56 protein-coding genes and 1 tRNA gene are annotated in these 57,671 nt (G+C 32.3%); 26 read left to right on the top strand and 31 right to left on the bottom strand.

The window, feature by feature from the left end; translation table 11 throughout:
• Positions 1–97 precede the first annotated feature (97 nt).
• Positions 98–259, bottom strand: coding sequence for a 50S ribosomal protein L34 (gene rpmH, locus OIU80_RS18100; RefSeq protein WP_008464848.1), 162 nt, complete (start codon positions 257–259; stop codon positions 98–100).
• A gap of 168 nt (positions 260–427) precedes the next feature.
• Here rpmH and OIU80_RS18095 point away from each other — a divergent pair, with 168 nt between their 5' ends.
• On the top strand, positions 428–943 hold the full coding sequence (locus OIU80_RS18095) for a tetratricopeptide repeat protein (RefSeq protein ID WP_264288384.1): 516 nt from the start codon (positions 428–430) through the stop codon (positions 941–943).
• A gap of 99 nt (positions 944–1,042) precedes the next feature.
• Here the strand turns inward: OIU80_RS18095 and OIU80_RS18090 are convergent, their stop codons facing one another.
• Positions 1,043–1,699, bottom strand: a complete 657-nt coding sequence (locus tag OIU80_RS18090; protein ID WP_264288383.1) for an alpha/beta hydrolase — start codon at positions 1,697–1,699, stop codon at positions 1,043–1,045.
• 328 nt (positions 1,700–2,027) lie between these two features.
• On the opposite strand from OIU80_RS18090, the gene OIU80_RS18085 reads away from it, so the two are divergent.
• On the top strand, positions 2,028–2,312 hold the full coding sequence (locus tag OIU80_RS18085; protein WP_264288427.1) for a GNAT family N-acetyltransferase: 285 nt from the start codon (positions 2,028–2,030) through the stop codon (positions 2,310–2,312).
• Here the strand turns inward: OIU80_RS18085 and OIU80_RS18080 are convergent.
• The 3 genes from OIU80_RS18080 to OIU80_RS18070 all read right to left on the bottom strand — a co-directional run bounded on the left by OIU80_RS18080 (position 2,309) and on the right by OIU80_RS18070 (position 6,193).
• Positions 2,309–3,739, bottom strand: a complete 1,431-nt coding sequence (locus OIU80_RS18080; protein ID WP_264288382.1) for an anion permease — start codon at positions 3,737–3,739, stop codon at positions 2,309–2,311. The two genes, OIU80_RS18085 and OIU80_RS18080, sit on opposite strands and share 4 nt — an antisense overlap.
• A gap of 15 nt (positions 3,740–3,754) precedes the next feature.
• Positions 3,755–4,849, bottom strand: coding sequence for an OprO/OprP family phosphate-selective porin (locus OIU80_RS18075; RefSeq protein ID WP_264288381.1), 1,095 nt, complete (start codon positions 4,847–4,849; stop codon positions 3,755–3,757).
• A gap of 126 nt (positions 4,850–4,975) precedes the next feature.
• Positions 4,976–6,193: a hypothetical protein gene (locus OIU80_RS18070; protein WP_264288380.1), complete on the bottom strand. Its 1,218-nt coding sequence runs from the start codon at positions 6,191–6,193 to the stop codon at positions 4,976–4,978.
• A gap of 267 nt (positions 6,194–6,460) precedes the next feature.
• On the opposite strand from OIU80_RS18070, the gene OIU80_RS18065 reads away from it, so the two are divergent.
• The 3 genes from OIU80_RS18065 to OIU80_RS18055 are packed head-to-tail and all read left to right on the top strand — an operon-like array spanning position 6,461 to position 9,969.
• Entirely contained in the window at positions 6,461–7,843 is a 1,383-nt protein-coding gene (locus OIU80_RS18065) for a TolC family protein (RefSeq protein ID WP_264288379.1), read from the top strand.
• Positions 7,844–7,855: 12 nt separating this feature from the next.
• Complete coding sequence (locus OIU80_RS18060) at positions 7,856–8,809, top strand: HlyD family secretion protein (RefSeq protein ID WP_264288378.1); 954 nt, start codon at positions 7,856–7,858, stop codon at positions 8,807–8,809.
• Positions 8,810–8,811: 2 nt separating this feature from the next.
• The gene (locus tag OIU80_RS18055) at positions 8,812–9,969 is read left to right on the top strand and encodes an ABC transporter permease (protein ID WP_264288377.1); all 1,158 of its coding nucleotides are present in this window, start codon (positions 8,812–8,814) and stop codon (positions 9,967–9,969) included.
• 74 nt (positions 9,970–10,043) lie between these two features.
• Here OIU80_RS18055 and OIU80_RS18050 read toward each other — a convergent pair whose 3' ends face one another.
• The gene (locus OIU80_RS18050) at positions 10,044–11,678 is read right to left on the bottom strand and encodes an ABC-F family ATP-binding cassette domain-containing protein (RefSeq protein ID WP_264288376.1); all 1,635 of its coding nucleotides are present in this window, start codon (positions 11,676–11,678) and stop codon (positions 10,044–10,046) included.
• 195 nt (positions 11,679–11,873) lie between these two features.
• On the opposite strand from OIU80_RS18050, the gene OIU80_RS18045 reads away from it, so the two are divergent.
• Entirely contained in the window at positions 11,874–12,317 is a 444-nt protein-coding gene (locus OIU80_RS18045) for a PepSY-like domain-containing protein (protein ID WP_264288375.1), read from the top strand.
• Positions 12,318–12,412: 95 nt separating this feature from the next.
• On the opposite strand, the gene OIU80_RS18040 is transcribed toward OIU80_RS18045, so the two are convergent.
• The gene (locus OIU80_RS18040) at positions 12,413–13,588 is read right to left on the bottom strand and encodes a GlmU family protein (protein ID WP_264288374.1); all 1,176 of its coding nucleotides are present in this window, start codon (positions 13,586–13,588) and stop codon (positions 12,413–12,415) included.
• Positions 13,589–13,767: 179 nt separating this feature from the next.
• On the bottom strand, positions 13,768–14,019 hold the full coding sequence (locus OIU80_RS18035; RefSeq protein WP_129539582.1) for a type B 50S ribosomal protein L31: 252 nt from the start codon (positions 14,017–14,019) through the stop codon (positions 13,768–13,770).
• 244 nt (positions 14,020–14,263) lie between these two features.
• Here OIU80_RS18035 and OIU80_RS18030 point away from each other — a divergent pair, with 244 nt between their 5' ends.
• From OIU80_RS18030 to OIU80_RS18010, 5 genes are all read left to right on the top strand, one after another.
• Positions 14,264–14,797, top strand: a complete 534-nt coding sequence (locus OIU80_RS18030) for a DUF4199 domain-containing protein (RefSeq protein ID WP_264288373.1) — start codon at positions 14,264–14,266, stop codon at positions 14,795–14,797.
• Positions 14,798–14,802: 5 nt separating this feature from the next.
• Complete coding sequence (locus OIU80_RS18025; RefSeq protein WP_264288372.1) at positions 14,803–15,759, top strand: glycosyltransferase family 2 protein; 957 nt, start codon at positions 14,803–14,805, stop codon at positions 15,757–15,759.
• A 188-nt stretch (positions 15,760–15,947) separates the two neighbouring features.
• Positions 15,948–17,675: a phospho-sugar mutase gene (locus OIU80_RS18020; RefSeq protein WP_264288371.1), complete on the top strand. Its 1,728-nt coding sequence runs from the start codon at positions 15,948–15,950 to the stop codon at positions 17,673–17,675.
• Between the two features lie 51 nt (positions 17,676–17,726).
• Positions 17,727–19,553 carry an ABC transporter ATP-binding protein gene (locus tag OIU80_RS18015; RefSeq protein WP_264288370.1) on the top strand — a complete coding sequence of 609 codons (1,827 nt, stop codon included), beginning with the start codon at positions 17,727–17,729 and terminating at the stop codon, positions 19,551–19,553.
• 38 nt (positions 19,554–19,591) lie between these two features.
• Complete coding sequence (locus OIU80_RS18010) at positions 19,592–20,293, top strand: hypothetical protein (protein ID WP_264288369.1); 702 nt, start codon at positions 19,592–19,594, stop codon at positions 20,291–20,293.
• A gap of 9 nt (positions 20,294–20,302) precedes the next feature.
• Here the strand turns inward: OIU80_RS18010 and OIU80_RS18005 are convergent, their stop codons facing one another.
• From OIU80_RS18005 to OIU80_RS17995, 3 genes are all read right to left on the bottom strand, one after another.
• Complete coding sequence (locus tag OIU80_RS18005) at positions 20,303–21,025, bottom strand: hypothetical protein (protein WP_264288368.1); 723 nt, start codon at positions 21,023–21,025, stop codon at positions 20,303–20,305.
• Between the two features lie 101 nt (positions 21,026–21,126).
• Positions 21,127–23,583: a TonB-dependent receptor gene (locus OIU80_RS18000; RefSeq protein WP_264288367.1), complete on the bottom strand. Its 2,457-nt coding sequence runs from the start codon at positions 23,581–23,583 to the stop codon at positions 21,127–21,129.
• Between the two features lie 11 nt (positions 23,584–23,594).
• Positions 23,595–25,292: a M23 family metallopeptidase gene (locus OIU80_RS17995; RefSeq protein ID WP_264288366.1), complete on the bottom strand. Its 1,698-nt coding sequence runs from the start codon at positions 25,290–25,292 to the stop codon at positions 23,595–23,597.
• A 175-nt stretch (positions 25,293–25,467) separates the two neighbouring features.
• Here OIU80_RS17995 and OIU80_RS17990 point away from each other — a divergent pair, with 175 nt between their 5' ends.
• The 3 genes from OIU80_RS17990 (at position 25,468) to rny (ending at position 27,833) form a co-directional block, all read left to right on the top strand.
• The gene (locus tag OIU80_RS17990; RefSeq protein ID WP_264288365.1) at positions 25,468–25,758 is read left to right on the top strand and encodes a hypothetical protein; all 291 of its coding nucleotides are present in this window, start codon (positions 25,468–25,470) and stop codon (positions 25,756–25,758) included.
• A gap of 7 nt (positions 25,759–25,765) precedes the next feature.
• Positions 25,766–26,059, top strand: coding sequence for a cell division protein ZapA (locus OIU80_RS17985; RefSeq protein ID WP_264288364.1), 294 nt, complete (start codon positions 25,766–25,768; stop codon positions 26,057–26,059).
• Between the two features lie 208 nt (positions 26,060–26,267).
• Positions 26,268–27,833, top strand: a complete 1,566-nt coding sequence (gene rny, locus OIU80_RS17980) for a ribonuclease Y (RefSeq protein ID WP_264288363.1) — start codon at positions 26,268–26,270, stop codon at positions 27,831–27,833.
• A gap of 515 nt (positions 27,834–28,348) precedes the next feature.
• Here rny and OIU80_RS17975 read toward each other — a convergent pair.
• The 6 genes from OIU80_RS17975 to OIU80_RS17950 all read right to left on the bottom strand — a co-directional run bounded on the left by OIU80_RS17975 (position 28,349) and on the right by OIU80_RS17950 (position 34,088).
• Positions 28,349–29,872, bottom strand: coding sequence for a PAS domain-containing sensor histidine kinase (locus OIU80_RS17975; protein ID WP_264288362.1), 1,524 nt, complete (start codon positions 29,870–29,872; stop codon positions 28,349–28,351).
• Between the two features lie 211 nt (positions 29,873–30,083).
• Complete coding sequence (gene xerD / locus OIU80_RS17970; RefSeq protein WP_264288361.1) at positions 30,084–30,980, bottom strand: site-specific tyrosine recombinase XerD; 897 nt, start codon at positions 30,978–30,980, stop codon at positions 30,084–30,086.
• 82 nt (positions 30,981–31,062) lie between these two features.
• A complete protein-coding gene (locus tag OIU80_RS17965; protein WP_264288360.1) occupies positions 31,063–31,686 on the bottom strand; it encodes a porin family protein in 624 nt (207 codons plus the stop codon).
• A gap of 125 nt (positions 31,687–31,811) precedes the next feature.
• Positions 31,812–32,321, bottom strand: coding sequence for a hypothetical protein (locus tag OIU80_RS17960; RefSeq protein ID WP_264288359.1), 510 nt, complete (start codon positions 32,319–32,321; stop codon positions 31,812–31,814).
• Between the two features lie 352 nt (positions 32,322–32,673).
• Positions 32,674–33,288: a porin family protein gene (locus OIU80_RS17955; RefSeq protein WP_264288358.1), complete on the bottom strand. Its 615-nt coding sequence runs from the start codon at positions 33,286–33,288 to the stop codon at positions 32,674–32,676.
• 278 nt (positions 33,289–33,566) lie between these two features.
• Positions 33,567–34,088, bottom strand: coding sequence for a porin family protein (locus OIU80_RS17950; protein WP_264288357.1), 522 nt, complete (start codon positions 34,086–34,088; stop codon positions 33,567–33,569).
• A gap of 272 nt (positions 34,089–34,360) precedes the next feature.
• Here OIU80_RS17950 and OIU80_RS17945 point away from each other — a divergent pair, with 272 nt between their 5' ends.
• From OIU80_RS17945 to OIU80_RS17935, 3 genes are all read left to right on the top strand, one after another.
• On the top strand, positions 34,361–34,903 hold the full coding sequence (locus OIU80_RS17945) for a porin family protein (RefSeq protein WP_264288356.1): 543 nt from the start codon (positions 34,361–34,363) through the stop codon (positions 34,901–34,903).
• Between the two features lie 133 nt (positions 34,904–35,036).
• A complete protein-coding gene (aroQ, locus tag OIU80_RS17940; RefSeq protein ID WP_264288355.1) occupies positions 35,037–35,450 on the top strand; it encodes a type II 3-dehydroquinate dehydratase in 414 nt (137 codons plus the stop codon).
• An 84-nt stretch (positions 35,451–35,534) separates the two neighbouring features.
• Positions 35,535–38,027 (top strand): DUF5686 and carboxypeptidase regulatory-like domain-containing protein, encoded by a 2,493-nt coding sequence (locus tag OIU80_RS17935; RefSeq protein ID WP_264288354.1) that lies wholly within the window; start codon positions 35,535–35,537, stop codon positions 38,025–38,027.
• A gap of 294 nt (positions 38,028–38,321) precedes the next feature.
• Here the strand turns inward: OIU80_RS17935 and OIU80_RS17930 are convergent, their stop codons facing one another.
• The 4 genes from OIU80_RS17930 to OIU80_RS17915 form a co-directional block, all read right to left on the bottom strand.
• Positions 38,322–39,197 carry a cation diffusion facilitator family transporter gene (locus OIU80_RS17930; protein WP_264288353.1) on the bottom strand — a complete coding sequence of 292 codons (876 nt, stop codon included), beginning with the start codon at positions 39,195–39,197 and terminating at the stop codon, positions 38,322–38,324.
• A 13-nt stretch (positions 39,198–39,210) separates the two neighbouring features.
• On the bottom strand, positions 39,211–40,521 hold the full coding sequence (gene murA, locus OIU80_RS17925) for a UDP-N-acetylglucosamine 1-carboxyvinyltransferase (protein ID WP_264288352.1): 1,311 nt from the start codon (positions 40,519–40,521) through the stop codon (positions 39,211–39,213).
• A 99-nt stretch (positions 40,522–40,620) separates the two neighbouring features.
• Positions 40,621–41,343 carry a DUF4290 domain-containing protein gene (locus OIU80_RS17920; protein WP_264288351.1) on the bottom strand — a complete coding sequence of 241 codons (723 nt, stop codon included), beginning with the start codon at positions 41,341–41,343 and terminating at the stop codon, positions 40,621–40,623.
• 2 nt (positions 41,344–41,345) lie between these two features.
• A complete protein-coding gene (locus tag OIU80_RS17915; RefSeq protein ID WP_264288350.1) occupies positions 41,346–41,642 on the bottom strand; it encodes a DUF493 domain-containing protein in 297 nt (98 codons plus the stop codon).
• A 230-nt stretch (positions 41,643–41,872) separates the two neighbouring features.
• Between OIU80_RS17915 and OIU80_RS17910 the strand changes: the two genes are divergently transcribed.
• The 6 genes from OIU80_RS17910 to OIU80_RS17885 all read left to right on the top strand — a co-directional run bounded on the left by OIU80_RS17910 (position 41,873) and on the right by OIU80_RS17885 (position 47,623).
• On the top strand, positions 41,873–42,796 hold the full coding sequence (locus OIU80_RS17910) for an alpha/beta hydrolase (RefSeq protein WP_264288349.1): 924 nt from the start codon (positions 41,873–41,875) through the stop codon (positions 42,794–42,796).
• 248 nt (positions 42,797–43,044) lie between these two features.
• Entirely contained in the window at positions 43,045–43,578 is a 534-nt protein-coding gene (locus OIU80_RS17905; protein WP_264288348.1) for an ATP-binding protein, read from the top strand.
• A gap of 65 nt (positions 43,579–43,643) precedes the next feature.
• Entirely contained in the window at positions 43,644–45,536 is a 1,893-nt protein-coding gene (locus OIU80_RS17900; protein ID WP_264288347.1) for a RecQ family ATP-dependent DNA helicase, read from the top strand.
• Positions 45,536–46,483 carry a methionyl-tRNA formyltransferase gene (gene fmt, locus OIU80_RS17895; RefSeq protein WP_264288346.1) on the top strand — a complete coding sequence of 316 codons (948 nt, stop codon included), beginning with the start codon at positions 45,536–45,538 and terminating at the stop codon, positions 46,481–46,483. Before OIU80_RS17900 ends, fmt begins: the two co-directional genes overlap by 1 nt.
• Positions 46,484–46,663: 180 nt before the next feature.
• Positions 46,664–46,936 (top strand): HU family DNA-binding protein, encoded by a 273-nt coding sequence (locus OIU80_RS17890; protein ID WP_129539609.1) that lies wholly within the window; start codon positions 46,664–46,666, stop codon positions 46,934–46,936.
• A gap of 126 nt (positions 46,937–47,062) precedes the next feature.
• Positions 47,063–47,623, top strand: coding sequence for a YqgE/AlgH family protein (locus OIU80_RS17885; RefSeq protein WP_229988161.1), 561 nt, complete (start codon positions 47,063–47,065; stop codon positions 47,621–47,623).
• A 3-nt stretch (positions 47,624–47,626) separates the two neighbouring features.
• Here OIU80_RS17885 and OIU80_RS17880 read toward each other — a convergent pair whose 3' ends face one another.
• Together OIU80_RS17880 and OIU80_RS17875 are read right to left on the bottom strand one after the other, a co-directional pair.
• Positions 47,627–48,460, bottom strand: a complete 834-nt coding sequence (locus OIU80_RS17880; RefSeq protein ID WP_264288345.1) for an aminotransferase class IV — start codon at positions 48,458–48,460, stop codon at positions 47,627–47,629.
• 55 nt (positions 48,461–48,515) lie between these two features.
• Entirely contained in the window at positions 48,516–48,908 is a 393-nt protein-coding gene (locus OIU80_RS17875; protein ID WP_264288344.1) for an START-like domain-containing protein, read from the bottom strand.
• Positions 48,909–49,060: 152 nt separating this feature from the next.
• On the opposite strand from OIU80_RS17875, the gene OIU80_RS17870 reads away from it, so the two are divergent.
• From OIU80_RS17870 to OIU80_RS17860, 3 genes are all read left to right on the top strand, one after another.
• Positions 49,061–49,134, top strand: a tRNA-Met gene (locus OIU80_RS17870).
• Positions 49,135–49,200: 66 nt separating this feature from the next.
• Complete coding sequence (locus OIU80_RS17865) at positions 49,201–50,412, top strand: tyrosine-type recombinase/integrase (RefSeq protein WP_264288343.1); 1,212 nt, start codon at positions 49,201–49,203, stop codon at positions 50,410–50,412.
• Positions 50,413–50,559: 147 nt separating this feature from the next.
• Positions 50,560–51,390, top strand: coding sequence for a hypothetical protein (locus OIU80_RS17860; protein WP_264288342.1), 831 nt, complete (start codon positions 50,560–50,562; stop codon positions 51,388–51,390).
• A gap of 61 nt (positions 51,391–51,451) precedes the next feature.
• On the opposite strand, the gene OIU80_RS17855 is transcribed toward OIU80_RS17860, so the two are convergent.
• The 8 genes from OIU80_RS17855 to OIU80_RS17820 form a co-directional block, all read right to left on the bottom strand.
• A complete protein-coding gene (locus tag OIU80_RS17855) occupies positions 51,452–52,276 on the bottom strand; it encodes a hypothetical protein (RefSeq protein WP_264288341.1) in 825 nt (274 codons plus the stop codon).
• Positions 52,277–52,279: 3 nt separating this feature from the next.
• On the bottom strand, positions 52,280–52,504 hold the full coding sequence (locus OIU80_RS17850; protein WP_264288340.1) for a hypothetical protein: 225 nt from the start codon (positions 52,502–52,504) through the stop codon (positions 52,280–52,282).
• Between the two features lie 104 nt (positions 52,505–52,608).
• On the bottom strand, positions 52,609–54,831 hold the full coding sequence (locus tag OIU80_RS17845; protein ID WP_264288339.1) for a zincin-like metallopeptidase domain-containing protein: 2,223 nt from the start codon (positions 54,829–54,831) through the stop codon (positions 52,609–52,611).
• A gap of 1 nt (position 54,832) precedes the next feature.
• Positions 54,833–55,315, bottom strand: coding sequence for a hypothetical protein (locus OIU80_RS17840; RefSeq protein ID WP_264288338.1), 483 nt, complete (start codon positions 55,313–55,315; stop codon positions 54,833–54,835).
• Between the two features lie 12 nt (positions 55,316–55,327).
• Complete coding sequence (locus OIU80_RS17835) at positions 55,328–55,882, bottom strand: hypothetical protein (RefSeq protein WP_264288337.1); 555 nt, start codon at positions 55,880–55,882, stop codon at positions 55,328–55,330.
• Positions 55,879–56,235 (bottom strand): hypothetical protein, encoded by a 357-nt coding sequence (locus OIU80_RS17830; protein WP_264288336.1) that lies wholly within the window; start codon positions 56,233–56,235, stop codon positions 55,879–55,881. Before OIU80_RS17830 ends, OIU80_RS17835 begins: the two co-directional genes overlap by 4 nt.
• On the bottom strand, positions 56,232–56,930 hold the full coding sequence (locus OIU80_RS17825) for a glycoside hydrolase family 19 protein (protein ID WP_264288335.1): 699 nt from the start codon (positions 56,928–56,930) through the stop codon (positions 56,232–56,234). The genes OIU80_RS17830 and OIU80_RS17825 overlap by 4 nt, the downstream gene beginning before the upstream one ends.
• A gap of 102 nt (positions 56,931–57,032) precedes the next feature.
• A complete protein-coding gene (locus OIU80_RS17820) occupies positions 57,033–57,665 on the bottom strand; it encodes a peptidoglycan-binding domain-containing protein (protein ID WP_264288334.1) in 633 nt (210 codons plus the stop codon).
• Positions 57,666–57,671 lie beyond the last annotated feature (6 nt).

Raw genomic sequence — 57,671 nt, 5'->3', positions numbered from 1 at the left:
TTGTTTAGAAATTAAAACATTACTTATTTTTTAATGACAAGGTATAAAAAAAGGCGATACTAAAAAAAGTAACGCCTTATTTATGTTTATAGAAACATTATTTTTTGTGTCTAGGTTCGCTAGAAACAGTTAACTTATGTCTTCCTTTAGCTCTTCTACGTGCCAGAACTTTTCTTCCATTCGCAGAAGCCATTCTGTCCATAAATCCGTGCTTATTTCTTCTTTTTCTTTTCGATGGTTGAAACGTTCTTTTACTCATTGCTTTGTATCTTTAAATATGGTGTCTAATATCTTCTTTTTGGTTTTCGAATTGTCTATCCGTAAAACCGAGTGCAAATATACAAAGACTTTTTTTTCTGGCAAGTAGTTTTATAAAAATATTTTTAATTCATTTTACTATCTTTGCATTCACAAAAATACACCTATTATGTTTCACAGAAATATTAAACTTATTTTAGCCGGACTATTAGTAGTTGCTGGCATTTGGCAATTTACAGAAAGTAATATTGGAAACGGAATCTTCCTTATATTATTGGCCGGAATCCCTGTTTTCCTTTATTTTAAAAATGAATTTATCTTATTAGCCTTCTTAAAACTAAGAAAACAAGATTTTGAAGGTGCTAAAAAATGGCTAGCATACATCAAAAACCCTGAAACTGCTTTGGTAAGAAAACAACAAGGTTACTTTAACTACCTAAATGGTATCATGGTTTCTCAAACTAATATCAATCAAGCTGAAAAATATTTCAAAAAAGCAATTGAACTTGGTTTATCTATGGATATGGATTTAGCTGTAGCTAAATTAAATCTTGCTGGTGTTGCCATGTCACGCCGAAGAAAACTTGAAGCAACAAACTTATTAAACGAGGCTAAAAAGCTTGATAAACAAGGAATGCTAAAAGAGCAAATTACAATGATGAAAGATCAAATGAAAAAAATGTAGTTTTCACATTACCTCTTATAAAAAAAACCATCCGCAAAACGGATGGTTTTTTTATGACCAAAATTAACCAAGAGAGAAACTTAATTACAACCAAAGAATCTACTCTAAAATAATTTTAGGTAAGTTTTCATTTAGCCATTTAAACTTATTCAAAATCATAATATGAGTTCCCCCCTTCACCACTTTACAATTGGCAATATACTTTATAGGGAAAACCTCATCTTGATCTCCATGAATATGAATTACATTTTCATCAATTTTAGTTCTATCCCAAAGAATTACTTGTTCAACTGCCCAATCCAGATAACGAATATCTCGCACAGACAAAAACTTTTCATAAAGCTTCAATCGTTTATTTATCTTTTCCCCAAAAGAAAACTTAGCCAAACTTTCTACATTTAAAATCAATCTCATTGGGATTAATTTATAAGCCTTAGTCGTTTTGGCAATTTTCATTCTTCTAGGGAACTCAGCATTGCACTTCACACTCGAAATAATAATTACTTTTCTAGCTGCTATATGCTTTGCCATTTCCTGAACCAGAATACCTCCAAAGGACACTCCTATTAAAACTGGATTTTGATGTTTTATATTTTGAGTAATTCTTTTAGCATAATCTGGCAAAGATTCACCATCAAGCGGTATTTCCCATTCTAACAAATGCATTTCAAAAACATCTTCAGGCAATGCAATCCTCTCGAAAATAGTTGTACTTGCCGCAAGACCAGGCATAAAATAAACAGGAACTTTACTCATAATCACATTTCAAATATTAATAACAACAAAAAAACTATTATTGATATAAAATTATCGTTTTTTAACGAGTCCAGCTCTGTTTTTATAATAATATTATCACTTAAAATCATAGTAAACCCGCGTGTTCACAACAGTTTTAAAAATGTAAAATATTTCTCATTCCTAAAAACTTTTGTTATTGAATATCAAATGATTATCTTTGTAGTAGAAACAATTTGTTTCTGACAATATATTATAAGAAGTCCTCTCGAACTTTTCACAAGGTTCATTTCTTCTATTTTTTTTAAATACCACATAAAAAACAAATAATATGGAACCCATTTCAGCAATGGAAATCAAAGACAATGCCTTTGCAAGACAATTTGAAATCTCAACACCTACAGGATTACTAACAATCGAATACTCTTTTCAAGAAAAAAAGATATTTCTAACAAAAGTCAACACTCCAGAATCTTTTGACGATCAAGAACTTTTTTACAACATCCTTAAAAGCATAATGGAAATTTCGATTGAACGAAAATTAAAAGTAGTTCCTATTCATCCTAAAATTGCAGCTTTTTTTAAGAAAAACCCAGTTTATAAAGAGCTACTTCCACCTGGTATCCGAATTTAATAGTACCCGATTATATTCATCCATAACCCTCCTATCACCATATATATGAGTAATAGGACAAGGCCTGTTACAAGACCTTTTACCCACCAACTTTTTAAATCGACATAACCACTACCAAAAAATACAGGAGCTGGTCCATGTCCGTAATGCGTTAGCGTACCATAAAGCGAACCTACAAATCCAAGCATAAAAGCCAATAGCAACCCTGGAACACCCAAAGAAACTCCAACCCCTAACAATGCGGCATACATTGCCGCTACATGAGCTGTTGCACTCGCAAAAAGATAATGACTAAAAAAGTACACAAGAATTATAATAGGAAAAGCCATTTGCCAGCTTAATCCTCCTATCTGCTCTTTTACCAAATCACTGAACCACCCAATGAAACCTAATTCATTGAGTGAACTCGCCATCATTACCAAAACCGAAAACCATACAATAGTATCCCAAGCTCCCTTTTCGGATTTTACATCATCCCAAGTTAAAACTGAAGTTAATAACAAAATTACCAAACCAATAAAAGCAGTTGTTGTAGCATCAATAGAGAATAAATCACCTGTCATCCAAAGAAACAACAAGATAAAAAACGTCAATAACATCAACCATTCGTTTCTAGAAATCGGCCCCATTTCTTTTAGCTTTTGCTTGGCAATTCCTGGGGCGTCTTTTGTTGATTTTAATTCTGGCGGATAAATTTTATATAAAACTAAAGGAATAACAAAGAAAGCCACTAGCCCCGGCACAATTGCAGCAAGCGCCCAAGACATCCAAGTTATTTTAATACCTAAATTTAAAGCAAACTTTTGACACATCGGATTACTTGCAGTTCCTGTTAAAAACATCGAAGATGCAATAAGATTCATATTATAGCTATTCAATGTTAAAAACGAACCTAACTTTCTATGCGTTTCTGGTTTATCTGGCTCTGATCCAAAACTTATTGCCATCGATTTCATAATGGGATAAATAATCCCGCCTCCCCTTGCTGTATTACTAGGAACCGCAGGAGCAAGACATAAATCAGCAAGCCCTAATCCATAAGCAAGCCCTAATGAACTTTTCCCAAATATTCTTATAAAAATAAAAGCGATTCTATTTCCAAGTCCAGTCTTAATAAATCCACGTGCTATAAAAAATGAAATTCCTATTAGCCATATCACTTTATCTCCAAACCCTCTTAATGCTAATGTTATTGATTTCCCAGCATCACCGGGAGCCAATACCTGCGAGAATGCAGTTACAGCTATTGCAATCATACACATAGTCCCCATAGGAGCAGCCTTTAAAATAATTCCGAGAATAGTCGCCACAAAAATAGCAAACAAATGCCAAGCTACTTCTTTAACACCTTCAGGAGCTGGAATAATCCAAAGCCCAATACCAATTGCAAGTGTTATTAATGTTTGAGGAATTTTTACTTCTTTCATGATATGGAAATTATATTAAAGTCTAGTTTGAAATTGAACGATAAATAAATTATCATTATACATATTTGTGTTAGGAATATTCTTATCGTACCTATCAATTTCAAATCCTAATTCAATTCTACCAGTATAAGCCTTTCCAAATTCAAGACTCAACATTGGCGTATATGTTTTGCGAACATTTGAATTTAATTTAAAATTGGTATCAAAAGACTCATAGCGACATGAAAACTCCAAAGAGGTCAATTTTTTATAATCTATACGGTATCGCAAATTTGGCATAACATAATATCCACGCATCTGATAATCATTAACATGCAAAGTCCTACCATCTACTGGTAATGAAAAATATAAATTATGATTCGTTCCTTGTTTATACTCAAGCTGCAAATCAAAAGTAAATCTATCCGTAAGTTTAAAATCACTCGTAATATCAGCACCTAAGGCAAAAACATCCTGATCAAATACTTTTCCAGTTCCACCATTTAATCCTAAATTAATTTTATGCAGTTTAGACAACCCAAAAACCCATCTTGTAGAATATTGTTTTCCGCTATCTTTATCTTTTTCCTGATTCCTTCCCGTTCCATTTAAAATAGAAACAGCATAACTTATAGGAACAATGCCCACGTCAAAAGAACCTGTTGCGGAAGCTCCGATTTGGAAGCTCGTCCATCCATTTTTCCCAAATTCATAATACTGATTTGAGAAATCAAAAGACTTAATGACATCCACAGGAACAAGTTCTTCTATACCAAAAGCTGGTCGGAACTGACCTCCTGTTACTGCAAAGTATTTACTAAAAGTATATTTTGCATAAGCATTTTCAAGAACCTTATTTTTAGGATCTGATTTAAAATCAGCTAAATTTACTAGAATCACTACTTCAGTTTGTTCGCTCAATTTTGTATTTAGCCCAACGCGCATTCTCTTAACATCAAATGAAGTTTTAGTAGCCTCTCCAGTTGAATTATGAACTCCAAGAACATCTACATTATCCGAAAGCGCTCCTAAAAAACGAGCCTGAAAAAGTCCTTTAAACTGAAATTGTGGATATTTCACTCCTTCATCAGAATTTGTGGTAGCCTGATTCACATCAACTTGGGCATTCATAAAACAAGGCACCATTAAGATAGCGAATACAATTTTGATTAGCGGAAGTTTCCTCATAAGTATATTAAATAAAAATTTAGACTAGTAATTAGTCAATATGCAAAATCTGATTTTCAGTCTGTACCCTTATCTTCTATTAGAACCCCCATCTACAGGTCTTTGCGTTGCTGGTCTTGGTGTTACAGGTCTAACTGCTGGACGCGTTACTGGCTGCACAGGCCTTACAGCAGGTCGCGTAGATGGATTAGTTGGAGTAACTGGACGTGTAGTCGGCCTTGTTACTGGCTGTGTTGGCCTTACAACTGGTCGCGTTGACGGGTTAGTTGGAGTAACCGGACGCGTAGTTGGTCTTGTCGTTCCTGTTCCTGGTCTGGTCGATGGATTAGTCGGACGCGTTACTGGTCTAGTTGTATTACCCGGTCTGGTCGATGGAGTTGTAGGGCGTGTTACTGGCCTAGTCGTATTACCCGGTCTAGATGGCCTTGTAGAAGTAACTGGCGCTGGCCTTTTATAATCTCTTCCATTGTAGGTAGAATTATATCGTCCGTTGGTTCTATTATTTCTAACAACTACCGATGTATTTCTTCTGCTAACATAGTTATTATAATACCTAGGATGTCTTATAACAGCAGTTCTTCGATAATAAGGACTTCTGTAATAATGTCCATGATATCCCCAATAATCATGATAATAAACTGGACGCCAAGGACGCCAGTACGGAGGATAATACCCCCAATGCCAAGGCGATCTATATACTACATATACAGGAGAAAATAAAAATAAAACCACTGGCCATGCACTTACACTAGCACTCACATAACTTGGACTAGTTGTTGTATTGTAATTATTGGTTGTATTATTATTTACGATTACAGTAGCATCTCCTTTGTATCCTGGATTAGGTGTTCCTGAAACAATATCCGAAGGCTCTACAACATAATTTTTACCATATAAATCTTCATCTCCAATAGCCTGAACATGTACCTTGTTCTTTTTATCTTTAGTAACCTCAATAACAGCAACATCTTGCGTTTCTTTGCTATTTACAGCAACCTGAAGCACAATCACATGAGTATTACCCTCCTTATGACCTTCTACCTCAATATAATCGATTTCTCCATCATTATTTAAGTCTAAATTATTAACCTTACTATCCGGATCATTTAATGCTCTTTCGAAATCTTCTAATGTTTTTGATTTTTGAAAAACATCTAATACTGCAAATAAATTAAGATTATCCCCAGGTAAACCTAAAGCAACTGGTTCATCATTTGTTTGAGAAAATATAGGCAGACTAAACAGACTAGTCAACATAATAGCTAAAAATAATACATTTTTTTTCATGTTAATAAGTAGTTAATTTATAAATATGCATACTAAGGTATAAAAAAACAAATAAAGTCCTACATCATCGGAAAACTTTCTGTTTTCTCAATGAAAGTCACTGTAAGTTTTTAAATCCTACCACGAATTTACTTATTATAAACAAAGATTGTAAGACTAATATTCTTAACTTTGCATATAACCGTATTTTATATACACTCATTCCACTTGTAGTATCTTACAAAATCTGTTTGGATTTATCATATATATAGAAACAAAAAAAACACAATGAGAAAACTTTCACCTATTTTCTTTTTCTTTCTTTCATTAACTTATGGATATGCTCAAATTGAAGTCTCTCCAACTTTGGAAGGAGCCATTAATAAAGCTTTAGAAAAAAGTACTTCTTTAAAAAACAAAGATCTCGATATTGAGAAATTAAATCTTCAAGAGAAAGGAGTTTGGAATAAATACATTCCTACTGTCGAAGCAAGTGCATTATACACGTATTTTGACAATAAACTAACAGTAGATCTGCCTACTGCTACTATTCCTATTGTAAATTATCCTTTATTTGATGGTAAAACAGCCTTTAAAAATTATGGGAATATTTTTAATGGAAGTGTAATAGCTAAAACAGTCTTATTTAGCGGTATGCAAATTCCAAACGGGGCCAAAGCAATACACGAAAAAGCCAAAGGAACTGTGTTTTTAAAAGAATCCGAGAAAGATGGAATCATAAAAGACGTCATTAACACATTTGATCAATTAGAACTATTAAAAGAAATAGATAGATTAATAAAAGAAAGTGAAAAGCGATTAGATACCGAAACTAAACGTGTTACAAAAGCAATAGAACAAGGCCTTGCAATTCCTTATGATAGAGATAAAATTAAGCTAGCTTCTCTTGAATTAGCCTCTAAAAAAATTGAACTGGATGGAAAACGAAAATTAGTTTATAAAAAAATTCAGTACTTAACAGGATACTCTATTGCCGAAATAGAAAATGTGCAGTACGACTTAGTTCCATATTTAATTACAAATGAAAAATTAAGCACTCAAAATAAACAAGAAATAAAAGCTTTGGAATCTTTTAAAACTGCTTATGAATATTTGCTAAAAAAAGAAAAAGGCACCTATTTACCAACTTTAGGAGCATTTGGTGGAGTTTCTTATTCAAGTTTATTTAATGCTAATGCTACAACACCTATAGTTACCGGAATAAATCAAGCATTATATTTAGGATTAAACGAGGCAACTATAAGTAATAACTGGGTTGTAGGCGCAGCAATGAAATGGGAAGTTTTTTCAGGTTTTGAAAGAAAACATAAGGTACATGAAGCCAAAATCAATATCGAACAGATGCAAAACCAAATTGACGATACTAAAGAAAAGCTAGAATTGTTACTTGAAAAAAACTTAGTTGACTATAGCGTTCTGACTCAAAAAATTGACATTACTCAACAACAAGAAAAAGTAGCAGGTAATAATTTGAATCTTGCAATAAAACAATACAAAGAAGGGCTTATCAATATATCGGAACGTCTTGAAGCCGAAAATGATTCTTATAAAGCATCTGTAAACAAAACAACTACGTTAATCGAACAACGATTATCAGCTATTGAAACAATAATTGCTACTGGCGATTTATCAAAAAAACTATCTAAATAAAAGTTCTATTTTATGAAAAAAGCAATTATTATAATCAATTTAATTTTCGTCTTTACAAGTTGTGAAAAAGAAAAAAAAGAAAATTTGATTCAGGGAAAAATAGAAAAAGAACAAATTGCTGTTGTTAGCAAAATTCCTGGAAAAATCTTAAAAATATTTGTCAAAGAAGGAGATATAGTCCAAAAAGGAGATACTCTTGCAATTCTTGATATTCCAGAAGTAGACGCTAAAAAAAATCAGGCTGAAGGAGCGGTTATATCTGCGAAAGCCCAATACAAAATGGCTGTAAAAGGAGCAACTGAAAACCAGATTAAACAACTGGAAGCAAAAAAAATGGGATTAAAGGAACAGTATGAATTTGCTCAAAAATCGATTAAACGATTAACAAATATGCTCAAAGACTCTTTAATATCACAACAAACTTATGACGAAACTTTTGCTAAATACCAAGGAGCACAAGCCCAATATAATGCAGTTATTGCCGAACTAGACGACGCAAAAAAAGGAGCTCGTATTGAGCAACAAACAATGGCCTTAGGACAACAAGACAGAGCGCTTGGAGCTTTGCAGGAAGTAGAAACTGCCGATAAAGAACGTTATATTGTAGCTCCGCAAGACATGAGCATAGAAACCATAACATTAACTATTGGCGAACTGGCATTACCTGGTTATACCTTATTTAATGGCTATATTGCCAATAGCACTTACTTCCGCTTTACAATACCAGAGAATCAATTGGATAAATTTAAAAAAGGGCAAGAAGTAACTGTACATGTTCCTTATAAAAAAATAGACATAAAAGGAAACATCAGCACAATAAAACAACTGGGAGCCTATGGAAATATTGCAACCGCATACCCAGATTATGAAATGCAGGAAAGTTTATTCGAAATAAAAATAACACCTTCCAATAGCAATGAAACAAAAGATTTGATCACAAAAACAACTGTTACTTTATCTCTTTAACTATGCAAAATTTCTTTTCATTGCTTAAACGGGAATTCAAATTATTCTGGAAAAACAAAGTGCTTCGATTGCTTTTTATTGGTGCACCAATACTTTATGGCGTTCTATTAGGCTATGTTTATGGTAAAGGTAAAGTGACCGATTTACCCATAATTGTTGTAGATCAAGACCGTACTGAAATGAGCTCAAAAGCAATTCAGATGTTTGAAGACAATGAGGTAATACATATTGCTTCAATTCTATACGATCAAAACAATCTTTCTCAGATTGCCATACAAAAAGAAGCTACCTGCGTTGTTATCATACCAAAGGGATTTGAAAAAATGACTCTCACAAAAAAGTACCCAGAAATCACAACCATCGTAAATACTTCTAATGTCTTAACTGCCAATTACGCATCGACAGCAATACAAGTTTGCCTTGGAACATTAAAAGCTGGGGTACAAATTGAAACTTTAAGAAAACAAGGCGTTCCAGAAAACTTACTTATGTCTCAATACGAACCTTTTAAGACAACTTTTATAAAGAAATACAACCGAAGCACCAACTACATGTATTTTCTTTGGCCAGGTGTTTTAGCAACTGTCCTACAACAAGTTCTTTTACTAGGACTAGCACTTTCTTTTGCATCTGAATTTGAAAACGGAACTTTTAAAGACTTAGTTAAAAGATGTCCTTCAATTTTAAACCTCTTGGCTGTAAAAATTATTCCTTATATGCTAATGAGTTTTGGCATTTGGTTCATATACTGGCTCTTTACTTTATGGTTTAGACTTCCTTTTTATGAAAATCTGCTCCCGCTCACATTCATAGCAGGAATTTTTGTGTTATCAGTTTCTTTTATTGGTATTCTGGTAAGTATTTTAATCCCTAACCAATTAAAAGCTACAGAAGTCCTAATGGTTATTGCAACTCCTAGTTTTATTCTAAGTGGATTTACTTGGCCTTTAAGCCAAATGCCACAAGCCGTGCAAGCAATTGCAAACGTAATCCCATTAACACATTTCTTAAAAGCTTTTAGAATATTAATAATCGAAAATGGGACTTTTTCACAAACAACAAAACCTATTTGGAACATGATTATTATAGGCTTAGTTTGCTCAATTGCAGCCTATATTGCCTTATACTACAAGAAGAAAAATGCTCTAAAAGAAGCTTAGTCTTCCTAATTATCAGATAAAAAAAAACGGCATAAGCTAATCCTTATGCCGTTTTTCATTATTAAAACATAAAACTATTTTTCTATTTCTCTCATTGAGTCCATTTTTTTATGCGCTAAGAAACCAGCAACATCTTCAAAATGCTCTTTTACACGTTTATTTCCAAACTCAAAAACCTTAGTTGCTAATCCGTCAAGGAAATCACGATCGTGAGAAACCAAGATTAAAGTACCATCAAAATCACGTAAAGCATCTTTAATAATATCTTTGGTTTTCATGTCTAAGTGATTCGAAGGCTCATCCAGAATCAATAAGTTAACTGGCTCTAACAATAATTTAATCATTGCCAAACGCGTTTTCTCTCCTCCTGAAAGCACTTTTACTTTCTTTGTAATATCATCTCCCTGAAACATAAAAGCCCCAAGAATGTTCTTTATTTGCGTTCTAACATCTCCAACAGCAATAGCATCGATAGTTTCGAAAATTGTAGCATTTTCATCTAACAAAGAAGCCTGATTCTGAGCAAAATACCCGATTTGCGAATTATGCCCAATATCAACACTTCCTTCATCGATTCCAATTTCTTTCATGATGGCTTTAATCATAGTCGATTTTCCTTCACCATTTTTCCCCACGAAAGCTACTTTCTGACCTCTTTCAATAACTACATTAGCATCTTTGAATACTACGTGATCTCCATAAGATTTTGACAAATCCTTTACCACAACAGGATATTGTCCTGAACGTGCTGCTGGAGGAAATTTTAATTTTAGTGCCGAATTATCTACTTCATCAACCTGTACTATAACCAATTTTTCCAGCATCTTAACACGAGACTGAACTGCATCAGTTTTAGAGAAAGTTCCTTTAAAACGATCTATAAATGCTCTGTTATCAGCAATCATTTTTTGTTGTTCATCATATGCCTTTTGTTGGTGTATACGACGATCTTTTCTTAACTCTAAATAATGAGAATATTTAGCTTTGTAATCATAAATCCTCCCCATTGTAACTTCAATAGTACGATTGGTAATATTATCTACAAATGCTCTATCATGCGAAATTACCACAACTGCTTTAGCTGAGTTAATTAAAAACTCCTCTAGCCATTGAATACTCTCAATATCCATATGATTGGTTGGCTCATCCAGCAAGATCAAGTCTGGTTTACGCAAAAGAATTTTAGCCAATTCAATTCGCATTCTCCATCCTCCAGAAAACTCAGAAGTTTGTCGTGTAAAATCTTCACGTTCAAAACCTAATCCAACTAAAATTTTCTCAACTTCAGCTTCATAATTTACTTCTTCAATCGCATAAAATTTCTCACTTAAGTCCGAAACTCTTTCGATTAATTTCATGTAAGCATCACTTTCATAATCAGTACGAACAGTTAATTGTTCGTTTATCTCATCTATTTCAGCTTTCATTTGAAAAATCTCGCCAAAAGCTTTTGAAGCTTCCTCCATTACAGTTGATCCATCTTTGGTCAATAAATGCTGAGGCAAATAAGCCACAACAGCATCTTTTGGAGCCGAGATACTTCCAGTAGAAGGTTTACTTTGACCAGCAATTATTTTTAAAAGTGTCGATTTTCCCGCACCATTTTTACCCATAAGGGCGATTTTATCATTTTCATTTATAGCAAAAGAAACATCGCTAAAAAGTGTAGTTCCTCCAAACTGAACTGAAATATCATTAACTGTAATCATTATACTGTGAATTTGTTTATTCGGTTAATCGTTAATTTGCTAACCCAAATTTTCGAGGTGCAAAGATAGATTAATTAGAGTATTCGACAATACAATTAAATCTCTGACATCTTTGTTTTTTAAGTTTCGTCATTTTTCTTACATATTTTATTTTTTTTATCATACCTTGTATAAGAATCTAAAAATCAGAAAAACATGAGAACAAAATTAAACTTAGTAGTTTGCCTTATTGCAGGATTAATATTTGGACTTTCTGCAAATGCACAAAAAACTGTAATCAAAAAAGAAGCTTTACCCGCAAATGCACAAAATTTCTTAAAGACTCACTTCGGATCTAAAAAGCCCAGCTACATACTGCAAGACAAAGAGATCCTCTCAACAGAATACAAAGTTCAATTTGACAATAAAATTGAAATCGAATTTGATAAAAAAGGAAACTGGAAAGAAGTTGATGGCAAAAGCGCTAAAATCCCAAGCTCTATTATCCCTAAAAAAATTGCGACTTATGTAAAAACAAATTTCCCTAAAGAAAAAATAACCAAAATAGAAATAGGAACTTTTGGCTACGAAACAAAACTAACCAACGGTTTAGAATTAAAATTTAACCTAAAAGGCGATTTTACTAAGATCGATAAATAGCATTTAACTAAAAAAACAAAAACCCGACAAATTTTAAAAACTTGTCGGGTTCGCTATATTATCTAATTTCAAATTGACTAATTATCTAATTAAATTCAGTCTTTTCTCCATTTTTTTGTTTCTTCAAAAATATGCTCTAAAATTGCAGCTTCTTTTTCATCGAAATCAATATTTCTGCGTCCCATAACCAATCTTGCAGTTTCAAAAGCTTTCTTGGTAACATATGTTGTAAAACCTGCTGCCCCACCCCAAGAAAAACTTGGCACAAAGTTGCGAGGAAAGCCTGAACCAAAAATATTAGCACTTACTCCTATTACTGTACCTGTATTAAACATGGTATTAATTCCGCATTTACTATGATCTCCCATCATTAAACCACAAAACTGAAGTCCGGTTTTAGCGAATCCCTCTGTTTCATAGCTCCATAATTTCACTTCCTCATAGTTATTTTTTAGGTTAGAATTATTAGTATCTGCACCAATATTACACCATTCACCTAAAACTGAATCTCCTAAAAATCCGTCATGCCCTTTATTTGAATTTGCAAAAAGAACCGAATTCTTAACCTCTCCTCCTATTCTAGAACCTACTCCTACAGTTGTAGCCCCATAAACTTTAGCATTCATTTTTACTTGTGCATTTTCACATAAAGCAAATGGTCCACGAATAACTGAGCCTTCCATAATCTCAGCATTTTTACCTATATATATTGGTCCTGTAGATGCGTTTAAAGTAACAAACTCAAGTTTCGCACCCTCTTCTATAAATATATTCTCAGGAGCAATAGTATTTACGCTTTTAGGGATTGGTTGCGATTTCCTGTCTTCTGTCAAGAAATTAAAATCTTCGCGAATTGCCGCATCATTTTTCGAGAAAATATCCCAAGTATTTTCTACTGTTATACAATTACCGCTGTATTGAATAATTTCATAAGTATCAAAATCAACTTCTTCTTGATTTTCACTTGTAAAAAAAGCAATAACATCTTCCCCTTTAAAGATAGCTTGATTAATTTTTAAATCCGAAACCAGTTCTGCTAAGTCATAATTTGGTAAAAACGAAGCATTTATCATTACATTTTCCTCAAGCTCTACCATTGGATATTTTTCTGACAGATACTCTTCGGTTATTGTGGTTGTAGTTGATCCTAAATGCATTTCCCATTTTTGACGTATTGTCATTATTCCGATTAAGATATCAGCAACAGGTCGGGTAAACGTAAAAGGCAACAAGGCATTCCGGACGGGCCCGTCGAATAGAATGTAATTCATATATTAATTTAATTTGACAATATTTTAAAATCTCGATTTGGTTATCGAGTCCAAAGTTACAAATATTTTATTTGTTTCATTTAATGATAAGACTTCTTAATCAAGCATTAAGACAATATAATGTACAAAAAAAGCCTTCCAAAAAGGAAGGCTTTGATTTATTTAGAAACGAGCTAAAATTATTTAGCGTGTTTAGCGTATTTAGTTTTGAATTTATCAATACGTCCTGCAGTATCGATAAGTTTAGATTTACCTGTGTAAAAAGGGTGAGATGTTCTAGAGATCTCCATTTTTACAAGTGGATATTCAACACCATCAACTGTTATTGTTTCTTTTGTATCTGCAGTAGATTTAGTAACAAAAACTTCTTCATTTGACATGTCTTTGAAAGCAACTAATCTGTAATTTTCTGGGTGAATTCCTTTTTTCATCTTTTTTTTATTTATTGTTTGGAGCGTTTTAATTTTGAAGCTTCTTCGTGGTTAGAAAAAGGTGTAAATGCAACTACTCTTTTTGTTTAAAAACTTTTAATTATTTCAGTTTGCAAATTTACAATTATTTTTCAATAAACAAACCTTTACCCTATTTTTTTTATCTAAAATCGAAAAGCATTTTTTATCCATGAATATATTGGGAATTGTTATATTTGTGGATTAATTTTAAAACATATAAATTATGATTAATGAAGTTATAAAAAAGAATGGAATTACTTACGGTATAATAATAGGTGTAGTTTTAGCCCTAATCACCGCAATTATGTACTCAATAGACCTAAAACTATTCGTTTCTGGTTGGATTGGAGGTATGACATTTGTTATTTTTCTAGTAATAACTATTACTTTATTATCAAAAACTAAAAAAGATTTAAAAGGTATTTTCACCTTTAAAGATGCATTTACAACTTATTTTGTTGCCATTCTTGTAGGGATTCTAATTTCTACTTTCTTCAATATCATTTTATTTAACGTTATTGACCCTAGTGCAAAAGACACTTTGGGTGAATTAATCAGAAAATATATGGCTGAAACATTACAAAAATTCGGAACACCTGCATCGGTAATAAATGAAACAATGGCAAAAATGAAAGAAAGTAATCCTTATGCTACTGCTGAGTTATTAAAAGCATTAGTTTTTAGTATTGTTGGCTACTCAATATTAGGATTAATTATGGCCGCCTTTTTTAAAAGCAAAAATACATATCAAGAATAAAATAAATGAATTTATCTATACTTATACCGCTTCTTAACGAAGAGGAATCACTTACGGAACTATATACATGGATCATTAAAGTGATGAAATCTAACAATTACTCATATGAAATCATTTTTGTAGATGATGGAAGTACAGATAATTCTTGGAATATTATTGAAGGATTTTCTAATGAAAATCCGAATGTAAAAGGAATCCGGTTCATGAAAAACTTTGGTAAATCGCAAGCTTTACATGCTGGTTTTGCCAAAGCAAATGGTGATGTTATCATTACTATGGATGCCGATTTACAAGATAGTCCGGATGAAATCCCTGGATTATACGAAATGATTACCAATCAGAAATTTGATTTAGTTTCGGGCTGGAAAAAGAAACGCTACGACTCTGTTGTAGCAAAAAATTTACCATCGAAATTATTTAATTGGGCTGCGAGAAAAACTTCTGGTGTTGAATTAAATGATTTTAATTGCGGATTAAAAGCATACAAAAATGCCGTTGTTAAGAACATTGAAGTTTCAGGCGAAATGCACCGTTACATTCCTGTTTTAGCAAAAAACGCAGGTTTTAATAAAATTGGAGAGAAAGTAGTTATACATCAGGCTCGTAAATATGGCGAAACCAAATTTGGTATGGAGCGCTTTGTTAATGGTTTCCTGGATTTGATTACAATTTGGTTTTTATCAAGATTCGGAAAAAGACCAATGCACCTATTTGGCGCAATGGGATCGCTTATGTTTATAATTGGCTTTTTACTGGCCGGTTATATTGGTGTTTCCAAATTGTACCATATGTATATGGGAATGCGTTATAACTTGGTGACGAATAACCCTTGGTTTTTTATCGCATTAACAACTATGATATTAGGAACACAATTATTTCTTGCTGGATTTTTAGGGGAAATTATTTTACGAACTAAAAATAATGAAGCTCGTTATAAAATAGCAAATCAGGTAAATTTTTAACACATACCCTAGCCCTATCCCGATAGCTATCGGGAAGTAGTGGCATTCTTTATTTTTTTTCTTTAAAAATATAAAGACATAACTTTCCGATAGCTATCGGAAAGCAGGAGATTTTTTCGAGAAATCGAAATGTTAACTCCTGAAATTGCATTATTATTTTTTGACTTACAATTTTAAACAATATACAAATGAATATAGCACCTAACATTTTAACTGCTGTAAACGAATGGCTAACGCCAGCATTTGACAATGAAACACAAGCGGCGATTAAAGAAATGATGACAACATCGCCTAAAGACCTTGAGGAAAGTTTTTATAAAAATCTAGAATTCGGAACTGGTGGAATGCGTGGTATTATGGGTGTTGGTAGTAACCGCATCAATAAATACACACTTGGAAGAAACACACAGGGACTTTCTGATTATATGCACAAAGTTTTCCCTAACCAAGCTCTAAAAGTAGCAATTGCTTATGATTGCCGTCACAACAGTAACACACTTGCCAAAGTTGTTGCCGACGTTTTCTCTGCAAATGGAATTCACGTTTATTTATTTTCAGATATGCGTCCAACTCCAGAATTATCTTTTGCACTTAAACATTTAGGCTGCCAATGTGGTATTGTACTTACCGCATCACATAACCCGCCTGAATATAACGGATATAAAGTATACTGGGAAGATGGTGGACAAATTGTTCCTCCGCAGGATGCTGAGATTATTGCGATGATTGAAAGCTTAGACTATGCAAAAATTAAATTTCATGCTAATGAAAAATTAATTGAATATATAGATACAGAGATTGATAATGCTTTTATCAAATCATCTATTGAAAACGCTAGTTTTAATACTCCAGCTGAAGCTAAAGAAGATTTACAAATCGTTTTTACATCTTTACATGGAACTTCTATAAAATCAATCCCTCCTACTTTATCACAAGCAGGTTATACTAATGTACACATTGTACCTGAACAGGCTGTCCCAAACGGAGATTTCCCTACTGTAAAATCACCTAACCCAGAAGAACCTGAAGCATTAACAATGGCATTGGTATTAGCTGATAAAACAAATTCAGATATTGTTGTTGGTACAGATCCTGACTGTGATCGTCTAGGAGTTGCTGTACGCAATAACGAAGGAGAAATGATTTTGCTAAATGGAAACCAAACCATGATTTTAATGACTTCTTTCTTATTGCAAGAGTGGAAAAAAGCTGGAAAAATCAATGGAAAACAATTTATAGGATCAACTATTGTTTCAACTCCTATGATGATGGAACTTGCAACAAGCTATGATGTGGAGTGCAAAGTAGGCTTAACAGGTTTTAAATGGATTGCCAAAATGATCAAAGACTTCCCTGAACTTGAATTTATCGGTGGTGGAGAAGAAAGCTTTGGTTTTATGGTTGGAGACGCTGTTCGTGATAAAGATGCCGTTGCTGCAACTTTACTAATTTGCGAAATGGCCGCTCAAGCAAAAGCAAATGGAAGCTCTGTTTACAAAGAACTTTTAAATCTTTATGTTGAACACGGATTTTACAAAGAACACTTGGTTGCTTTAACCAAAAAAGGAATAGAAGGATTACAAGAAATTAACCAAATGATGATTAATTTACGTGAAAATCCTGTAAAAGAAATAGATGGACAAAGAGTAATAATGGTAGAAGATTACCAATCATCTACAGCATTAAATTTACTGAGTGGCGAAGTATCTGAAATGACTATCCCAAAATCAAATGTGCTTATTTATTATACTGAGGATGGTTCTAAAATTTGTGCAAGACCAAGCGGAACTGAACCAAAAATCAAATTTTATATTAGCGTAAATACAGAATTGTATTCTGTAGAAGACTTTGATTCTACTGATGCAATTTTAGACAAAAAAATAAAAAATATTATCGCTGCGATGCAATTGAATTAATTTTTTTACTTCCGACTTATAAAGTTGATTTAAAAAATAAAAACATCTTGAATGAACAATTTCAAAAGAATACTCCCTTTTATATTCCCTTATAAAAGATACGCATACATGAATATTTTGTTTAATATTCTTTATGCATTATTTAGCACGCTTTCGTTTATGGCATTAATCCCTATGATTCAGGTATTATTTGACCAAACAAAAAGGAACACCACAATGCCTGTTTACGAAGGTATTTGGGAGTTTAAAAACTATGCCGAAAATTACTTAAGCTATTTTATCACACAGGCAACCGATAATTATGGTGTAGGATACACACTATCTATAATGGTAGCAGTGATTATTTCGATATTTTTATTAAAAAATCTATGTGATTATCTTGCGATGTTCTTCATTACTTTTTTAAGAAATGGTGTTTTAAGAGATATGCGAAATGCGATGTATAAAAAAACACTTGAATTACCTTTATCATTTTTCTCCGAAAAAAGAAAAGGTGATGTTATTTCTCGTATTGCAGGTGATGTTAACGAAGTACAAACTTCATTTCTGGCAATTTTAGAACTTATCGTAAAAGAACCGCTTACTATTGTATTTACAATTATCGCCATGCTTGCTATAAGTCCTCAATTAACTTTATTTGTTTTTATTTTTATTCCTGTTTCTGGATATATCATATCATTGATAGGAAAGCAATTAAAAAAACAATCAACTAAAGCACAACAAGAACAAGGAACATTTTTATCTACTATTGAAGAAACATTAGGTGGCTTAAAAGTGGTGAAAGGATATAACTCTGAAAATTATTTCAATAGCGTTTTCCAAAACTCAACGCAACGCTTCTTTAAACTATCAAATAGTATTGGAAATCGTCAAAACTTAGCTTCTCCTGCAAGTGAATTCATGGGAATCATGGTAATTGCAATTTTGCTATGGTATGGTGGTCAAATGGTTTTAATCGAAAAAACATTAAATGGCGCTTCATTCATCGCTTATATGGGATTAGCTTACAACATCCTTACTCCTGCAAAAGCAATCTCAAAAGCTTCTTATGGTGTAAAAAGAGGAAATGCAGCAGCAGAACGTGTATTAGAAATTCTTGACCAAGAAAACCCAATTACAAGTAAAGTAGATGCTATAGAAAAAGCTACTTTTGACTCTGATATCACAATTAAAAACATCAACTTTAAATACGAGAAAGAAAATGTATTAAAAGACTTTTCTCTTGAAATAAAAAAGGGACAAACTGTTGCCCTAGTTGGGCAATCAGGCAGTGGAAAAAGTACTATAGCCAATCTTCTTACTCGTTTTTATGATGTAAACGAAGGCAGTATAAAGATTGACGATATCAATATTAAAGATATGTCTTTACATTCTCTACGTGGTTTAATGGGATTAGTAACTCAAGATAGTATCTTATTTAATGACACCATAAAAGCCAATATCTCGCTAGGTAAATTAGATGCAACCGATGAAGAAATTATTGAAGCTCTAAAAATTGCCAATGCTTTTGAATTTGTAAGCGAATTACCTCTTGGCATTTATACCAATATTGGAGACAGCGGAAACAAACTTTCTGGCGGACAAAAACAACGTTTATCAATTGCTCGTGCCGTTTTAAAGAATCCTCCAATTATGATTCTTGACGAAGCAACATCTGCACTAGATACTGAAAGCGAAAAATTTGTACAAGTGGCTCTTGAAAACATGATGCAAAACCGTACCTCTATTGTTATTGCGCACCGTTTATCTACTATACAAAAAGCAGATTTAATCGTTGTTATGCAAAAAGGTAAAATTGTAGAACAAGGAACTCATGAAAACCTAATAGCTTTAAACGGAACTTATAATAAGCTAGTTACCATGCAGTCGTTTGAATAATTTTTCTTAATTTAGAGATACCTAAGACCTAAGCACTTATGTATCGTCACAATTCAAACATTAATCTTCCCGAAGATCCTAATACAGTAGTCTGGAAATACTTAGATTTATCTAAGTTTCTAGACTTATTGATGTCTAAAAAACTATTCATGTCTCGTTCTGATAAATTTGAAGATCAGTACGAGGGCACGTTTAGCGAACCTACTTATGAAGAGATTAAAAAACTTGCTATAGACAATCCCGAGTTTATAGATTATTACAAGACTCATCGCGAAAAAGTAGCCATAAGCAGTTGGCATATCAATGAATATGAATCGTTTGCTATGTGGCAGATATTCACTCAAAATAGCGAAGGATTAGCGATTCAATCTACCATTGGAAGATTACAAAAAGCATTGAAAACCGAGAATAATTATGATCAATATATAGGTGAAGTAAATTATATTGATTACAAGAAAGAATACATCCCATTTGATGATTTATTCTTTCCATTTTTATTTAAAAGAAAAAGTTTTCAATATGAACGTGAAGTACGTATAATCACAGATTCTTCCAAAAGCAACATTAAAATCAATGATGGCTTAAGGGTTAATGTTAACCTTAAATATCTTATTGAAAAAATATACATTCACCCCAAATCGGAGAACTGGTATAAAAAACTTGTAATTGATTTAGTTCACAAACTAGGTTATGACTTTGATATAGAAAAATCTGATCTTGAAAGCGATATTTTGATATAATTAAAAATACTAAATTGGCTTATAACTAATCACTTTCCAATCTTTAACTCCAAGATTAATGTAGTTATAATGCAAAACATCATTTTTATCAAACTGACCATTTTTATTTGTGTCTTCGATAGTTCTAAAATACAAACGATTTTTTGAATCAATAATATTCCAGTCTATTAGTTCTTGAAAATCTTCAGAAACTTTAACAAATCGCTCTCCGCTAATATCACTTAAATACAATGCTTTTATATCGCTAGTATCCAATTTACCATCTTTATTGGTATCCATATCAACCATAGTATACACCATAACATGATTATGTGTTTTATCGGCAATTGTTTTTAAATAAGTGGCTGTTTGAATTAAAACTTCTTTATCTGTCAATGGTCTTATAGAATCCGAATCTATCTTTTGAAATTTTAAATTTTGCAAATATCCCGTGATTTCATATTCTCCGATATTCGAAATCGTAAAACTTATATCATTTACACTCGATGAACCATAACGCGCTTTAACACCTCTTTCGTACACTCTTACATCTCCAACTGGGTGAATTAAATAACCTGTCCCTTCCATCTGAATTGGCAAATCAGCAATTGCAACTTGCGTTGAATCGACCTTAGCAATCACTTTTGAAGCAGTAGAAGCATCATAAGTAACCTTTGGTTTTTCGACTTCATTTTTACAACTCACTAAGAGTAAAACAGAAAGACTTATAATAGATATATGTAATTTTCTCATGTTGTTTTATTAAAAAATAATTTCAAATGTAATGAATTTTAAAAATGGTTCACCCCTTTACAGTCAATTTATACATTCTAAACTAGCTTTTTCGTTGGTTATTATAACCTTGCAGTTAATTTTACATTAAAAACTCTCGAAGTCATATAATTAGGAATTGCATATTGATTTTTAGAATACACATCCCGAACCCAAGTGTTAGTAATAGCATTTTTATTATCAAAAAGATTGAAGATTTCAAATCCTAATGACAATTCTTTAAATTCTTTAAATAGCTTACTTTTTGCAACTCTATTATTATCAATAAAAACTTTAGAAAATCCAACATCCGCTCGACGATAATCATTCAATCGATTTTGATATAGATATGGATCTGAATACGAAGGAGATCCTCCAGGCAATCCTGTATTATAAACCAAATTTAAATACAATTTTACACTTGGAATATTAGGCATATAGTCCTGAAATAAAAGGGCAAACTTCAATCGTTGATCCGTTGGCCTTGCTATATATCCATTATTTTCGTAATTCTCTTCGGTTTTTAAATATCCAAAACTAAACCAAGATTCAGTTCCTGGCACAAACTCGCCGTTTAATCTAAAATCCAAGCCTTGCGCATAAGCTGTTGCATTATTATTAGCAACATATCGAACTCTAACATTGTCTATTGTATAAACATTCACATCCGATAATGATTTATAATATAACTCTGAAACAAGTTTAAATGGTCTGTTCCACATTTTAAAACTATAGTCATTACTTAAAACCACATGTACAGACTGTTGTGCTTTTGTATTTGGCAACACTTCTCCACTTTGATTTCGCAATTCTCTATAAAATGGTGGCTGATGATATAACCCTCCCGAAAGCCTAAAAACCATATCCATATCCCAATCTGGCTTTATAGCAAATTGTGCACGCGGACTAAATACTAACTGGTTTTTACCCTCGACAATTCCTCCTGATACTTTCCAGTCCTGAAAACGAACTCCTGCATTATACCAAACTTCACTAGAACCTAAAACTCCTTTTCGGCTCCATTGCGCATAACCCGAAAAGCGATTTATAGTATTAAAATTTATTGCCCTCACATTTTGATAAGGAAAAAGCGGACCTGCATAAGATTCGTATGGCTGATTATTTTTAGGGAAATTTACAATTGGTGGATTTACAGAAAATCCAGCTGAGTCGATTACTTCCCACTCCGCCACACGATCACGTATAGATTCACGAGTATATTTTACTCCCCATTCAAGAAGATTATCTTTCCAATTATAAATTCCTTTTAATTCGGCATTAACAATTAAAGCATCTAGATCATTTCGTGCATGATTTAATTGTGAACCAATTCCTTTGGTATAATCTACTTCTTGCAAAACTATTGAGCCATCACCATCTACCTCACCTAAACGATATTGTGCTAAAATATCATAATGTTCCTGTTCTTGTGTATGAAATATCGAACCTATGAACTTTAAAGTAAAATCTGAAGAAACAATATATGTTGATTTTATTGCACCAAAATAAGTGTCATATTTATCTCTCTCCTGTCCTTCATAATATACTGCAAGCGCCATTGGCTTATCGATAGTTCCAAATTTAGTTTCTCGGGTTAATGGCTGATACAAATATTTATTTTGAGAAATGGCTCCTAAAAAACTCCATTGCCATTTTGCTGAAGCAAAATAATTTATGTTCGTTTGAATATCGGTATAAGAAGGCGTATAATTAGTCTGTGTATCCTGACTATTTACAAGCATACTATTATTTCGGTAACGAACTCCTGTGATTGCTGACCATTTCTTGTTTTTAGAAACAGCATCAACAGCAACACTTCCTCCAAGTAAACTTGCCTCAAAAGATGCTCCAAACTGAGTTGGTTTTCGATACGTAATATCCAATACTGACGAAAGTTTGTCCCCAAACTTTGCTTGAAATCCTCCTGCCGAAAAATCGACATTCTGAACCAAATCGGTATTTGTAAAACTCAATCCCTCTTGTTGCCCTGAACGAATTAAAAATGGTCGATATACTTCAATCTCATTCACATAAACAAGATTTTCATCATAATTCCCTCCTCGAACAGCATATTGCGTACTCAATTCATTGTTCGAATTTACTCCGGGTAATGTTTTTAATATATTTTCGATTCCTGCATTAGCGCCTGGAATTTTCTTTATAGTCGTTTGATCTACGGTTGTAATTCCTTGTATGCGTTTTTTATTTGCCAAAACAACAATCTCCCCCATTTGCTCGGCATAACTATTCATAACAGGATTTAAAACGAATATCTCATTTGGTTTTAAAGTTACAGTTACCGTCATCATTTTCTGAGAAACGTGGGTAAAAACAATAATCACTTTTTTATTAGATGGGATTGAAATATCAAAAAAACCATCCGAATTAGACTGCGATACATTTCCTGAGTGAGAAACATTTACATCAGTAACGGGAAAATTGCTTTCATTAAGAATTATTCCTTTTACTCGGGCATTCTGAGCAAACGAAACAAAACCAACACACAATAAAAGGGAGACAAATAGCAGGTTCTTGTTCAAACGTTATATTTTTATTTTATTTGACTTCTAAAAAAACGTGTCTCAAAGATAGCAGAATTCCCCACATTATCAACAACTTCTATTTTTAAATCATTTGCTCCTTCAGCTACAATTCCATCACTAAAGTCATGAGTTATTTTTTTAGTTTTATTATCATACTCAAACAATATCCAATTTCCATTCAAATAACCATTGTAGGATTTAATCCCCGACATACTATCACTAATTGTAAACTGAATTTTCTTTACATCACTTATCCATTTACCTTCTATTGGTTTTGCAATATTAATTGTTGGTCGAATTGTATCAACAGCCAATCCGAATTGACCTAAAATTCTTGACTTTGCTTTATACTCTGTCCCTTTACGCGATGTAGCATTATAACTATTACTCTTGCCTGTAATTCTAGCTATATACACTTTGTCCCTAAGATTTTCAGGATATTTATCATCCTCAATAGTAATTGTAAAATTAGAATGTACTGGAACTGTATCATCATGGATATAAATACGGTCATTTTTTACATCAAAATTCAAATTAAAATCATCATAAAATGTTCCTGCTGGAAAAAACACAGACATATTATCTTTAGAAAAATTAGCATCTTTATTATATTTCACCAAATACTTAGACTCTACAGGCTTGGATTCCACAACAGCAGGCAATGAATTGTATTGAACCGGAATATTAATTGTATTAGTGTTTCCATAAAAATCCGAAACTTCTATACGATATGCCGAAGCTAGATTTGGAACAACAGGAAGCACGCCATTAAGCGAATCTGTTTTAATGACACTCAAAGCAAAAGGAGTTTTCATAAACAACTTTTGCACTCTTTGACCTGTTTTTTTATATCTAGAATAATCAATCAAAGCGTTTATATACCTCATTTCATCAAATGAATAAGTATTAAACTGGTATTCATAATTTGACATTCCGTTGTAAAAAGATTCTACTTTATAAACTCCATTTTTATTAAAAGAAACATCATCGTAATCTACAGCAGTAACTCCAAAACCAATTTTTCCATTTGTAGTAACGCTGCTAGATATATAAGTTCCATCTTTTTGCAATGACAAATTAAGCATTAAAGGTATTTTTGACTGATTAACAATAGTTTTATCGTCAAGCGGATAAACATATAAATTAGAAACAACAGGTTTTTTGGTATCTTTTATATATTTATCAAAACCAAAAAACATTGGATTTATAACAAACTCTGTTTTTGAATCACGAAATTCAAAATGCAAATGCGGACCCTCTGAAGATCCAGTATTTCCAGACAAACCTATTAATTGACCTTTAGTAACATCCATTTCACCAGGCTTCAAAAACATTTCAATTTCAAATGATTTCTCTTTATAATGTGTCTTCTTGATATATTCCTGAATTGACCCTACCATACTTTGCAGATGTCCATATACTGACGTATATCCATTGGGATGGGTTATGTACAACGTTTTACCATTTCCGAAAGTCGAAATTTTAATCCTCGATATATAACCATCAGCAACAGCATAGACATTTAAACCTTCTCTTTGATTCGTTTTCAAATCAAAACCTGCATGAAAATGATTTGGTCTTAGTTCTCCAAAATTTCCCGAAAGCTGCATCGGAATATCAAGTGGAGGTCTAAAATAGTCTTTTGGATAATCTGTCTGAGCAGAAATAAAATTACAAAACAGCAGAAAAAGTACAGAATATTTCATGATTTACATTTTTGCTAAGATAAAAAAAAGTTAGCAAAATAATTAGGAAAACTACCAAATACAATACCTTGAATTCCATTAATTTGCTATTTTTAATGCAAAAAAATCGATAAAATATTGCATTAATAAAAAGGAATACTAACTTTGTATGATTAAGTAATGAATAGGATTTGTAATGAGTGTAATTGCCGAAATAATTGATACTCTTGAATATAAAGTTGAAAAACTTTTTGCGAAGCTAAAATCTTTAGCAAAGAATAATCAAGAACTAAAGTCAGAATTAATAGAGGCTAATCAGACTATACAAAGACAGTCCGGAGAGATTGAGGCCCTAAAAAAGCAGTACGAAACACTCAAAATCGCCAATTCTTTACTTGGCAGTAACGATAATAAAAGAGATACAAAGCTTAAAATAAATTCATTAATTCGTGAAATTGATCACTGTATAGCACAACTATCAGACTAGTAACACCATGGACGAAAAGCTTAAAATTAAAATATCAATCGCAGACAGAGTTTACCCGTTAACGGTAGATCTCTCACAGGAAGAAGGCCTTAGGAGCGCTTCTAAAAAAATTGATGTGATGATAAAGCAATTTGAAGAAAACTATGCTGTTCGTGATAAACAGGACGTTTTAGCCATGTGTGCTTTACAATTTGCCTCTCAAGTAGAGCAAAAACAAATTGACAAAGCTATTGATAGTGATGAAACTATCGAACGAATTAAAAGATTAAATACCCTTTTAGATCAATATCTCGAAAATTAAACGTTCTTTACAGAAACTAAGATACTGCCTACATTAGTTCATATTTGGTAAACTCAACACTAACAAATTAGAATGAGCAAATCATCACTACTAAAGCATGCCACGCTCCGGCGAGGAAACTTGAACAGTGAGTTAGCTCAAAACTTGTCTTTTCGAGTTTATACAAGCAACCTAATGTAGGCTTTTTTATATATAAATTTTAACAAACATGGACAGCATAATAACGATCATTATTTCAGGAATTATAGGTATTGCAGCAGGTTTTGGGATAGCCAAAATCATCGAAAAAAGCAATATTTCCAATTTAATCAAAAATTCAAAAAAAGAAGCAGCATCCATTTTAAAAGATGCTAATCTGGAAGCCGAAAACATTAAGAAAGATAAAATTCTTCAAGCAAAAGAAAAGTTTATTGAATTAAAATCAGAACACGAACAAGTAATTCTTGCAAGAGATAAAAAAGTAGCTGAAGTAGAAAAAAGAGTTAGAGACAAAGAATCTCAAATTTCTAATGAACTATCAAAAGCTAAAAAGACCAATGATGATTACGAAGCTAAAACGCAAGAGTACAACACTAAAATTGAAGTTTTAGATAAAAAACAAGCTGAAGTTGACAAATTACACAAAAGTCAATTACAGCAATTAGAAGTAATTTCAGGACTTTCTGCTGAAGAAGCTAAAAACCAATTAATGGAAGGCTTAAAAGCTGAAGCAAAAAGCAGTTCGATGTCTTATATTCAAGATACTATCGAAGAGGCAAAACTTACAGCACAACAAGAAGCTAAAAAAATCATCATTAATACAATTCAAAGAGTTGGAACTGAAGAAGCAGTAGAAAACTGTGTATCTGTATTCAACATTGAATCGGATGATGTAAAAGGAAGAATTATTGGACGTGAAGGTAGAAATATCCGTGCTCTAGAAGCTGCTACTGGTGTTGAAATTATCGTAGATGATACTCCTGAAGCAATTATCCTTTCTTGTTTCGATCCTGTACGTAGAGAAATTGCACGTTTGGCATTACATAAATTAGTTACTGATGGGCGTATTCACCCAGCACGTATTGAAGAAGTTGTCGCTAAAACTGCCAAACAAATTGATGATGAAATCATCGAAGTAGGAAAACGTACAGTTATAGACTTAGGAATACACGGTTTACACCCTGAATTAATAAAAGTTGTCGGACGTATGAAATACCGTTCTTCTTACGGTCAAAACTTATTACAACACTCTAGAGAAGTATCTAAATTGTGTGGTATTATGGCTGCCGAATTAGGATTGAACGTAAAACTAGCTAAAAGAGCAGGTTTATTACATGATATTGGTAAAGTTCCAGATACCGAAAGTGATTTACCTCACGCATTATTAGGAATGCAATGGGCTGAGAAATATGGTGAAAAAGAAGAAGTTTGCAACGCAATTGGTGCGCATCACGACGAAATCGAAATGAAATCTCTATTATCACCAATCGTACAAGTTTGTGATGCTATTTCTGGCGCAAGACCTGGCGCAAGAAGACAAGTATTAGATTCTTATATTCAACGTTTAAAAGATCTTGAAGAAGTAGCTTACGGATTTAATGGAGTTAAAAATGCCTATGCAATTCAAGCTGGTAGAGAACTTCGTGTTATTGTAGAAAGCGAAAAAGTATCTGATGATAATGCTGCAAGTTTATCATTTGATATCTCACAAAAAATACAAACTGAAATGACTTATCCAGGTCAAGTTAAAGTAACTGTAATACGAGAAACTAGAGCCGTAAATATTGCAAAATAAACAGCTTCTCTATTTTATATCATAAAAAAACTCCTCAATTGAGGAGTTTTTTATTTTTAATACTTTTTTCATCTTTAACAGATTAAGAAAAATTAAGATCCATTCACACTAGGTTATCTTAAACTTAACCGCTAAGAAAGCTAAATTTTACTCAAGTTCGCAAAGCCACCAACTCAACCATATTCCCAAAATCATGGAGATTCTTCGACTCCGCTCAGAAAGACAAGTTTATGGGTATTATCAATATATGAGCTTCTAAACTTTTCTCTTTTAAATCTAACCACTCAGAACCTTTGCAACTCTGAACCTTTGTAACTCTGAACCTTTATAACTCTGAACCTTTATAACTCTGAACCTTTGCAACTCTGAACCTTTGCAACTCTGAACCGTTGCAACTCTAAACCTTTGCAACTCTGAACCTTTGTAACTCCGAACCTTTGCAACTCTGAACCTTTGCAACTCTGAACCTTTGTAACTCTGAACCTTTGTAACTCTAAACCTTAGAGCCTTTTCAGCTATAAATCATCATTAAAAACAATCTTAAAAATAGTCCCCTCACCTACAACACTTTCTACATAAACCTCACCTTTCATAGATTCAATCTGATTTTTAGTAATATACAATCCAATTCCACGAGCTTCTTTATGTTTATGAAACGTTTTATACATTCCAAATATCAAATCACCATATAGCCCTAAATCGATTCCGATGCCATTATCTTTAATTTTCAAAGCCTTTCGACCATCAGGTTCAATTGCAAAAATAAATTCAATTACAGGGTCTCTATCTGGATGTGCGTATTTAATCGCATTAGTTGTAAAATTCAACAAAACACTTTCAAGATAAGCTGGATTAAAACTAATTGTTACATAATCAGGAACACTATTAAGTATTGTAGTTTTAGTTTTGCCACTAAAAGCCTTGATTATAGAAACTGTTTTATCAATACTATAACTTAACTTAAGTGGCTTTATGACAATATCCAGATTACTCTGAATCTGAACAATCTGTGTTAAATTAGAAATCGTATCATTTAAGTCATTAGAAACAGTACGCAAATGAACCAACATTTCATCAATTGTTTCTTTACTATGATCCTCATCTATAAAATCAAGAATACTTTTAATATTTCCTGCTTGCGTATTTAAATTATGTGAAACGATATGCGAAAAATTAAGCAATCGACTATTCTGATCACTAAATAATTTCATCGTTTTTATAAGCTCTAATTCTTTCTCTTTCTGATAAGAAACATCAGTATGCGTACCTAAGACTCGTAATGGTTTTCCATCCGAATTTCTTTCGATAACCTTACCGCGATCTAAAATCCATTTGTACTTACCACTAGAAGTTAATACGCGATGGTAGTTTTCATAAAAGGGCACTTTATTATCAAAATGCTCTTGAATATCAGAGTAATACTTAGGTAAATCATCTGGATGCACAATTTTATCCCAACGTTCAGGATCATCAAAAATATCAGTAGATTGCAACTCTAAAATCTTTAAAGACAAAGACGAATAAAAAACCCTATTGGTAACCATATCCCAATCCCAAACACCTACAGTAGAAGCATCTAAAGCAAATTGAAAACGTTCTTCGGATAGTTTAAGTTTTAGCTCCTGATCTTTTACATCTGTTATATCTGAGATTCGACCATAAAAACTAACTTGGCCATCTTGAGAACCTTCTGATTTTGCACATGCTTTTAACCAACGAATTCCTTTTTTTGGTAATACTACCCGAAATTCTATTTCCCATGCTGTAAGCGCTTTTCTAGCTTCAGAAAGTGAACTGATAAACATATGTCGATCTTCAGGATGTACCCTTTCATACATTGCAAATTTACTTCGATTTGTAAATTCTGTAGTTGGTAACTCAAAAATCTCTTCCATGGCTTTACTAACCAAAGGAAAAGAATAAGTATTATCGACATCGACAATAAATTGAAAGATTAAATCGGGAATTTCTGCAAATAATTTTTTGTAAAAGTTATTCAACTTCTGACAATTTTCATCTTCATATAAATCAAAAACCATAATTGTGTTTGTGTAAGCTGACTATTTTATTTATAAAACAGAACAAAGTTGATACTATTATTTAAGCCTTAAAAAAACATAAAAATTTCGTTTTTTATTTCTTATTATAAGTATTAGAGTAAATTCTCTTTGTTACAAACAATATACCTCCAAGATATTATTTTTTTTTAAGACAAAAACAAAACCTTATTAAATATTTTAACAAAAAAACTTATCTTCTAGGATGAAAAGTATGAATTACTTGAGTTAAATATGTTCTATCCAAATGAACATATATTTCGGTAGTAGTTATGGATTCGTGTCCTAACATCAACTGTATAGATCGTAAATCTGCACCATTTTCAAGTAAATGTGTTGCAAACGAGTGCCTTAAAGTATGTGGACTTATATTTTTATTTAAACCTATTTTAAAAGCCAAATCTTTGATGATTGTAAAGATCATTGCTCTTGTCAACTGACTCCCTCTTCTATTAAGAAATAAAGTATCTTCATGTCCTTTTTTGATGTTTAAATGAAGCCGAACTGAATTGACATAAATTAAAATATATTTTTGAGTAGATTCTCCAATAGGAACAAAACGCTCTTTATTTCCTTTACCAGTAATTTTTATAAATCCTTCTTCAAAAAATAAATCTGATATTTTCAAAGCCACTAATTCCGAAACTCGAAGTCCACAACTATACAAAGTTTCTAGCATTGCACGATTACGTTCTCCTTCATTAGAACTTAAATCGATAGCCGCAATAAGCGCATCAATATCTTCAACGGATAGTGTATCTGGTAACTTCCTACCGGTTTTTGGAGAATCTATAAGTTCTAACGGATTAGTATTACGATAGTCTTCAAAAATCAAGTAATTAAAAAAACTTTTCAAACCTGAAATAATGCGAGCCTGAGAACGTGCATTTACTTCTTTAGACACTGAATAAATAAACTGCTGAATCGTTTCTTCATTAATTTTTAATGGAGAAATTTCTATTTGGTTTTGAGTTAAAAAAAGACATAATCGCTCTATATCAAAAACATAATTTTCGATTGTGTTTTTAGATAAACCACGTTCAATCTTAAGATAGGATTGATAATCTTTTATATACCTAGTCCAGTTCATAAAACAAAGGAAAGCAATTTTCGGACATAAAAAAACCCTCTACTGTAGCAGAAGGTTTAAATTATATTTTAAAATTATTGAATTAGAATTTAAATCCAACTAATAAAGAGAAAACACTATTTTTAAGTTTAGTATTATCTCCTTCTTCAGTTTTAGCAATATTAGACAAACCTAAATTATATCTAACTCCAGCAGAAATATTCTCAGTAAAATCATAACCAGCCCCAAAATTTAGTCCAAAATCAACAGATTCGAAAATTTCCTTAACATTTTCTTTATGCTTTCCATTAAAACCATTAATTTTTGTAACAGTTTCTGCCGATGTCAAAAATCCTATTTGTGGACCTACTTCAATATTGAAATCTTTGACAACATAATATTTAACCATTACAGGAACATTTATATACGATAAATTAAATCTAACATTTCCCATATAATTCGCTCCATTTACATCCCCTTCTACATTATCGACTTTTACTCCTTGAGTCGAAAATAAAACCTCTGGCTGTAAAGTCAACTTTTCAGAAAATTGTATTGCTACAAATCCACCTCCATTAAATCCAACTTTAGATTTTAAATCTACCCCTTCAGTATCACCTGTCCAAGTAGAAAGATTCATTCCTGCTTTAACTCCAAATTTAACCTCTTGTGCATTTGCGAATCCAAATGCTAAAACCGCAATAATTGATAACGTAATTTTTTTCATTGTTTTATTATTTAGCTAACATCAGAAAACATACATTTTCTACAAATAGCTATTATTTTATTAAATTTCATGAAAAACCCTCTACTGTTGTAGAGGGTTTTTTATTATATTTTAAAATTCTATAATTAGAATTTATAATTGAATCCTACGTTGATTGAAGAAAATGTTCCACCATCTACAGAAATTCCTTTATACCCAGCATAAACTTCGTATTTCTCTGCTTGGTATCCGAATTTTGGCTGATAGATGACTCCACCATCTCCATCTCCACTACCTGCATAAATTGCATATCCTAAATCTGCACCTACAAATAAGTTATCTGAAATAGAATATTGTGCTGTAGCAGCAACTGGAATGTAACCAGCAGCATCACCTTTAATCTTAACAGTATTAATACCATCTGAAAAAGTGTATGATTTAGCCAAATAAGTAGAATAACCTGTAGTAGCTCCAGCGCTGAATTTATCAGCAACTTCCCATAAATAAGCAACGTCAACTCCTAAATTTACTGAATAAGCATCTTTGATATCTCCCATAGGCAAACCAACATGTGCTCCTACTTTGAAATGACCATCTTGTGCATTTGCAAATCCAAATGCTAAAACCGCAATAATAGATAAAGTAATTTTTTTCATTTTTTTGTTTATGTTAAAATTTATGCGACAAACGTAAATAAGTCCAATCTAAATTCCAAAAATACTCGTTAAAAAAATAAAAACAAAAAAACGAACCCAATCGGTTTTTCACATACACAATACTGATTCACACCACATTATTACTGCTTTTCTCACTAAATTTAGTGAGGGAAAATTTATTTTTGTATCGCTAAAAATTAACCTTAAAAAACTTATAAATAAAATTATTCAATGACTAAATACCCCTATTAGTTCATATAAAAAAAGCCCTTAAATAGCAGACTATTTAAGGGCTTTAAAATTGTAAAAAAAATAAACTAAGAACACCTTAAAAGCATTCTATCGTTAGTTATTAGAATTTATATCCAACTGATAAAGAGAATACACTGTTTTTATTTTTGAAATTATCACCAGCCTCATTTTCAAGAATATTAGACAAACCTAAGTTATATCTAACTCCTGCAGAAAGGTTTTCAGTAAAATCATAACCAGCACCAAAGTTTACTCCAAAATCAATTGATTTATAAAAATCTTTAATATCTTCTTCCTGAGAATCACCTCCACCAGACATTTTTCCTTTAGCACTTACAAGAAAACCAATTTGTGGTCCTGCTTCTAAACTAAATTTTTCAGCAACATAATATTTTGCCATAACTGGTACATTGATATAAGCTAATTTGGTAGTAAAGTCAGCAGAAACAAGCTCCATTGCATCAGCATCAAACACATTAGATTTTTCTTTGGCTCCTTGTGTAGAGTACAAAAGCTCAGGTTGAACTGAGAATTTATCAGATAGTTTAATTTCTGCAAAACCACCAACTTGAAAACCAACTTTTGAAGACGCATCTTCCATATCACCAGTTAAAGTAGAAAGGTTAATTCCTCCTTTTACTCCAAATTTAACTTCTTGTGCATTTGCAAATCCAAATGCTAAAACCGCAACAATTGATAAAGTAATTTTTTTCATTTTTTGTTTATGTTAAAATTTATGCGGCAAACGTAAATAAGTTCAATTTAAATTCCAATAAAATAACAAAAAAACACAAAATTAACAAGGTTCAAAAGAAACAGACAATATATTCACATCTTACTGAAACAAAGAACATTATCATTTCCTTTATCACTAAATTTAGTGATGCCTTATTTTTTTTAACAGTAACATAAATTAACATTAAAAAACCTATAAAACAAAAAAAAGCCTTTCATAATTAATATGAAAGGCTTTTTAAAACTAATTGTAAACGTCTAGAAATGTAAAGCGAAGCCAATATTAAATTGGAAAGCACCTTTACCACTACCGTAATCATCATTTAGAGTAACATTATATCGAACACCTGGCTCAACAGAAATATTTTTACCTACAAACCAAGCATATCCACCTTGAAATCCAACGTATGAAGGATTCTCATCAGCATCTTTAATACTTGCACCATTATAAGAAACCTCTAATGGGAATTTGTTTAATAAATAATATTTTGCTCCAACTTTATAAGAGAAAATACTGTTTGCAAAATCAGCACCAGTATCACCATAACCTAATCCTGCTTTCACAGCAAGTTTATCCATTACAAAATATCCACCTTCGGCTCCAACGTTCCAAGCAGTATTTCCATCTTCAGTCGTTAGTCTAAATGAAGTATTTCCTGTTCCTAGTCCTCCAAAGCCAGTGTTAGCTTCAATAAGCCATTTTCCTTTTTCAATTTGCTCTTGCGCATTTGCAAATGTAAATCCTAAAACTGCCAACGCAGTTAAAATAATCTTTTTCATATTTTTGTTTTATAAAATTAATACTACAAATATATAAAATAATTAAATACATAATACTACTAAATAATAATTACATGTAAATTCTGTAAAACTAACTTCTATATGTATAAACAAGAACTATCAATAGCATGTAATTTTGTCGATGAACAAACAAATTTGCTAATAATAATTTAATACTAAAAAATAAAATTTTACAGATTATTTAAGCAATATTTGCAGTTTACAAACGTTTTATCTACATAAAAATCAATCAAATCGTTAAAAAAAAATTTATGAAAAAATTAATTTTAGTAGCTGCACTGTTCATAGCAACATCAGCAACAATGCAAGCTCAATTATTACAAATTGGAGCTAAAGCAGGGGTAAATTTTGCAAATCTAAGCGGAACAGACATCCAAACAGATGCAATTACTAGCTATCATGCCGGTTTAGTAGCCGAAATTAAATTATTGGATAGATTCTCAATTCAACCTGAGCTTTTGTACTCTACACAAGGAGCAACATATAAAAATGCCTTAGGTGAATTTAAAGATGAATTAGGATACTTATCTATTCCAGTAATGGCAAAAATTTATTTAAGTGATGCTTTTAGCCTTGAAGTAGGTCCACAAGCTTCCTTCCTTTTAAGTCAAAAGAATGATTTTGATGTAAAAGACGCTAAAACATTTGATTTTGCACTTGCAGCTGGATTAGGTTTTAAAATCACAAAAAATATTTTTGTTCAAGGTCGTTATGGTTTAGGATTAACTGAAATATCCAAAGAAGCTAAAGCTAAGAACTCTGTTTTCCAACTTTCTGCTGGATTTATGTTCTAAAAAATAATATCACATACTTTTATGAAAACCGTTCTATTTATTAGAACGGTTTTTTTATTTTTACACCACTGGTTAAATGTTTTGAGTGAAATGAATTCAATAAACAAACCCACACTACTTTAAATTATTACAAATGAAAATTATCATTATAAACGGTCCTAACTTAAATCTTTTAGGAAAAAGAGAACCTGAGGTTTACGGTTCACAAACTTTTGAAGATTATTTTAAAACGCTACAAAACTCTTTCCCAAATATAGAACTAAGCTATTATCAAAGTAATATCGAAGGAGAATTAATAGGTAAAATACAAGAATTTGGTTTTACTTATGATGGTATTATTTTAAATGCTGGTGCGTACACTCATACATCTATCGGTATTGGTGATGCTATAAAAGCTGTTACTACTCCTGTTATAGAAGTTCATATATCTAATACTTATGCACGCGAAAGCTTCCGCCATCAATCGTATATCTCTGGAAATGCCAAAGGTGTTATTCTTGGTTTTGGCTTAAAAAGTTATGAGCTTGCGATACATTCTTTTTTATAATTAAAGTACTATTTATTTTTAACATAGTTTTAATAGGTTCATTATTAAGTTCTTCTATTTTTGAAACAAGAAATGAACCTATTTATGAAAAACTTTACTCTGTTTACCTTTTTACTATTTTCTATTTCAAATTTCGCGCAGATAAAAGGAACTATTTCTGATGAGAATGGAAATCCTCTGCCTTTTGTTTCTGTCTTCGAAGAAAACACTTATAACAGCACCACTTCTAACGAGCAAGGAAAATACCAACTCAATGTAAAGGAAATAGGCAAGAATAAAATCATATTTCAATTTTTAGGGTTTAAAACTCAAAAACTAACTATTACAAATATCACTTCAACATCTTATACTTTAGATGTTAAGTTGCAGGAAGAAAATTTCACTCTTAACGAAGTAATAATTAACCCCAAAGATAATCCTGCAAATGACATTATAAAAAGTGCCATTGCCAACAAAAAAGAAAATTCTGAAAAAACGGGACGTTACACTGCTGATTTCTATTCTAAAGGTTTATTTAAAATAAAGGATTTACCTAAAAAAATCATGGGACTGAAAGTTGACATTGGAGAAGAAATGGCTTCTAATCTTGACTCTACTGGAACTGGAGTTTTGTACCTATCTGAAACTATTTCTAAAATCACATTTGAAAAACCTAATAATTTAAAAGAGAAAATTGTTGCCTCAAAAATTTCCGGAAATAATAAAGGTTTTAGCTACAATACTGCTAGTTTATCTACCTATGATTTTTATAACAACACCTTAAAATTTGGTGCAAATATGATTTCTCCTATTGCAGATAATGCTTTTAATTATTACAAATACAAACTCGAAGGAACATTCTTTGATGAAAATAATAAAGAAATCAATAAAATAAAGGTTATCCCAAAACGCGATAAAGAACCTGTTTTTGAAGGCTATATTTATATTATTGATGATAGTTTTGCTATTTATGCTGTTGATCTTGATATTAAAGGGTATCGAATTAAAAATGAGATTACTCAGATAATGAATCTAAAACAAAGTTTTAGTTATAGCTCTAAAAATAAATTATGGGCAAAAAACGCTCAAAGTTTATCCTTTACTGCTGGAGCTTTTGGCATACAATTTACAGGAAAGTTTAATTATGTTTACACTAATTATGAGTTTCCTGAATCTTTTGAAAAGAAAACATTCTCTAACGAAATTGTAAGTTTTGAAGCTAATGCCAATAAAAAAGACGACTCTTATTGGAACACTATTCGTCCTATTCCTTTAACAATCGAAGAAAGTACTGATTATATCAAAAAAGATAGCTTACAAACTATTCGAACTTCAAGAAAATACACCGATTCTATTGATGCTAAAAACAATAAGTTTAATTTTTCTGATATATTACTTGGACATTTACACAAAAACACTTTCGAGAAATATTCATTTAAATACAATGGCCTATTAGATTTGAGCGCGCTTAGTTTTAATACTGTACAAGGTTTTAATGTTGGCACTGGCTTTTCGTATAAGAAATGGAACGAAGAAAAAGGCAATGAAACTTCTGTAAGTACCGCAATCAACTATGGTATTTCTGATGAAAGATTACGTATTACCGGAGAATTCAAACATACTTTTAATCATCAAAATTACGCTACTATCATTGCTTCTGGAGGAACTAAGGTAAAACAGTTCAATAGCACTGAACCTATTAGCAGTTTTATCAATTCGGTTAGTTCTTTATTTTTTAAGGACAATTATATGAAAGTTTACAATCTCGAATTTGCTCAACTAGCCTATTATCAAAACATTGCCAATGGCATTACCTTAAACGGAAAAATTGCCTATGAACAACGTAAACCTCTTTTTAATACAACTGATTACTCTTTCTTTAATAAAGGCGATTTATACTCTTCTAACAATCCGCTTGCGCCAAATGATTTTGTTAATTCTCCTTTTGAAAAACACCATTTAGTAAAAGCCAATTTGACTACAAGAATTAATTTTGGCAATAAATATATTTCAAGACCTGACGGAAAGTACAATGTTAGGAATGAAAAATATCCAACTTTATATTTAAGCTATGAAAAAGCTTTGGCTGCAAGTGAGAAAAAATATGAATTTGACCATCTAAATACTGCTGTACGATATGATTTAGCATTAGGAAATAAAGGGCTCTTAGGAATCAACATTAAAGCAGGCAAGTTTTTTAATGCTGAAAACATCGCTTTTATAGATTACAAACATTTTAATGGCAACCAAACTCACATTGCTCAAGCCAATCGCTATTTAAATGTTTTTAATCTGTTACCATATTATAGCAATAGTACAAACGACAGCTATTTTGAAATTCATATGGAACACAATGACAATGGTTATATCATGAATAAAATCCCGTTATTAAATAAGTTAAAATCAACTTTAAACATCGGATTCCATTCTCTTGAAGTTCCAAATACAAAACCATATTCTGAATTTACGATTGGATTAGATAATCTTGGTTTTGGAAAATTTAGAATGTTTCGTGTAGATTATGTTCACTCTTATCAAAATGGAATAGAGCAAAACGGAATTGTTTTTGGCTTGAAGTTTCTTAATATATTAGAGTAGTTTAGGGAAAATTTAAGTGAAGATTTCATGCAAATCTCACACAATCTTGTCACTTCTAAAAAGGAGAAATCACACTAGTAAGTGGAATTCTAAAGATGAATCGTTGTCAAAATACAAAAAACGTTTACTCTATAAAAGAATAAACGTTTTTTGTTTTTTGTCTTCCTTATTATTTTTTTCAAAGTAAAAAACTTTAAAAAAGAAACCTTAGTACCTCAGAACCTTTACTCCTCAGAACCTTTGCTCCTTTGAACCTTTGCTCCTTTGAACCTATGAACCTATGAACCTCAAAAATCAATGATAATCATCTGGTTCAATATGGATCAAAACATTCCCTAATTGAGGTATTTTTTCTTTTAGTGTGTCTTGTAATTTATGTGATAATTCATGTCCTTCTTTTACCGAAATTTTAGCCGATACTATGGCGTGTAGATCTACATGATATTTCATTCCAGCTTTACGGATAAAACATTTCTCGGTTCCTAGGATACCAACAACGGTTAAAGATTCTATTCGAATTTCTTCAACTAAATCATCATTAAGGCTTTCATCCATTATTTCGCCAAGTGCTGGTCTAAAAATTTTATAACTATTGTATAAAATAAAAAAAGCGGCAAAAAGTGCAGCCCAATCATCTGCTGCCTCATAACCTTTCCCCATAAACAAAGCTATCGAAATCCCTACAAATGCTGCTACAGATGTAATAGCATCACTACGATGGTGCCATGCATCTGCTGCCAATGATGAGCTATTCGTTTGTTTACTTCGCTTCATTACCAATCGAAAAGAATATTCTTTCCATATAATGATCGCCCCCAGAATATATAGTGTCCAAGATTTTGGTAAATCATGTGGATTCTGGATGTTGGCAATACTTTCGTATCCAATAATTGTTGCTGATGTTATTAAAAACCCAACTACCAAAAAGGTAATTAAAGGCTCAGCACGTCCGTGTCCGTATGGATGATTTTCATCTGCTGGCTTGCTTGAATATTTGATTCCAAATAAAACCAAAAAAGACGAAAATATATCTGTAGTTGATTCTATTGCATCTGCGATTAAGGCATAAGAATTGCCAAAAAAACCTGCTAAGCCTTTTATAATGGCTAAGCAGGTGTTTCCTATGATACTAAAGTATGTAGCTTTTATTGCTTTTTCTTCATTCGTCATTTGAGAATTTTATCTACGCTCTCACGATTTTTGCTCCAATTGCTCTTAATCGCTCGTCGATACGTTCGTATCCACGGTCGATTTGTTCTATATTCTGAATTGTACTTGTTCCTTTTGCAGATAATGCTGCAATTAACAATGAAATTCCAGCACGTATATCTGGAGACGACATTGTTGTTGCTTTTAATTGTGACTCAAAATTATGCCCCATAACAACGGCTCTATGCGGATCACACAGCATAATCTTTGCTCCCATGTCGATTAGTTTATCAACGAAAAACAAACGGCTTTCGAACATTTTTTGGTGAATTAACACATCTCCTTTTGCTTGCGTCGCCACAACCAAAACGATACTTAATAAATCTGGTGTAAATCCTGGCCATGGTGCATCGGCAATAGTTAAGATTGACCCATCGATATCTGTTTTTACTTCATATCCATTTACGTGAGCAGGAATATAAATATCATCTCCACGTTTTTCTATTGTAATTCCTAATTTTCTAAATGTATTTGGAATCAACCCTAAGTTTTCCCAACTTACATCTTTGATTGTAATTTCACTTTTAGTCATAGCTGCTAACCCAATCCAAGATCCTATTTCGATCATATCTGGAAGAATTCTGTGCTCACAACCTCCTAAACTTTCAACACCTTCGATAGTTAATAGGTTTGAACCTACTCCTTTAATGTTAGCTCCCATAGAGTTTAACATTTTACATAATTGTTGTAAGTAAGGCTCGCAAGCTGCATTATAAACTGTTGTTTTCCCTTTTGCCAAAACTGCAGCCATTACGATATTAGCAGTTCCTGTTACTGATGCTTCATCTAGCAACATATCTGCACCTATTAATCCTTCTGGAGCTTCTACACCATAAAAGTGATCTTCTCTGTTATATCTAAATTTAGCTCCTAGATTAATAAACCCTTCAAAGTGTGTATCTAATCTACGACGACCTATTTTATCTCCTCCCGGCTTAGGAATATATCCTTTTCCGAAACGTGCCAAAAGTGGCCCTACAATCATGATTGAACCACGAAGTGCTCCTCCTTCTTTCTTGAAGGCTTCTGTTTCAAGGTAATTTACATTCACTTCATCAGCTTGGAATGTTATTGAACCTGGTTCATTTTTTTGAATTTTCACTCCTAGATTTCCTAAAAGCGTAATTAATTTATTGATATCAATAATATCAGGAATGTTATTAATCTTTACTTTTTCTGAGGTTAAAAGTACTGCGCACAATATTTGCAACGCTTCATTTTTTGCTCCTTGTGGAGTGATTTCTCCTTTTAAAGGAATTCCACCTTCGATTTTAAAAATTCCCATATTACTTTTTTAAGGTTCTGAGTTACTGAGATTCTAAGATTCTAAGGTTTTCTTTACAAAAAGGCTTAGCAACTTAGTCACTTAGATACTTAGCAACTTTTATTTTTGATTGTTATTCTTTTGAAACGGTTTTGGTTTTCCTGGACCTTTTACATTCTTATTATTCTGAATTTTAGGTTGTCCAGCTGGTGTGATTTTATTTGATATACGTTTGTTTGTACGTAATAAATCAGTCGTATTTAGGAGTTCTTCTGAACTTTGTAAAAGATTTATTTTTCCATCTGACAGTTCGTACAAATGTTCAAAAATAACATCATCTTTTACGGTATCTTTATTCCAGCTTAAGTATGATTTTTTCATATGATTGGCAATTACCAATACTAATGCATTCTTCATTTCGCCTTCTTCCCATTTGTTGGCAACATCTATCATGTATTTGATGTTATTACCATAATACCTGTATTTTGGGTAATTTTGTGGATATTTTAATACATCTGGCTTTAGTTGTAATACTTCACGAGATGGTATTGGATATGGTGACTCAACATCTAATTTAAAATCAGACATAATAAAAAGCTGATCCCAAAGTTTATGTTGAAAATCGGGTACATCACGCAAATGCGGATTCAAACTTCCCATTACCTGAATAATATATTTGGCTGCTTTATTACGTTGTTCAACGTCTTCAATAGCAGTAGCCTGATCTATCAATTTTTGCAAATGACGACCATATTCTGGAATGATTAAATGTTGTCTTTCAGAATTGTATTCTAAATTAAAAACAACATCATTCGCATTTTCTTTTTTATATTTTTCGATCATAATTATAGTGAAACTATACCCTCAATTACAGAAACTTCTTGGTATTTACTGATTACTTCATCTGAACTTTTCATAGTAACATCTACCGAAACACTGGTAAATTTACCTGTTTTGGATTTTGTAGTTTTAATTACTGCTCCCATGCAATCAAAAGCTTTCTCTACACGCTCTACATTATCGCCTACTGAAGGCATAATAAATTTATACAAATACTCTGCAGGCCAAGTGTTACTATTGTCTAACTCAACCTTTAATCTTTCGTAAAATTCAGCGATGGTTTTTTCTTTATCTTCGTCCATTCTTTCATTAAAATAGACGCAAATATACGGTTTTGATTTGAGAATCTATATTTAGCATTTGGGAATTTTTTACAATGCGAAACATTAACCAAAATTAGCTTTATTTTCCTCTTTTACAAGACTAACTACTATTACTTAAAATTGTTAAAATAATAGAATTTAGCCTATCCTATTTTATTCTTTTATCTTTGATTAATTGAACATCCCTATCATAAAAAAATATCACAATAATGAAAATGCCTTATTTGCTTTTATTACTTTTTATCTCTTTTACTTCATTTTCTATTACCGCGCAAGAAATCAAAACGTTAACTTATTTTGAGAATGATTCGACGAAACTGGAACTTGATTTATACTTACCTCTAAAAAAATCAGACAAAAAAATACCACTTGTCATTTTTGCTCACGGAGGTGGTTTTTCGGGCGGAGATCGTTTTGGCGAAAAAGATTTTGCCAACAGTCTTGCTAAAAATGGAATTGCTGTTGCGAGCATCTCCTACACTTTATATATGAAGGGGAAAGATTTTGGATGCAACTCAACATTACCCGAAAAAATCAAAACTATTCAGATTGGGGTTAGCGATATGTGGCAAGCAACTTCTTTTATGATTAAAAATAAAAACGCCTATAATATTGACGCTTCGAAGATATTCATTGCAGGAATTAGTGCTGGAGCTGAAATCGCATTTCATGCAACTTTTTGGGATTACTCCATAATGAATTTATATTCGAATAATCTACCAAGTGGTTTTACATACAAAGGTCTAATCGGAGGATCCGGAGCTATCATGAATGTAGATTTAATTACATCTAAAAATGCAATTCCGATGCTGCTTTCACATGGAAGCGAAGATCCTACTGTGCCTTATGCAACAGGCTCGCATCGCTCCTGCCCTACAAACTCTGAAGGTTTCATGACACTTTCGGGCTCTTATGCTGTTTACAACCGCGTGTCTTCATTAAAGAAAAACATTGAGCTTATTACTTCTTGTGGTGCTGGGCATGAGTTTTGCGGTTACCTATTCGGAAAAGAACCTGATTATGTTTTAGATTTTATAAATAACGTGATTGCAAAAAGAAAATTCGAATCACATATTATTATCCCAAATACTAAGAAATCAGAAGACTTATCACAATATCCGTTTTGTAACTAGATTAAGGTATAAGTTTAATTTCTTAATAAAAAGTCTAACAATCGTAAGAAACCCATATAATACAAAAACTATAACCTCATTGACCGTAATGGAAGCAAAAATTCTTTCCCTTTTTCTTTAAAAAAGAAAAGAATTAAAGCAAATAACAGGAAGTTTACTTACTAAAAAAAAATAATCGTTCGCTTCTGAAAAAATAATCTTGCGTAATACCAATAAGTTTAGGTAAATTTGCACTTTATTTTTAGAAAGTGCAGAAAGAAATTATTGTTATTATTGGTGGCCCAGGTACGGGAAAGTCTACAATTATTGATGGTTTAGTAGCCGATGGATATTGCTGTTATCCCGAAATTTCTAGACAAGTAACCTTAGAGGCTCAAAAAGAAGGAATCGAACAACTGTTTCTTGAAAAGCCCTTGTTGTTTAGTGAAAAATTGCTTGAAGGACGGATTAAACAATTCGAAAGCGCTCAAGAAGAACCTGCGGAAGTAGTTTTTATTGATCGTGGAATTCCTGATGTTGTCGCTTATATGGATTATATAGGTGACGAATATCCGACCCATTTTAAAACAGCATGTGAGGTTTGCAAATATTCTAAAATTTTCTTGCTTCCACCTTGGGAAGAAATCTACATGAGTGACGGTGAACGTTACGAAAACTTTGAACAAGCAAAAACCATTTACAGTCATCTTGTAGAAACGTATAAAAAATACGGCTACGAACTAATTGAGGTTCCAAAAGACACTGTGACTAACCGAATTCTTTATATCTTAGATAAAATTTAGTCAGAGTCTTTAAGGTTGGTAAAACTAGAAGCTGTTTTCTAAATTGTTAACTTTAATCCTGACAAATGCAAGAAGCATTAGCAATTCTTCAAAAATACTGGAAACATGATAGTTTCCGTCCTTTACAAAACGAAATCATCGATTCTGTTTTAAACGGTCAAGATACTTTTGCCTTATTGCCAACTGGTGGAGGAAAATCAATTTGTTTTCAGGTTCCATCAATGATGAAGGAAGGAATCTGTCTTGTAATTTCACCTTTGATTGCCTTAATGAAAGATCAGGTTGCTAATTTGCAAAAACGCGATATTAAAGCAATTGCTCTTACTGGTGGAATTAACACTGAAGAAATCATTAATCTTCTGGATAATTGCCAGTACGGAAATTACAAATTTTTATACCTATCTCCTGAACGACTTCAATCGGACTGGATTCTTGATCGTGTAAAAAACTTACCTATAAATTTTATCGCGATAGATGAAGCACATTGTGTTTCGCAATGGGGGCATGACTTTCGTCCGGCTTATCTTAAAATTTCAGAGCTAAAGAAATTTTTTCCTAAAATTCCTTTTCTTGCTTTGACCGCCACAGCAACTCCTAGAGTTATTGAAGATATCAAAACCCAATTAGGATTAAAAGACACTACATTTTTCCAGCAATCATTTGCCAGAGAAAACATTGCCTATATGGTTTTTGAAGTCGAAGACAAACTATATAGAACAGAACAGATTTTGAAAAAAAATCCACAGCCTTCTATTATATATGTACGAAATCGAAAATCTTGTTTAACGATTTCGGCTCAATTACAATCTTTAGGTTTTAAAGCCACTTATTATCATGGTGGTCTTTCGACTAAAGAAAAAGATAAAAACATGCAATTGTGGATGAATGAAAGTACACAAGTCATTGTTGCTACAAATGCATTTGGAATGGGAATCGATAAACCGAATGTAAAAACTGTAATTCACACCCAATTACCAGAAAATATCGAAAACTACTATCAGGAGTCTGGCCGTGCAGGACGTAATGGTGAAAAATCTTTCTCTGTTTTACTTACTAGCGCATCTGATACTGCTAATGCTGAAAGTCAGTTTATACAAAATTTGGCCGACAAAAAATTTCTAAACACAATGTACATCAAACTTTGTAATTATTTCCAGATTGCCTACGGCGAAGGAATTAATGAAGAGTTTACTTTTAACCTGAACCATTTTTGCCATAAATATGACTTCCCTACTTTAAAAACATATAATGCATTACAATTTTTGGATCGCCAGGGCATCATTACTTTATCTCAGGGTTTTTCAGAAAAAATCACCATGCAATTCCTAATTGAATCTAAAGAAGTTATTCGATATATAAGTCTTAATTCAAATGACGAGGAAATCATTCTTGCCATTTTACGTACTTATCCAGGTATTTACGAAATGAAGACTCCCTTCAACTTACAGCTTATCGCTAAAAAATCAAATAGCACAGAAGCTGAAGTTCATGCTGTTCTACAAAAACTAAAAGAAAAAGAAATTATTGAATATAACAGCAAAAACAATGATGCTTCTATATTATTCAATGAAGTACGTGAAGACAACTACACAATAAATAGGGTTTCAAAATATCTAGAGAAACAAAACGACCTAAAAAAAGACCAATTAAAATCGGTTTTAGATTATGTAAAGGAAGACAAAACATGTAAAAACAAGTTGATTCTAGATTATTTTGGAGAAAAAGCAACCGCCGATTGTGGCATTTGTTCTTATTGCATTACCAAGAAAGTCAAAAAACCCAATAATTCTATTACAAAAGATATTCTAGATTTATTAAAAAACGAAGAATTAAGCTCAAGAGATATCCAGTCCCGAACTAATAATAGTGCTGACGATGTTGTACATGCACTACAAGAACTACTCGAAGAAAATTACATTATAATAAAACCGAATAATAAATATACTTTAAAATCATAATGGAAAAATTAAGAATCATATTTATGGGTACTCCTGAATTTGCTGTTGGAATTCTAGATACTATAATAAAGAACAATTATAATGTTGTAGGTGTTATTACTGCAGCAGACAAACCAGCTGGTCGTGGTCAAAAAATAAAATATTCGGCTGTTAAAGAATACGCATTAGCTAATAATCTTCCTTTATTACAACCAACTAACTTAAAAGACGAAGCCTTTTTATCTGAATTGAAATCCTTGAATGCCAATTTGCAAATTGTAGTAGCATTCAGAATGCTACCTAAAGTTGTATGGGAAATGCCTTCATTAGGAACATTTAACCTTCATGCTTCTCTACTTCCAAATTATCGTGGTGCTGCTCCTATAAACTGGGCTATAATAAATGGTGAAACAAAAACTGGTGTTACCACCTTTTTTATAGATGACAAAATCGATACTGGAGCAATGATCCTTAGTTCTGAAATAGCAATAGAACCTACTGAAAACGCAGGACAATTACACGATCGATTAATGCATTTAGGAAGTGAAACCGTTATAAAAACTTTACAAGCAATTGAAGCCGGAAATGTAACAACTATAATTCAGGAAGAATCTGCAGAGATCAAAACGGCATATAAGCTAAACAAAGAAAATTGCAAAATAGACTGGACAAAACCAGCATCAACAATTAATGATTTAATAAGAGGCCTGAGTCCTTATCCTGCGGCTTGGAGTTACTTAAAAGATAAAGATGAAGAATTAAGCATCAAGATATACGAGGCTAAACCTATTTTAGAAGCACATAATCTGGAAATCGGAAGTTTAATTAGCACCAAAAAAGAGATTAAAATAGCCGTTATTGATGGTTATATCCAATTATTGAATTTGCAATTACCTGGAAAAAAACGAATGACTGTAGCTGAATTGTTAAATGGAATCTCTTTTTCTGACAACACAAAAGTCTACTAACATCAACAAAATAAGGCTACTCACTAAAATTAGTGATGTTTTTAGGTGGCTTTATGAACAAAAAAAGCAAGTTATTAACAATTCAAACTAAAATTAAACAAAACGCTTGCAAGGAACGTATTTCCTACTAAATTTGTGTATTGACAATTTTTTTTAACCAACAATTAATAACTAATTATTATGAACAAATCAGAATTAATCGATGCTATTGCTGCTGATGCAGGAATTACAAAAGCTGCGGCAAAATTAGCTTTAGAATCATTTTTAGGAAACGTAGGTGCAACTTTGAAAAAAGGTGGAAGAGTATCATTGGTAGGTTTTGGATCATGGTCAGTATCTGCTAGAGCTGCTAGAGACGGTAGAAACCCTCAAACTGGAAAAACTATTCAAATCGCTGCTAAGAATGTTGTGAAATTTAAAGCAGGAGCTGAATTAGAAAGTGCAGTTAACTAAGAACAAGTTACATACGCTTTTAATATAATCAAAACCTTCCATATGGAGGGTTTTTTTTTGCTGTTTGACGATTTTATTTACGATTTTAAAAATTTTATTCTTAAATTTAATAAAAATTGTAACGATATGATTTCAGAAAAATTAAAAAAAGGACACCTACTTATTGCTGAGCCTTCTATAATTGGAGACTTATCATTTAATAGATCAGTGATCTTATTAGCAGATCACAATGAAGAAGGTTCGATAGGTTTCATCATAAATAAGCCACTAAAATATACCATTAATGACTTAATTCCCGAAATCCACGCCACCTTCAGAATCTATAATGGTGGTCCAGTAGAGCAGGATAATCTTTATTTTATCCACAATATACCCGATTTGATCCCAAATAGCATTGAAATTTCAAATGGCATATATTGGGGAGGAGATTTTGAATCCACAAAAGACCTTATTAACAGTGGTGCAATCAACAAGAACAACATACGTTTCTTTTTAGGTTACACTGGCTGGGATGAGCACCAATTAGAAACAGAAATGCAGAATAATTCCTGGATTATAGCCGATAATAATTATAAAAATAAAATTATCGGAAAATCACCAACCCATTTCTGGAAACAACAAATTATTGAACTGGGCGGAGATTATCTTATTTGGTCTAATGCACCTGAAAACCCCTATCTCAACTGATATTTAAGCAAGACTTTCATTAAGTTTTTGCGTTAATATATTAGATAATTTAGTTGTAAACTCCTTTTTACGGTATTTGGTTATTGGCTGAATCCCTTTTATTACGTTAGTAAGAAACAATTCGTCGGCTTTTTGTAAATCAAACGGCGATATTGGTTCTTCTACAACTTCTATGTCCGTTAATTTTTTAGCCAAAGCCAATATTTGTTTACGCATCACTCCATTTAAACATCCTTCAGATACTGGTGGCGTAATCAATTTATTCCCCAATAGCATAAACAAATTCCCTTGTAATGCTTCAACAACATTCTTACTGTCATTTAATAAAATACAATTATCTAGTCCGTTTTCGTTTGCAAAAATACTTCCTGTAATATTTATTATTTTATTAGTCGTTTTTATCGATGACAATAATTGCTTCGTAACATAAAAATCTTTGTACAAATCGACTTCATATTGATTCTCGCTTACCTGATATTCTTTATTATCTAAAGCTATTGCATGAATTAAAAACGAAACGGCATTGTTTTGTGGCAGATAATACCCACCATCATTACGATATACCGTAATTCTTGCTCTTGCCGAATCGGAAATTGAATTATAATTAAGTAACGAAAGAATTTGCTCTTCAAGATATTCCATCGTAAAGTTCATTGGAATCTCCATTCGAACTACTCGCATAGAAGACATTAATCTAAAATAATGATCCTCAATAAAAAGAACTTTATTATTTACTACTTTAAATGTTTCAAAAACGCCATCTCCATATAAAAAAGCGCGATTTTGAATTAATAAATTATCGTTCTGTGCTACTATATTTCCGTTAAAATTAATCATAAAAAAAACCCTGAATTTTGTTCAGGGCAAATATAAGTTATAAAATAGACTTTTACTAAACTGATCCAATAAGATGTTTAAGGTCGGAGATTTGATTTTCCCATAATTGTTTTGCTTCTCCAAGCTCATCTTTTTCGGCAAAATCGACTACCATAAGCGAAACATCTTTTGTTATTTCGTCTACGAGAATATGCAGTTCAAAGAAATACTCTGTGTCTTTGCTGCTTTCGTCAACCCATTTAAACTTAACTTTTTCGCCCGTTTTTTTGGATGCTAAACGTGCTTTTTCCTCAGAATCATTCCAAATGAAAGTAAAAAACTCTCCACGTGAATTCACATTATCTGCAAACCATTCAGACAGTCCCGATGGTGTAGATATATACTGATATAATAACTGCGGAGATGAATTTATAGGAAATTCGATTTCGTAACGTACTTTTAGATCCATGTGCCAGATTTAATTTTTCGGAAATATAAGAATATATCTCCGTAAAAAAGAGTTTTTTAAAAATATTTTTTTTTCTTTCATTTCTGCTTGTCAACTCTAAATTAATTTATATATTTGCACCCGCAATGAGAGACATACTCTTACTGCAACATGGCGAGATAGCTCAGTTGGTTAGAGCGCAGGATTCATAACCCTGAGGTCCCGAGTTCAAATCTCGGTCTCGCTACAAAGCTAAAAAGGTTAAAAACATAGATTTTATGCGGTTTTAAAGTGATTTAAAACCGCTTTTTTTATGTCAAAAATCCAACACCTCTTAACCAAAGAACACGAAAACGCACACGTTTTGAGTTACAAAAAAAAATATTCAACTCCCAAAATTTACGATGCAAATGGCGATTTATCAAAGCGTTGGTATGTTTATTACTCCTTTAGAAATCCAAGCTCTGAAAAACTAGAACGTCAAACACATATCTACGCAGGAGTAAATCAATTCAAAACGTTAAAACATCGTCGCGAAGCAATAAAAATTCTCGCTAAAGCAATCGAAACCATTCTCGAAAATGGTTATAATCCTTACGATGATTCTATTTCTGTTGATGAATTAAAAAAATATAGCATTCCTGATGCAGTTACTTTTGCCCTTGAACTAAAGAAAAACTCTTTAAAAGAAAACAGTTACCGTGATTTTAGAGTTAGGTTAAAATCATTTGAGAAGTGGCTTTTATCGAATGGCTATGAAAACAGATACATTACAAGTATAAATAAAAAGGCTGCAATTGGTTTCTTAAATGATGTTTTAACGGCAACAAGCCCAAAAAACAGAAATAACACAAGGGCAAATCTATCTATGTTCTTTCAAACTCTTGAAGACAACGATATAATTACAGACAATTTTATAAAAAAAATTAATGTTTTAAAATCTACTCCAGAGAGAAATAAAACATTTAGCACCGAACAAGAGAAAAACATATTAGAATATCTACTAAAGAATGATACTCTTTTGCTTTTGTTCATTCAATTTGTTTCATTTAACCACTTGCGCCCAATTGAAGTTGTTAGATTAAGAATAAAGGACATTAATATAAAAGACAGACTTATTTATGTTCGAGCAAAGAACAAGCCTGTAAAAACCAAAATTATTCCTGAAATTCTATTGAATGAATTACCAGAATTAGATAAGTACGATGGAGAAAGTTTTTTATTTACTCCAAAAGGAATAGGTTTTGACTGGACGACTAACGAAACAGACAAACGAGGTTATTTTGGTGATCGATTCAAAAAAGTAAAAGACAGTTTAAAACTTAGTAAGGATTACGGTCTTTATAGTTTCAGACATACTTTTATTACCAAGTTATATAAAGAACTCGTCAAAAATAGCACCCCAAACGAAGCGAAAAGCAAATTAATGCTTATTACTGGACATACAACTATGAGTGCATTAGAAAAATATTTGCATGATATTGATGCTGTCCTTCCTGATGATTATTCTAAACATATAAAATAAAATTGTAGATTTTTTTTAAACAGATCCGTAGCTGCAGTTTTTCCTGGTACGCAAAATAATCTACATTTAAAAGAAGTCAAATAATAGCAATAGAATATTTATATTGAAATCATCTTTTTTAAATTAAAATAATTATAAATCCATTGTATGAAAAAGATATTAGAAAATTATACGCAGAACTTCTCAATAATATTAATAGTAATATATTCAATCGGATGTGCGTATCTATATAATTATTACTCATGTTTTAACATTCAGATAGAATATTTCATAAGCTTAACAGATATTGTTTTTTTTACGCTGAAAATTATTATTTTATTATTGTTTTTTTATCTATTTATTGAAATATTACTTAGAATCTTAGCATACTCTATATTACTAATTTCCTATTGCATTTGGTATCATAAAAAAATTTTAAGGATAAGAAAAAATATGACAGACAAAGTATTAAGAAGAAAAAAAATAAATAATGTGTTCAATGTTTTTGATGTAATAATATCAAAAGAAATCGAAAAAACTTCGTTTGTACTTTGTATAGTTGTTTGTATTTTATTTGCATATTACATCGATGAATATCTAATTATCTTTTCTATAGTAGCTCCGTATTTATTAACTAAATTTTTTATACCTCAATTATTGGATAAGGAAAAGAGAAAGAAAATTACATACTTCTATCCCATTTTAGTAATTACTTTAATAATCGTATCTGGAATATGGGGATATAAAGACGGGGATGCTGTAAAAAAAAGCCCAAGGATTAATCAACTTGAATATGCTACTAATAATAAAATATATACATCTAAAAACCTTCCAATTATACTAATTGGACAAACTTCTTCGTATATTTTTATATATAATAAAAACAATCGAGAAACAACCGTTTTAAGCAAAGATAAATTGGATTATATTAAAATCGAAGACCCAGCAGTCAATGAGGAAAAAGTAAAACGAAATACAAAAATTGATAAAAAAATATAAAATAACCGTCACAAGCTTGCGACGGTTGTAAATAGAGAAAGGAACATTATTAAATCCTTTTTTAAGTAGGTATTCCTTCTAATTCTGGAACATTTTTCCAACGAACATAGAAACTAAGCGGGTCTTCTGTAGCTTTTAAAGACTGGACAGTCAAAGTATCGCTATTAGCATCAAATTGATAATCAGCAGTAGAAACAAAATAAGTAGGGTCAGCATTTAAGAGAGTGAAAGTATTACTATCAGGATTGACAATAAAATACACATCAAAATCTTCTCTACGCGTACTAATAAAGAGCCTAATAAACATATCATCCAAAGAAACCAAAGACTCTACCTGTAATCCGATTTCAGTATCAGGCATCAAATCACTACCACCAAAATAAGGCTTAAAGTATGGCTCTAAAGATTCCTCTAAATAACCTCCATATTGAATCTTAAGTCCCCAATGTTCACTAACAGTATTCTTTAAACGTATAAATTTTGAATTTTTAGTAATTAAAGTTTTTGTATAAACAAACGTAGGTCTAACGATACCATATAAGGAGCATTTACAGTTACTGGGAGCGCTTGTACCACCATCACTACTGCCTTTAAAAAAGAAAAACTTTTTAGATAATTCAAGTAAAAAATCATTGAAATTTCTAGCTTCAATAACAGGAACACACAAATCACAATTAACCTGTGTATAATCCAGTACCAAAGGATTTTCCCCAAATGTAGCGTTTGATTGAATTTTAAATTTGTTTGGAGCTTCAGGAATTCTCAAAAGATTTTGAGCAGGATTAAAAGAAGTAATTAAGGTGTCGTCTAATTTCATAAGCAACACATTGCCGTTTTTATCTTTTACGAGCTTTAAGATTCTTGTATCGGGATTTGCAGCACTCATTTTTTACTTTTTAGATTTTGAAGCCTTTTTTACTGTTTTCTTTTTAGCCACTTTCTTTTTTACTGGTTTGGCTTTCGCTATAACAGCTTTTACTTTTACGATTTTTCCACCCTTGATGTACTTGAATCCTTTCTTTAATGTCCCATCGGATTTAAGCCCTGTCCCTTTAATAACACTACTACATACTTTCTTTAAGCCTTTTACTGTTGGTTTCTTTTTTACTGCCATGATTAATTGTTTTTTTTGATTGATGATTATTGAATTGTAGATTTTTTTTAAATAGATCTGTTTCTGCAGATACAACCGGCATTAAAATAAATCTACTTTTTTTATTAATTTACTGTAAATGATAATTTTTTAGTCCTTAGTGGTTCTGCCACAGCTTCGGGTTCGCCCCGTTCTAGTTTTTTATTGAAAATATTGAATTTCAAAGTGTCGAGCGGTTTATTTTGGTAACGGTTCTTATCTGCCCAAATGTAATTTTGCCTGTAATCTGCTTTCTTTTCGGTAAAGAGAACTACATCGGCATCAAACTGACTTTTACTACCGCCACGCATTTTGCCATCTGTAGTTTGTTGGAAAATAACAATGAACAATTTTCCGTCGTACTTCTTTCTTAAATCCTTATCCACTTCAAAGCCTTTGTGCATTTCCTGCATTTTAGAGAAACTATCGATTATGATAATGTCATTGTTTCGGATAAGTTTATCCAAATCAGAAACACTTTTAATCTCAGGAGCTTCGATGTTTTGCAATGCCTTTGCATTTAAATATTCTTCGGCTTTGCTGTAATACAAACTACTCTCGGGATGCTCTTCGATACTGGCATGACCTACTTTGTAATTTTGTGCCAAGGCATTCATAAACTGGAAACACATTCTAGTTTTCATTGAACCCTGACCACCAGTAAGAGAGATTACAATACTTTCTTTTTCCTTGTGCTCAATTTCTCCTAAGAATTCCGCAATGTCTTTGTTCTCAATTTTAAAGTAATCCACTTTAGTAGGCTTATTTGCCATTTTATAGGCTAGAGAATTTCGGTTTACATTTTCCTTTGCAATGGGCTTTGCAACGATTGCTTTTTCTTTGATTGGCTTTACAATGGTTTCTTTAACAACAAGCTGTTTGTTCTTTTTAACTGCTCCACTGAGTCCACCGAACAAATCGGGTTGTTTAATTTTTTGCTTTGCCTTTCTTTTTACAATAGGTTTTACAATTGCCTTTTTAATAGGTGCTACTTTCGCACTTGGTTCTATAACTGGTCTCTCTATTGTCTTTTCTTCTACCTTTTCTTTAGTTTCAGCGTTTGCAACTTCACGTCCTAGAATATGATTGCTTGCTTTTTGAGCCTGTGCCGATGCTTTTAAGAAAAACCGATTGTCGTCGTTTAGTTCATCTATTAAATGATTGTTCCAACTCTTTAAATACTTAGCAGAATTTTCCTTGGTATGGAATAATATTCCTGATTCACTGCAAAGAAATACCGCTCCGAGTTCTGCAATCAATTCCTCAAAAGCATAATTTCCGCTCCCTCCACCGCTTCGAGTTCCTGTCATATCTCTATGTAATCGATGCTCTGCTCCTGTACTGTGTACCGCTTCATGAAAGAAAGTAGAGTAATAAAAAGCTTCACTGGTGAAAGCTTCAATAGTTGGCATATTTAACTCGTCTGTACTTGGACGGTAATAGGCTCTATCTCCAATATTGGTATATTTTGGCGGGTTCTTAAATCCGTCGATGATTGCCTGAGCTTCAGCAATAGGATTTGTTATTTTCCTTTCTTTTACAGCAGGAAATTTTAAACCCTCGCAATCATCGGCTCTAAATACATTGTAGTATTTTAAAACGGGGAACTTGGTTAGATTCTTTTTTAAATCCTCTTTTGTCAGTCCGTTCGATTTCACAAAATCACCAAACTTTTTATTGTCGTTGGTTTTGAATTTCAAATGCTCACTATGGTAATCGTGAATTAAGGTATAATAAATCACACGCCTTGCTTTACTGCCTTTTTTAAGCTTTGCCTTAGCTTCTTCAATTTGATTAAAAGTTAAATAGTAAGGCTGTATAAAATCTGCAGGAACTAAATAGGGCTGTTTGTTTTCATCAAACTTAATATCAAAATTCAAAATGAAGTTTGCCCCTGTGTACTCCTTTTTAGAAACATAATTCATAACCGAATTACTAGCCCCTGAACCTCTCCATTCTTTTTGCCAAGGCAAATGCCCTACTTTTTTAATTGTATTGATAATCAAATCCGTGATGTAGTTGTAAATTTCATCAGGTGAAACGGCATTTAATCCGTCGTTATGATTCTCAGAGATATACTCGAGCGTAGGCAATAGCATTTCTGCATCTACTCCGTTTAAGCCATAAGGCTCGATTAGATTATTAATTTCAATTAAAAAAGTATCATCAGCAAAAGCCTGTAATACTTTGATAACTCGTTTGGAAACAACTGTATGTTTTTCCTTTTCGGCTTTCATAAGCAAATCTTCCAAGGTCTTTCTTGACACGATAAGCCCATTAAGGCTATTGAATTCTTGTGCTAATGTCATTTTAAGAAATTTTATGTTCCGTACCCAAGATGCTTACAATAACTTCAATTCGAATATCGCTACTATTAAAGTTACTGACATTTAAAGCTCCAAGCACGTTAGTTATGGCGGTTTGTAAATCCATTTGAATGGGTACATTCGGGATTATAGTACTGGAATTAGGCGCAATATTTATTGCTTTTACATTCACGTTTGCCGATCCTAAAAGCATATTCTTTTTATCATAAAATAAAATTCGCTTTAGGGTTACTGCCGTAAGCTGTGCGCTAAAATGCTGTGCTGTTGGATTTACTAATTTCAAATCCAAATGAAAAGACACAAACGGTTTTCCATCATTCCACTTGGCATCCAATTTCTTAAAAGCTACTGGATATATCCTGACAAACTCAAATTGTTCGATTATCTTTTTTACTCTTTGCTCTAAATAGAAATATCCTGCAACGGCTAGTATTCCTGCTCCAATAACTATTTTTTTGACACTCATTTGTTTAATTTTTTAAATAAAGATTCTCGAAATACGATAAACTATAAACAGCAAGGTCATGGCGCCTATTGAAGCCAGTATTTTGACCCAAAGAGGAATGTATTTTACGGAAACATATTTAATTTGTTTATCGCCTTTGAGGTAAACAAATTCTTTGTTTGTAGCTGTATTTACGTTTTTTGTCTGCGCTATTTTCTGCCATGCTATAATTTGATTGCGTAAACTATCGTAATAAATCCCTGTTTCGTTATCTCCTGATTTTTTACGACTATCAAGTAATTGTAATACTCGCTGTAATTCTGCTTTAGTAATGCTGTCACATTCGGGTTTTGCCGTTTGGACCTTCGGGAGCTGTATTTTTAAAGTATCGTTTATAGCCCCACTGATAATAGTTGTTTTGATACTGTCTTTTTTACTGGCTATAACTGTTTCAACTTCATGTGTGTTTTCCATTGGTTTGGCTTTGCAACCGTGCAAGGCAATACAAAGGGCAAAATAAAATGCTATAAATAAAACTACTTTTAAAAATAGCTTCATGGGATTCTCTGGACTCGTACTTGTACTCATGATTTCTTTATTTTTAGTTTTATCATGGCTTTTAATCCATCGAAAAAACTACTTATTAATGCTTCTACTTCACTATGTATTAAGGTGGAGAGCGAACCGCCCCAAGCGCAAATCACATAGGTAAACATCTTGTTGATACTCAAATATTGGTCGCAAACAGCATAGACGGAGAATGCAACAAAAAAACTGATAGCTGCTTCGGCTAAAAACCAACTAAGGCGTGGCTTCTTTCCTTTTTGAATGGCTAGGTAAATTTTCATAAAAACCCCTGCCAGTACTACTATTAGAAATAAAAAATAATCCTGATAGTATTTGAGTTCGCTTATGATTTGATTTAAGATTGTATTTTTCATATTAGTTTTTTTTGGTTATAAGGTGAAAGCCAATTCCAAGCGTAGCTAGTGATGCTAGTAAAATTAGGTAGGGGTTTCGCTTTTTTTTTTAATAACTCCAAACTGATGTTTTGGGCTTTATAGAAATTAAACTTTGCAACCCTGTCAGCTAGTCCGTTGGTTTTTCCGTTTACTTTTTGAGTTATCTGTGTCATTAAATTAGCATCTGCGAGCGGATTTAATTTTTTATACACCGAAAAAAACCAAGCGGCACAATCCACGGCAATGGCTGTTTGTAAAAGTAAATCGGGATTGTTTACTACATCATGACCCGAGTACTTTTTGTAATCTTCGTATGTTCCCTTACCTGTTAGCTGTATAAAACCACGCCCTCTATATTTCCATCCGTCTCCACTGGCAATATTGCCATTACCGTTTTTGTTTGCATAACCAATATTGGCTATCATTTGCTGATTGGCTTTGTGCTCGGTGGTTCTTCCGTATTTCTTTGCTTCGGCTAGTGTCAGGCGGGAATTAAACGGACTGGTGGACAATAGCCCTTGCGGGCTATAATTCAGGTTTTCAACAACCCTTGTAAAATTGCCCGATTCATGCGATACTTGCGCTAAAAAGTGGGCTATCCTAATGGGTGTATTTACACCATATCGTACAAATGCATTAAAAAAAATGCTACTGTTGTCTAAAATAAAACTCATTATAAAATCACTTTTCTAGGGGTTACTTTTGGTTGTGTCAGGAAATAAACAAATCCTGTGAGTGCTACTGCTGTGATGATTAATTTTTCTGTCGCTCCCATTTTAATATCCTTTTACAGCATTGGCGTTTACGAAATAATACACGCCATCGCGATTAATTAAATATTGTCCGCCTACTTTAGAACCAACAAAAACACCCAGATGCTCCCCATAATTAAAACTACCGCCCATAAAAGGTTTTGTTCCTGTATTGAAATACGTACCGTTTGCTGTCTTTTTAGCATTGAAAAGACTAACACCGTTTGCATTTGCCATTAGTTTTTGTCCTTTTCTTGGTGCAACTAGCGCAGTAGGGATTTCTTTTGATGTAGTTTTTGTAGGCATTTTTAAATAAGCATTGAGGCTAATTTTTAAAACTCCTTTTTTGCTTTGCAAAGCCGTAAGCGTATTTGCTCCAAAATTGCCATCGATAGTAACACCTAACAAACGTTGCAATTCTCTAACTTCAACCCCTTTGATTCCTTTGCCTAATACTTTGTTTTTATTCAAAACTGCTCCTGTCTTTGGTAGGGAATCCGTAGGTTTATCTAGGACTACTGGTGGTGGTTCTGGAATATCGGTTAAAAATTCCTGCTCTTTTTCATCCTTCTTTTTTTTCCAATACAAGTAGCCTACAAGTCCGATTCCGACCACTCCTACGCCTATTAATACTTTATCTTCATTTTTCACTTTCATGCTTTA

Origin of the sequence: Flavobacterium frigoritolerans (genome assembly GCF_025847275.1) — a bacterium.
Taxonomy (GTDB): Bacteria; Bacteroidota; Bacteroidia; order Flavobacteriales; family Flavobacteriaceae; genus Flavobacterium; species Flavobacterium frigoritolerans.
The sequence above is the reverse complement of the archived record's forward strand: the minus strand, read 5'-3'. Positions and strand labels throughout refer to the sequence as shown.

Excerpts from the sequence above, each read along its gene's own strand:
- OIU80_RS17985 (WP_264288364.1), top strand. The coding sequence starts at position 25,766 with ATGGACGAAAAGCTTAAAATTAAAATATCAATCGCAGACAGAGTTTAC.
- OIU80_RS18070 (WP_264288380.1), bottom strand. The coding sequence starts at position 6,193 with ATGAAAAAAAATGTATTATTTTTAGCTATTATGTTGACTAGTCTGTTT.
- aroQ (WP_264288355.1), top strand. The coding sequence starts at position 35,037 with ATGAAAATTATCATTATAAACGGTCCTAACTTAAATCTTTTAGGAAAA.
- OIU80_RS17835 (WP_264288337.1), bottom strand. The coding sequence starts at position 55,882 with ATGAGTACAAGTACGAGTCCAGAGAATCCCATGAAGCTATTTTTAAAA.
- OIU80_RS17910 (WP_264288349.1), top strand. The coding sequence starts at position 41,873 with ATGAAAATGCCTTATTTGCTTTTATTACTTTTTATCTCTTTTACTTCA.
- OIU80_RS17820 (WP_264288334.1), bottom strand. The coding sequence starts at position 57,665 with ATGAAAGTGAAAAATGAAGATAAAGTATTAATAGGCGTAGGAGTGGTC.
- OIU80_RS18075 (WP_264288381.1), bottom strand. The coding sequence starts at position 4,849 with ATGAATGCCCAAGTTGATGTGAATCAGGCTACCACAAATTCTGATGAA.
- OIU80_RS17890 (WP_129539609.1), top strand. The coding sequence starts at position 46,664 with ATGAACAAATCAGAATTAATCGATGCTATTGCTGCTGATGCAGGAATT.
- OIU80_RS18010 (WP_264288369.1), top strand. The coding sequence starts at position 19,592 with ATGTATCGTCACAATTCAAACATTAATCTTCCCGAAGATCCTAATACA.
- OIU80_RS17915 (WP_264288350.1), bottom strand. The coding sequence starts at position 41,642 with ATGGACGAAGATAAAGAAAAAACCATCGCTGAATTTTACGAAAGATTA.
- OIU80_RS17855 (WP_264288341.1), bottom strand. The coding sequence starts at position 52,276 with ATGAGTGCTGCAAATCCCGATACAAGAATCTTAAAGCTCGTAAAAGAT.
- OIU80_RS17965 (WP_264288360.1), bottom strand. The coding sequence starts at position 31,686 with ATGAAAAAAATTACGTTATCAATTATTGCGGTTTTAGCATTTGGATTC.
- OIU80_RS17885 (WP_229988161.1), top strand. The coding sequence starts at position 47,063 with ATGATTTCAGAAAAATTAAAAAAAGGACACCTACTTATTGCTGAGCCT.
- OIU80_RS18050 (WP_264288376.1), bottom strand. The coding sequence starts at position 11,678 with ATGATTACAGTTAATGATATTTCAGTTCAGTTTGGAGGAACTACACTT.
- OIU80_RS17975 (WP_264288362.1), bottom strand. The coding sequence starts at position 29,872 with ATGGTTTTTGATTTATATGAAGATGAAAATTGTCAGAAGTTGAATAAC.
- OIU80_RS17900 (WP_264288347.1), top strand. The coding sequence starts at position 43,644 with ATGCAAGAAGCATTAGCAATTCTTCAAAAATACTGGAAACATGATAGT.
- OIU80_RS17955 (WP_264288358.1), bottom strand. The coding sequence starts at position 33,288 with ATGAAAAAAATTACTTTATCAATTGTTGCGGTTTTAGCATTTGGATTT.
- OIU80_RS17840 (WP_264288338.1), bottom strand. The coding sequence starts at position 55,315 with ATGAGTGTCAAAAAAATAGTTATTGGAGCAGGAATACTAGCCGTTGCA.
- OIU80_RS18085 (WP_264288427.1), top strand. The coding sequence starts at position 2,028 with ATGGAAATCAAAGACAATGCCTTTGCAAGACAATTTGAAATCTCAACA.
- OIU80_RS18020 (WP_264288371.1), top strand. The coding sequence starts at position 15,948 with ATGAATATAGCACCTAACATTTTAACTGCTGTAAACGAATGGCTAACG.
- OIU80_RS17920 (WP_264288351.1), bottom strand. The coding sequence starts at position 41,343 with ATGATCGAAAAATATAAAAAAGAAAATGCGAATGATGTTGTTTTTAAT.
- rpmH (WP_008464848.1), bottom strand. The coding sequence starts at position 259 with ATGAGTAAAAGAACGTTTCAACCATCGAAAAGAAAAAGAAGAAATAAG.
- OIU80_RS17930 (WP_264288353.1), bottom strand. The coding sequence starts at position 39,197 with ATGACGAATGAAGAAAAAGCAATAAAAGCTACATACTTTAGTATCATA.
- OIU80_RS18095 (WP_264288384.1), top strand. The coding sequence starts at position 428 with ATGTTTCACAGAAATATTAAACTTATTTTAGCCGGACTATTAGTAGTT.
- OIU80_RS17825 (WP_264288335.1), bottom strand. The coding sequence starts at position 56,930 with ATGAGTTTTATTTTAGACAACAGTAGCATTTTTTTTAATGCATTTGTA.
- OIU80_RS18040 (WP_264288374.1), bottom strand. The coding sequence starts at position 13,588 with ATGAATTACATTCTATTCGACGGGCCCGTCCGGAATGCCTTGTTGCCT.
- OIU80_RS17845 (WP_264288339.1), bottom strand. The coding sequence starts at position 54,831 with ATGACATTAGCACAAGAATTCAATAGCCTTAATGGGCTTATCGTGTCA.
- OIU80_RS18030 (WP_264288373.1), top strand. The coding sequence starts at position 14,264 with ATGATTAATGAAGTTATAAAAAAGAATGGAATTACTTACGGTATAATA.
- OIU80_RS17935 (WP_264288354.1), top strand. The coding sequence starts at position 35,535 with ATGAAAAACTTTACTCTGTTTACCTTTTTACTATTTTCTATTTCAAAT.
- OIU80_RS17990 (WP_264288365.1), top strand. The coding sequence starts at position 25,468 with ATGAGTGTAATTGCCGAAATAATTGATACTCTTGAATATAAAGTTGAA.
- OIU80_RS17950 (WP_264288357.1), bottom strand. The coding sequence starts at position 34,088 with ATGAAAAAGATTATTTTAACTGCGTTGGCAGTTTTAGGATTTACATTT.
- OIU80_RS18060 (WP_264288378.1), top strand. The coding sequence starts at position 7,856 with ATGAAAAAAGCAATTATTATAATCAATTTAATTTTCGTCTTTACAAGT.
- OIU80_RS18065 (WP_264288379.1), top strand. The coding sequence starts at position 6,461 with ATGAGAAAACTTTCACCTATTTTCTTTTTCTTTCTTTCATTAACTTAT.
- OIU80_RS17850 (WP_264288340.1), bottom strand. The coding sequence starts at position 52,504 with ATGGCAGTAAAAAAGAAACCAACAGTAAAAGGCTTAAAGAAAGTATGT.
- OIU80_RS18025 (WP_264288372.1), top strand. The coding sequence starts at position 14,803 with ATGAATTTATCTATACTTATACCGCTTCTTAACGAAGAGGAATCACTT.
- xerD (WP_264288361.1), bottom strand. The coding sequence starts at position 30,980 with ATGAACTGGACTAGGTATATAAAAGATTATCAATCCTATCTTAAGATT.
- OIU80_RS17960 (WP_264288359.1), bottom strand. The coding sequence starts at position 32,321 with ATGAAAAAAATTACTTTATCTATTATTGCGGTTTTAGCATTTGGATTT.
- OIU80_RS17865 (WP_264288343.1), top strand. The coding sequence starts at position 49,201 with ATGTCAAAAATCCAACACCTCTTAACCAAAGAACACGAAAACGCACAC.
- OIU80_RS17880 (WP_264288345.1), bottom strand. The coding sequence starts at position 48,460 with ATGATTAATTTTAACGGAAATATAGTAGCACAGAACGATAATTTATTA.
- OIU80_RS17830 (WP_264288336.1), bottom strand. The coding sequence starts at position 56,235 with ATGAAAAATACAATCTTAAATCAAATCATAAGCGAACTCAAATACTAT.
- OIU80_RS17860 (WP_264288342.1), top strand. The coding sequence starts at position 50,560 with ATGAAAAAGATATTAGAAAATTATACGCAGAACTTCTCAATAATATTA.
- OIU80_RS17875 (WP_264288344.1), bottom strand. The coding sequence starts at position 48,908 with ATGGATCTAAAAGTACGTTACGAAATCGAATTTCCTATAAATTCATCT.
- OIU80_RS18080 (WP_264288382.1), bottom strand. The coding sequence starts at position 3,739 with ATGAAAGAAGTAAAAATTCCTCAAACATTAATAACACTTGCAATTGGT.
- rny (WP_264288363.1), top strand. The coding sequence starts at position 26,268 with ATGGACAGCATAATAACGATCATTATTTCAGGAATTATAGGTATTGCA.
- OIU80_RS18015 (WP_264288370.1), top strand. The coding sequence starts at position 17,727 with ATGAACAATTTCAAAAGAATACTCCCTTTTATATTCCCTTATAAAAGA.
- OIU80_RS17995 (WP_264288366.1), bottom strand. The coding sequence starts at position 25,292 with ATGAAATATTCTGTACTTTTTCTGCTGTTTTGTAATTTTATTTCTGCT.
- OIU80_RS17945 (WP_264288356.1), top strand. The coding sequence starts at position 34,361 with ATGAAAAAATTAATTTTAGTAGCTGCACTGTTCATAGCAACATCAGCA.
- OIU80_RS18005 (WP_264288368.1), bottom strand. The coding sequence starts at position 21,025 with ATGAGAAAATTACATATATCTATTATAAGTCTTTCTGTTTTACTCTTA.
- murA (WP_264288352.1), bottom strand. The coding sequence starts at position 40,521 with ATGGGAATTTTTAAAATCGAAGGTGGAATTCCTTTAAAAGGAGAAATC.
- OIU80_RS18055 (WP_264288377.1), top strand. The coding sequence starts at position 8,812 with ATGCAAAATTTCTTTTCATTGCTTAAACGGGAATTCAAATTATTCTGG.
- OIU80_RS18090 (WP_264288383.1), bottom strand. The coding sequence starts at position 1,699 with ATGAGTAAAGTTCCTGTTTATTTTATGCCTGGTCTTGCGGCAAGTACA.
- fmt (WP_264288346.1), top strand. The coding sequence starts at position 45,536 with ATGGAAAAATTAAGAATCATATTTATGGGTACTCCTGAATTTGCTGTT.
- OIU80_RS18035 (WP_129539582.1), bottom strand. The coding sequence starts at position 14,019 with ATGAAAAAAGGAATTCACCCAGAAAATTACAGATTAGTTGCTTTCAAA.
- OIU80_RS18045 (WP_264288375.1), top strand. The coding sequence starts at position 11,874 with ATGAGAACAAAATTAAACTTAGTAGTTTGCCTTATTGCAGGATTAATA.